Below are 57,671 nucleotides of genomic sequence, written 5' to 3'. Positions count from 1 at the left end.
TCGATGACCAGCTGGCGGTCCATGTCCTTGAGGTTGTAGATGCGGTCCTCGATCAGCTCGCCGTTCTTGTCGCGCATGCCCTTGGGCGGGCGCCAGCCGAGCAGGTCCTTGTCGAAATCGATGCGCACCACCTTGTAGGGCGCGAGGAAGCCGTCGTCGATGCCCTGCTTGAGGGTGTAGCTGTACACCGGCTCGCCGAAGTAGTGGATGCTGGAAACCTCGCGGGTTTCCTTGGGCGTGGCGGTCAGGCCGACGTGGGTGGCGCTGGAGAAGTAGTCGAGGATCTCGCGCCAGGCGGAGTCTTCGGCGGCGCTGCCGCGGTGGCATTCGTCGATCACCACCAGGTCGAAGAAGTCCGGCGAGAACTGCTTGTAGACGTTCTTCTCCTCCTCGCTGCCGGTGACCGCCTGGTACAGCGACAGGTAGATCTCGTAGGAGGTATCGATCTGCCGCTTGGCGATCTTGGTCATCGCCTGGCCGAACGGCTTGAAGTCGTTGCTGCGGGTCTGGTCGACCAGGATGTTGCGGTCGGCGAGGAAGAGGATGCGTTTCTTCTGCTTCGACTTCCACAACCGCCAGATGATCTGGAAGGCGGTGTAGGTCTTGCCCGTGCCGGTAGCCATCACCAGCAGGATGCGATCCTGCCCGCGCGCCACCGCCTCGACGGTGCGGTTGATGGCGTTGGTCTGGTAGTAGCGCGGCGCGCGACCGGAGCCGTCGTCGTAGTACGGCGCCTCGACCTTCTGGCGCAGCGTGTCGTCCAGGCCCTTCCACTGACAGTAGCGCTGCCACAGTTCGTCCGGGCTGGGGAACTGCGCCAGGCTCAGCTCGGTTTCGGTCAGCGCGCCGGTGCCGGTGCGGTCGTGGAACAGGAAGCCGTCGCCGTTGCTGGAGAATACGAAGGGCACGTCCAGGGTATCGGCATAGCCCAGCGCCTGCTGCATGCCGGCGCCGAGCGCGTGCTTGTTGTCCTTGGCCTCGATGACCGCGATGGGGACGTTGGGCTGGTGGTAGAGCACATAGTCGGCGCGCTTGGCCTCACCGCGGCTGTGCAGCTTGCCACGGACGATGATGCGGCCCTTGGTGAAGCTGACTTCCTCACGCACCTGCTTGTGGATGTCCCAGCCGGCCTGCTCGATGGCCGGCGTGATGAACTTGGTGCAGATGTCCCGTTCGGTGAGCGATTTCTTGTCCATAAGCCCTGAATCCTTGCCTGCCGGCTGCCGTCCACATGGCGACGGAGCCGTTCAATTGCGGCAAATGTACCGTTTTTCTGTCGACTGGGGGCATTCTGCCACGTTGCCAAGCGATGCGGGCGGGACCTGGGAGTCGATTGCGGGCGACTGGGTAGGACCAGCAAGCACTCACGCAATGCCAGAATGGGGGAACAAGTGGGGGAACAGAACACCCCAGAAACAACAAAGCCCCGAATTACGGGGCTTTGCGCTGTATAGATGGCGGAAGCGTAGAGATTCGAACTCTAGGACAGTTGCCCGTCGGCGGTTTTCAAGACCGCTGCCTTAAACCACTCGGCCACGCTTCCACAACGGGCGGGAATACTACCCGATAGAAACAGACTGTCAAACTCTGTTTGTTGGTCTGGCGCGCGGCTTTGCTATGCTTCTGGCCATCCATGCAATAGACATGATCCTCAAGGAGAAACGAGCCCATGCGCGAACATCCCTATGCCCTGCAGAACACGCAGGTTGCCGAGCAGGAGACCAGCAAGGTCCTGCGCAACACCTACGCCCTGCTGGCGATGACCCTCGGCTTCAGCGGTCTGGTGGCTTTCGCGGCGCAGCAGGCCGGCGTGCCGCACCCGGGCTTCATCATCACCCTGGTCGGGTTCTACGGCCTGTTCTTCCTGACCACCAAACTGCGTGATTCCGGCTGGGGTCTGCTCAGCACCTTCGCGCTGACCGGCTTCATGGGCTACACCCTCGGCCCGATCCTCAACCGCTATCTGGGCATGAGCAACGGTGCCGACCTGATCGTCAGCGCCTTCGCCATGACCGCCATCGTGTTCGGCGGCCTGTCGGCCTACGTGCTGACCACGCGCAAGAACATGAGCTTCCTGTCGGGCTTCATCACCGTCGGCTTCTTCGTCCTGCTCGGCGCCGTGCTGGCCGCCTGGCTGTTCGAGATCAGCGGCCTGCAGCTGGCGATCAGCGCCGGCTTCGTGCTGTTCTCCTCGGCGGCGATCCTCTGGCAGACCAGCGAGATCATCCACGGCGGCGAACGCAACTACATCATGGCGACCATCAGCCTGTACGTGTCGATCTACAACCTGTTCCTCAGCCTGCTGCAGATCCTCGGCATCATGGGCCGCGACGACTGATCTCGGTCCGCACTGCCCCCGGAGCCCGCCACTTTGGCGGGCTCTTTCGTTTGCGCTTATCATAGGCGCCATTCTGGCCAGGCTCCTCGAGATGAAATTCGCCATTGCCCTGTTCGCTCCGCCCCATGCGCCCTCCAGCCGTCGTGCCCTGCGTTTCGCCGAGGCGGCGCTGGCTGGCGGCCACCAGATCGTGCGGCTGTTCTTCTACCAGGACAGCGTGCATGTCGCCTCCTCCCTGCCGGTCAGCGCGCAGGACGAGCTGGACCTGCCGGCGGTGTGGCGCGCCTTCGTGACCGAGCACAATCTGGATGCCGTGGTGTGCATCGCCGCCGCCCTGCGTCGTGGTGTACTGAACGACGAGGAAGCCCAGCGCTACGGCCGCGTCAGTCACAACCTGGGGGCGTCCTGGGAGCTGTCGGGCCTCGGCCAGTTGCACGAGGCGGCCCAGGACGCCGACCGCCTGATCTGCTTCGGAGGCGACTGAGATGGCCAAATCCCTGCTGCTGATCTGCCGGCGCTCGCCATGGAGCGGCCCCAGCGCCCGCGAGGCGCTGGACATCGCCCTGGCCGGCGGCGCCTTCGACCTGCCGATCAGCCTGCTGTTTCTCGATGACGGCGTGTTCCAATTGCAGTCCGGCCAGCAGCCGGTCGCCATCCAGCAGAAGGACCTGACCGCCAACCTGCAGGCCCTGCCGCTGTTCGGCGTCGAGGCGCTGTACGTCGCCGCCAGCGATCTTCAGCGTCGTGGGCTGACCGCCAGGCAGCTCTCCCTGCCGGTCACCGAACTGCCTGACGCGGAACTGCCCGCCCTGCTCAACCACCACGATTTGGTGATCACCCTCTGATGGCCACCCTGCATCTGCTTTCCCGCTCGCCGTTCGCCGACACCAGCGGCGCCAGTTGCCTGCGCCTGCTCGGTGCTGGCGATGGCCTGCTGCTCACCGGTGATGCCGTGTACGCTCTGCACTCCGGCTCGCGCCCGCTCGAGGTGCTCAGCCAGCTGCCCGGCGACCGCCCGGTCTTCGCCCTGGCCGAGGATCTCGAGGCCCGCAGCCTGACCGCGCCGGACTTCGTGCATGTCGTCAACTATGCCGGCTTCGTCGAACTCACCTTGCGCTTCGAGCGGACCAACAGCTGGCTATGAGCACGCTCAACGTGAAGGGCAAGACCATCGCCCTCGACAAGGATGGCTACCTGCTTGAACTCGACGACTGGAGCCCGGCGGTGGCCGAGGCGCTGGCAGCCCGCGAGCAGATGGTGCTCAGCGATGCGCACTGGGAAATTCTCGAACTGCTGCGGCGCTTTTACGCCGAGTTCCAGCTGTCGCCGGCCACCCGCCCGCTGATCCGCTATGCCGCCCAGCAACTCGGCGCGGAGAAAGGCAACAGCCTGCACCTGAACAAACTGTTCCACGGCACCCCCGCCAAACTGGCCGCCAAGCTGGCCGGACTGCCCAAACCGACCAATTGCATATGACCCCGACCCTGGTGACCCCCGCAGAACACCCCTTCGCCCAGTTCGTGCGCATCCTCGGTAAGGGCAAGCGCGGCGCGCGCAACCTGACCCGCGAGGAGGCCCGCGAGGCCATGGGCATGCTGCTCGACGGCAAGGCCGAGGAAGTGCAGCTCGGTGCCTTCCTCATGCTGCTGCGCCACAAGGAGGAAAGCGCCGAGGAGCTGGCCGGTTTCACCGAGGCGGTGCGCGAGCGTCTCAATGTGCCGCCGACCCTGCTGGATCTCGACTGGCCGACCTACGCCGGCAAGAAGCGCCACCTGCCCTGGTATCTGCTGGCCGCCAAGGCCCTCGCCGCCAGCGGCGTGCGTATCCTCCTCCATGGCGGCGGCGCGCACACCGCCGGGCGCCTGTACAGCGAGCAGTTGCTCGATCTGCTGGAGATCCCCTGCTGCGCCAACTGGAATGAAGTGGTGCACGCCCTCGACGACCGGCACCTGGCCTACATTCCGCTGGGCGCCTGGATGCCGCGCCTGCAGCACATGATCGACCTGCGCAACACCCTCGGCCTGCGCTCGCCGATCCACTCGCTGGCCCGCGTGCTCAACCCGCTGGGGGCGCGCTGCGTGCTGCAGAGCATCTTCCACCCCGGCTACCAGGCGACCCATCGCGACGCCAGCGTGCTGCTCGGCGACCACTCCATCGTGATCAAGGGCGATGGCGGCGAGATCGAGGTCAATCCCGACGCCGACACCCACCTGTTCGGCGCCACCGCCGGCCAGTCGTGGGACGAGGAATGGCCGGCGCTCTCCGCGCAGCGCCATGTCAAGCCGGCCAGCCTCGACCCGGCGCATCTGGCCGCCTTCTGGCGCGGCGAGGCCGAAGACGCCTACGGCCGGCTGGCCGTGCTGGCGACCATGGCCCTGGCCCTGCGTGGCCTGGGTCTCGAGCGCGAGGCCGCCTTCGCCCGTGCCGGCGTGTTGTGGGAGCAACGACTGGGTTGAGCCGTCAGGGCTGGCTGCCGATCGGGAGCCAGCCGACGGCTTGCCGGTCTGATCCTTCATGACCCTGTCCATCCATTCCCTGCGTGTCCAGGACTGGCGCCAGGCCTTCAGGCCCGGCGACTTCAGCCGTGGCCGCGACTACGCCCTGGACAACCGCGCGCAGGTCGAAGGCCTCGACAAGGGCCTGCTGCTCGCCGAGTGCCGCGGCTCGGGCCGCCAGCGCTACCGCCAGCGCATCCGCCTGATCGACCGCGGCGCCCACTGGGACGTCGACGGCCGCTGCAGCTGTCCGGTCAGCTACAACTGCAAGCATGTGGTCGCCGCCCTGCTGACCGTGGAGCGCCTGCAGCTGCAGGGCTGGACCCTGCCGGACAGCGAGCTGCCGCCGGAAATCGTCGAGCTGCCCGTCGAGGCGCCGCAGCCGCGGCTGATCCTCGGCAGCCACGTGCGCGTGCACTACGACGCGCGCAAGGGGCGGATGATCGAGCAGACCCAGCACCGCGCCGCGCTGGCCTTCGACTACCAGGGACACCTGACCTTCGGGCGGGTTGCGCAGAAGGAATGGCTTGTCAGGCTCGACGCCCGGCGTCAGTTGCGCATCGTCCGCCAGCTCGAGGCCGAGGCGGCGCTGCGCCGCCAGCTCAGCGAACTGGGCTTCAGCATCGCCCTGCGCCGCAGCGAGGCGTTGCCGGAGAGCGCCGGCGAGCCGTTCGAGCTGCCCGATGATGCCGCCTGGCTGCATTTCGTCCGCGAACAGCTGCCGCAACTGCGCGAGCGCGGCTGGCAGATCCGCCTGCATCCCGACTTCCAGTTCAACCTGGCCACCCTCGGCCAGTGGCAGGTGGCCATCGAGGAGTCCGCCGAGGGCGACTGGTTCGACCTGGAGCTGGGCATCGAGGTGGACGGCGAAAAGGTCAGCCTGCTGCCGATCCTCCTGCATGCCATCCGCCACTCGCCCTGGCTGCTCACCGGCGAGGCGCTGGCCCAGCGCGGCGACGACGAGGAACTGCTGGTGCCGCTGCCGCGCAGCCACGGCGTCGGCCGCCGCGTGGCCCTGCCGTTCGGCCGCCTGCGCCCGCTGCTGAGCAGCCTCGGCGAGCTGTATTTCCGCGAAGACGACAGCCAGGGCGAGCGCCTGCGCCTAGGCAAGGCCGATGCCGCGCGCCTGGCCGAGCTGGACAAGCTGCCGGCCCTGCACTGGCAGGGTGGCGAGCGCCTGCGCGAGTTCGCCCGGCGCCTGCAGCAGCTGCCGCAACAGCCGGTGCAGCCGCCGCTCGGCCTGCGCGCCGAACTGCGCGACTACCAGGTACAGGGCCTGAGCTGGATGCAGGCGCTGCGCGAGCTGCAGGTCGGCGGCATCCTCGCCGACGACATGGGCCTGGGCAAGACCCTGCAGACCCTGGCGCACATCCTCGCCGAGAAGGACGCCGGGCGCCTGACCCGTCCGGCGCTGATCGTCATGCCCACCAGCCTGATCCCCAACTGGCAGGACGAGGCCGAGCGCTTCGCCCCGCAGCTGCGCGTGCTGGCCCTGCATGGCGCCAAGCGCAAGGCGCTGTTCGCGCAGATCGGCGAGCACGATCTGGTCCTCACCACCTACGCCCTGCTGCCGCGCGACCTCAAGCAGCTCAACGGCCAGCGCTGGCACCTGCTGATCCTCGACGAGGCGCAGAACATCAAGAACCCGCGCAGCAAGGCGGCCAGCGCCGCCGGCCAGCTCGCCGCCGACCAGCGCCTGTGCCTGACCGGCACGCCGCTGGAGAATCACCTCGGCGAGCTGTGGTCGCTGTTCAACTTCCTGATGCCCGGCTGGCTCGGCGAGAGCAAGGCCTTCACCAAGACCTATCGCACGCCGATCGAGAAGCACGCCGACGCCCAGCGTCTGGCGCACCTGGTCGCGCGGGTCAAACCCTTCCTGCTGCGTCGCACCAAGGAGCAGGTGGCCCGCGAGCTGCCTCCCAAGACCGAGATCACCCAGCGCATCGAGCTGACCGACGTGCAGCGCGATCGCTACGAGACCCTGCGCCTGGCGATGGACCAGAAGGTGCGCGGAGAAATCCAGCGCTTAGGGCTGGCCCGCAGCCAGATCGTCATCCTCGAGGCGCTGCTGCGCCTGCGCCAGGCCTGCTGCGACCTGCGCCTGCTCGGCGAGGACGAGGCCGCCGGCCATGCCAGCGCCGACTCCGGCAAGCTCAGCGCCCTGCTGGAGATGCTCGAGGAGCTGACCAGCGAGGGCCGTCGCGTGCTGCTGTTCTCCCAGTTCACCAGCATGCTCGGCCTGATCGAGCACGAACTGAAGGTGCGCAAGATCGCCTACGTCAAGCTCACCGGCGCCACCCAGGATCGCCGCGCGCCGGTGCAGGCGTTCCAGGCCGGCCGGGTGCCGGTGTTCCTGATCAGCCTCAAGGCCGGCGGCGCCGGCCTCAACCTGACCGCCGCCGACACCGTGATCCACTTCGACCCCTGGTGGAACCCGGCCGCCGAGGCCCAGGCCAGCGACCGTGCCTACCGCATCGGCCAGGACAAGCCTGTGTTCGTCTACAAGCTGATCGCCCGCGGCAGCGTCGAGGAGAAGATCCAGCAGCTGCAGCAGAGCAAGGCCAGCCTGGCGCGCAGCGTGCTGGAAGGCGGTGGCCAGGGCGACTGGACGCTGAGCGAGGCCGACCTCGACGCCCTGTTCGCGCCGCTCAACTGACCCGTGCGCTTCTCCGACGCCCGCGCCGCTCCGCCGCAGACCCTCGCCTGCGAGCTGCGCGACTACCCCGAGTGGCACCGCGGGCGGGCGCGCTACGCCGTATGGACTGTCCCGGTTGAGTGCCCGCGCGTCCTCGCCCGCCTCGAGCGCGCGCGTGCGCAGCTCGGAGACTGGCTGCACGGAGACTATCTGCGCCAGGCGCATATCACCCTGTTCGTCTGCGGCTTTCCCAGCCAGCAGGCGCAGTTCGACGACGACTTCCCCGCCGAGCGCCTGGCCGCCCAACTCGACGCCCTGCACCTGCTGCGCGCCCGGCCGTTCGAACTGCACATCGGCGGCCTGGACAGCTTTGCCAGCGCGCCGTTTCTGAGCGTGAGCGATCCACACGGCGGCCTCGACGCCCTTCGCGCGGCGCTGGGCGAGCACAGTCCGGAAATCCGCCAGGCGCCCTACCACGCCCACCTCACCGCGGGTCTCTACGCCCGGGCCGTGCCTAGTCCAGTCCTGCAACGACGCCTGGCCGCCTTCAGTGACCGCGAGCTGTTGCCGCTGAGGGTGAAGGAGCTGCACTACAGCACCTACGCTGCCGCCGAACTGTTCGGCCCGCTGTGCATGGAGCGGCGGCTGACATTGGCAGGCTAGTTGTCGCCGTCAGCGGGCCGAGTTCCGGCGCTTGCTTGATTGCGTAGCCATGGGCGGGCGCGACGACTGCGGTCCCACGAGTCTGTTCTGGCTGATTACTGGCGCTGCACGGAGTTGAATTGGCGGACTGCATATACTGATATTTCATTATGTTAAATAACGTATAGCTTGGATTGCCCCCGCCTCCCGTTTAGCCCGGCGCTTCGCAAGGCCACACTACTCGCCCGCTTGCCGCAGCCCGGTCGTATAATCGCCCCGTCCAACCCGCAGCCCGGACGGAGGGAATCCCCGGAGCCATGCCCATCAAGTACGCACGCCGTCTCACCGACCGCCGCCGCTCCAAGCAGAGCAATCGCCAGCTCGGTCTGTGCCTGGCGTTCATCGCCGGCGCGGCCAATGCCGGCGGCTTTCTCGCCGTGCAGCAGTACACTTCGCACATGACCGGCATCGTCTCCTCGATGGCCGACAACCTGGCGCTCGGCAAGACGGACCTGGTGCTGGGCGGCCTCGGCGGGCTGCTGTCGTTCATCGGCGGGGCCATCACCTCTACCCTGCTGATCAATTTCTCGCGCCGACGCCGCCTGCACGGCCAGTTCGCCCTGCCGCTGCTGCTGGAGGCCTTCCTGCTGCTGTGCTTCGGGGTACTGGGCGCGCGGCTGATGGAGATTCCGGGCTTCTTCGTGCCGGTGACGGTGATGCTGCTGTGCTTCATCATGGGCCTGCAGAACGCCATCATCACCAAGCTCTCCAACGCGGAGATCCGCACCACCCACATCACCGGGATGGTCACCGACATCGGCATCGAGCTGGGCAAGCTGCTCTACGTCAACCGCAACGAGCGCCCGGGCCAGGCGCCGGTGCGCGCCAATCGCGAACGCCTGCGCATCAACGCCCTGCTGGTCGGCTGCTTCTTCGCGGGCGGGGTCAGCGGCGCCTTCGGTTTCCAGCACTTCGGCTTTCTGTCCACCGTGCCGCTGGCGGCGCTGCTGCTGACCCTGGCGCTGGTGCCGGTGCTGGACGATCTGCGCCTGGGCTGGCAATTGTGGCGGCGCCGGCGTTAAGGTCGAAAACACCCCCGCAGTCACGGGCAACTGCCAGACTGGGCGACAGCACTCCTTCTTGACGGAAGCAAGAGATGAAGCATCGGAAATGGATCGGCCGCGGCATCCTGTTGGCGGCCCTGATTGGCGGCGGCCTGCTGGTCTGGCAGGAGTTGCAGCCCAAAGGGCTGGGTGAGGGCTTCGTCAGCGGCAACGGGCGCATCGAGGCCACCGAGATCGACGTGGCCACCAAGCTGGCCGGGCGCATCGCCGCGATCGCGGTCGACGAGGGTGATTTCGTGCAGCCCGGCCAGGAGCTGGCCCGCATGGATACCGAGGTGCTGCGCGCCCAACTGAGCGAGGCCACTGCGCAGGTGAAGAAGGCCGAGAGCGCCATCCTCACCGCCCGCGCGCGGGTGGCCCAGCGGCAGAGCGAGCAGGCCACCGCCGAGGCGGTGGTCTACCAGCGCCAGGCGGAACTGACCGCGGCGGAAAAGCGTTTCCAGCGCACCGACACCCTGGTCAAGCGCAGCGCGGTATCCCGCCAGCAGCTCGACGATGACCGCGCCCGCATGCTCAGCGCCCAGGCCGCGCTGGCCGCCGCGCGCGCGCAGGTGCTGTCGGCCGCTGCCGCGATCAAGGCCGCCGAGTCGGAGGCGGTCGAGGCCGAATCGACCCTGGAAGCCGCTAGAGCGACCGTGGTGCGTCTGCAGGCCGACATTGACGACAGCGCGCTGAAGACCGACCGCGTGGCCCGCGTGCAGTACCGCGTGGCACAGGCCGGCGAGGTGCTCGGTGCCGGTGGCAAGGTGCTCAACCTGGTCGACCTGGCCGACGTCTACATGACCTTCTTCCTCCCCGAGCGCCAGGCCGGCCGCGTGGCGTTGGGCAGCGAGGTGCGCGTGGTGATCGACGCCGCGCCGCAATTCGTGATCCCGGCCAGGGTCAGCTACGTCGCCAGCGTCGCCCAGTTCACCCCCAAGACCGTGGAAACCGCCAGCGAGCGGGAAAAGATGATGTTCAGGGTCAAGGCACGCATCGATCCCGAACTGCTGCGCAAACATCAGGATCAGGTGAAGACCGGCCTGCCCGGCATGGCCTACCTCAAGCTCGATCCTGAGGCCGAGTGGCCCGCCCACCTGCAGGTGAATGTCGGGCCATGAAGGAGTCGCCACGGACGGTCGCCCAGCTCGACAACGTCAGCCTCGTCTATGGCAAGACCCGCGCCCTGGACGGCATCAGCCTGGACATCCCGGCCCGGCGCATGGTCGGCCTGATCGGCCCGGACGGCGTCGGCAAGTCCAGCCTGCTGGCGCTGGTCGCCGGCGCCCGGCAGCTCCAGGAAGGTTCGGTCCACGTCCTCGATGGCGACATGGCCTCGCGGCATCACCGCCGCGCCGTCTGCCCGCGCATCGCCTACATGCCGCAGGGCCTGGGCAAGAACCTCTACCCGACCCTGACCGTATTCGAGAACCTCGAATTCTTCGCCCGCCTGTTCGGCCAGGCGCGCGCGGAGCGCCGCTGGCGGATCGACGAACTGACCCGCAGCACCGGCCTGCATCCCTTCCTCGACCGCCCGGCCGGCAAGCTGTCCGGCGGCATGAAGCAGAAGCTCGGCCTGTGCTGCGCGCTGATCCACGACCCCGACCTGCTGATCCTCGACGAGCCGACCACCGGCGTCGACCCGCTGTCGCGCAACCAGTTCTGGGAGCTGATCGAGCGCATCCGCGCCGAGCGCCCGCAGATGAGCGTGCTGGTGGCCACCGCCTACATGGACGAGGCGCAGCGCTTCGATCACCTGGTGGCGATGGACGCCGGCCACGTGCTGGCCACCGGCTCTCCGGACGAACTGCTGGCGCGCACGCAAAGCGCCGACCTTGAGGAAGCCTTCATCCGCCTGCTGCCGGAGGACCGCCGCCGGCACCACCAGGCTCTGGTGATCCCGCCGCGCTGCGCTTGCGAGGGCGTCGCCATCGAGGCGCACGGCCTGACCATGCGCTTCGGCGACTTCGTGGCGGTCGACCGGGTGAATTTCCGCATCGAGCGCGGGGAGATCTTCGGCTTTCTCGGCTCCAACGGCTGCGGCAAGACCACCACCATGAAGATGCTCACCGGCCTGCTGCCGGCCAGTGCGGGGGAGGCGCTGCTGTTCGGCAAGCCGGTGGACCCGCACGACCTGCAGACCCGCCAGCGGGTCGGCTACATGTCGCAGGCCTTCTCGCTGTACAGCGAGCTGAGCGTGCTGCAGAACCTCGAGATGCATGCCCGGCTGTTTCACCTCCCCGCCGAGCGGCGCCAGGCGCGCATCCAGGAGATGCTCGAGCGCTTCGAGCTGCAGGACGCGGTGGACAGCCTGCCCGACCGTCTACCGCTGGGAGTGCGCCAGCGCCTGTCGCTGGCGGTGGCGGTGATCCACGACCCGGAGATCCTGATCCTCGACGAACCCACCTCGGGGGTCGACCCGATCGCCCGCGACGGCTTCTGGGAGCTGCTGGTGCAACTGTCGCGCGAGGAAGGGGTGACCATCTTCATCTCCACCCACTTCATGAACGAGGCGCTGCGCTGCGACCGCATCTCGCTGATGCACGCAGGCCGGGTGCTGGACAGCGATACCCCGCAGGCGCTGATGGCCAAGCGCGGCCTGCCGACCCTCGAGGCGACCTTCATCGCCTACCTGGAGGATGCCCTGGCCGAAGCCGAGGAGCAGCAGCCCGGCGCAGCGGCCGTGACGCCGGCACCGCCGGAAAGAGTCGCCGGCAGCCGAGAGCAGCACGCGCGCTTCAGCCTGCGCCGCCTGCTCAGCTACAGCCGCCGCGAGTCCATGGAACTGCGCCGCGACCCGGTGCGCGCCCTGCTGGCCACGCTCGGCACCGTGCTGCTGATGTTCATCATGGGCTACGGGGTCAGCTTCGACGTGGAGAACCTCACCTACGCGGTGCTCGACCGCGACCAGACCACCACCAGCCAGAGCTACCTGCTCAACATCGCCGGCTCGCGCTACTTCATCGAGAAGGCGCCACTGCACAGCCATGCCGAGCTGGACCGGCGCCTGCGCAGCGGCTATATCAGCCTGGCCATCGAGATCCCGCCCGGTTTCGGCCGCGACCTCAAACGCGGCGCCCAGCCGCAGGTGGCGTTCTGGATCGATGGCGCCATGCCGGTGCGCGCCGACACCATCAAGGGCTACGTGCAGGGCCTGCACGCCAGTTACCTGCAGGAACTGGCCCGCCAGGCCGGGGTGGACAGCACCCAGCCCGCCGAGGTGGCCATCCGCTACCGCTACAACCCGGACGTGCAGAGCCTGCCGGCCATGGTGCCGGCGATGATCCCGATCCTGCTGATGATGATCCCGGCGATGCTCACCGCCCTCGGCGTGGTGCGCGAGAAGGAGCTGGGCTCGATCACCAACTTCTACGTCACACCGACCACCCGCCTGGAGTTCCTGCTCGGCAAGCAGCTGCCCTATATCGCTCTCGCCATGGTCAACTTCTTCACCATGGTGCTGCTGGCCGTGCTGGTCATGGGTATTCCCCTCAAGGGCAGCTTGTTGACCCTGAGCATCGGTGCCCTGCTGTACATCACCTGCTCCACCGGCCTGGGCCTGCTGATGTCGTCGATCCTGCGCAGCCAGATCGCGGCGATCTTCGGCACCGCCATCGCCACCCTGCTGCCGGCCATCCAGTTCTCCGGGCTGACCCATCCGGTGTCGGCGCTGGAGGGCGCCAGCGCCTTCATCGGCGAGCTGTACCCGACCAGCCACTTCCTGACCATCAGCCGTGGGGTGTTCTCCAAGGCGCTCGACCTGAGCGATCTGCTGCCCTCCTTCATCCCCCTGCTGGTGGCCATCCCGCTGCTGACCCTGGCCAGCGTCGCCGGCCTGCGCAAGCAGGAGAAATGACATGCGCGCCCTCGGCAACATCCTCCAGCTTGGCTTCAAGGAACTGCGCAGCCTGTACCGCGACCCGGCGCTGGTGGTGCTGATCGTCTACTCCTTCACCCTGGCGATCTACTCCAGCGCCACCGCCATCCCCGAGGCACCGAACCGCGCCACCATCGCGGTGGTCGACGAGGACCGCTCGCCGGTCTCGCAGCGCCTGCTCAACGCCTTCCAGCTGCCCTACTTCGTGCCACCCGTGTACATCGACCATGCGCAGATGGACAGCGGCATGGACGACGGCCGCTACACCTTCACCCTGAACATTCCGCCGGGTTTCCAGGAGGACCTGCTCGCCGGGCGTCGGCCGGCCATCCAGCTCAACGTCGACGCCACCCAGGTCAGCCAGGCGTTCACCGGCGCCGGGCACATCCAGCAGATCGTCGCCGACGAGGTGGCCGAGTTCGTGCAGCGCTACCGCAGCGCCGAGGCCCTGCCGGTCGAGGCCGTGGTGCGCACCGCCTTCAACCCCAACCTGACCCGCGCCTGGTTCGGCGCGGTCAACGAGGTGGTCAACCAGATCACCATGCTGGCGATGATCCTCACCGGTGCGGCACTGATCCGCGAGCGCGAGCACGGCACCATCGAGCACCTGCTGGTGATGCCGGTCACCCCTTTCGAGATCATGCTCGGCAAGGTCTGGTCGATGGGCCTGGTAGTGCTGGCTGCCGCCGCCTTCTCGCTGGCCGTGGTGGTGCGCGGCTGGCTGGACATTCCGCTGCAGGGCTCGCTGACGCTGTTCATCGGCGCTGCAGCCCTGCACCTGTTCGCCACCACCTCGATGGGTATCTTCTTCGGCACCGTGGCGCGCTCGATGCCGCAGCTGGGCCTCTTGACCATCCTGGTGATGATTCCGCTGCACATCCTCTCCGGCGGCGTCACCCCGCGCGAGAGCATGCCCGAGCTGGTCCAGCAGGTGATGCTGGTCGCGCCCACCACCCATTTCGTCCAGTTGTCCCAGGCCATCCTGTTCCGCAGCGCCGGCGCCGACATCGTCTGGCCGCAACTGCTGGCCCTGGCAGGGATCGGCACGGCATTCTTCGTCGGCGCCCTGTCGCGCCTGCGCAAATCGCTGCAGTGACGGATACTGGGCATGACGCGCGCAACCCACCACCGCACAAGGAGTCACGCTTTGAACAGGACACCCGGCATTCTGCGCAGACTGGCCCTGGCGATTGCGCTCGCAGGCGTCCCCGGCCTGCTGCTGGCCGAGCAGGCGGCTCCGTCGACCCGCACCGACCTGATCGGCGTCTACCAGCAGGCGCTGGACAACAATGCCGACCTGGCCGCCGCCCGCGCCGACTACCTGGCGCGCCAGGAAGGGGTGCCACAGGCCCGCGCCGGTCTGCTGCCGCAGCTCAATGGCGGCGCCAGCGTCAGCGACATCCAGACCGAACTGGACGACCCCTCGGTGAGCTTCGGGCGCAGCGGCCTGCTGTACCAGGCCAGCCTCAGCCAGGCGCTGTTCCGCGCCGACCGCTGGTACCAGCTGCAGGCGGCCAAGGCGGTCAGCGAACAGGCCGCCCTGCAACTGGCGGCCATCGAGCAGAACCTGATCCTGCAGAGTGCGCAGGCCTACTTCGCCGTGCTGCGCGCCCAGGACACCCTGGCCGCCACCCGCGCCGAGGAAGCGGCCCTGCAGCGCCACTTCGAGCAGGCCAGCGCGCGCTTCGAAGTCGGTCTGTCGGACCGCACCGAGCTGCTCGAGGCCCAGGCCAGCCACGACACCGCGCGCGCCAACCGCATCGGCGCCGAGCGCGACGTGGACGACGCCTTCCAGGCGCTGGCCACCCTGACCGCGCGCGACTACAGCTTCGTCGAGGGCATCCGCCACAGCCTGCCGGTCGCCCCGCCGACCCCGAACGACGCCAAGGCCTGGGTCGACACCGCGATGCACAAGAACCTCGAGCTGCAGGCCAGCCAGTTCGCCGTCAGCGGTGCCGAGCAGACCCTGCGCCAGCGCAAGGCCGGCCACGCACCGACCCTGGATCTGGTCGCCCGCTACGAGCGTGGCGACAACGACCGCCTCGGCTACACCAATACCGACTTTGCCAGCCGGGTGGGCGAGATCCGCCGGATTGCCGGCGATGTCGAGCGGCAGAGCATCGGCCTCGAGCTGAACATCCCGCTGTACAGCGGCGGCCTGACCGGCTCGCAGGTGCGCGAGTCGTACCAGCGCCTGACCCAGAGCGAGCACCAGCGCGAGAGCCTGCGCCGCCTGGTGGTTCAGGACACCCGCAACTTCCACCGCGCGATGAACACCGACGTGGCCCAGGTGCAGGCACGCAGGCAGGCGATCGTCTCCAACCAGAGCGCCGTGGAGGCCACCGAGCTCGGCTATGAGGTCGGCACTCGCAATATCGTCGACGTGCTGGACGCCCAGCGCCAACTGTACGACTCGGTGCGCAACTACAACAACGCGCGCTACGACTACATCATCGACCACCTGCGCCTGAAACAGGCCTCCGGCACCCTCAGCCCCGCGGACCTGCATGACCTCTCGCGCTTCCTCAAACCCGACTACGACCCGGACCGGGATTTCCTGCCGCCTCTGTCCGCTCGTCAGGATGGCCAGCCTTGAGCGACCGGAGGGATGCCGTCCGCCCCCGCGCCCATGCGGCTCGGGCAGTCCGGACGGCGACCGCTGGTGCCATCGAGGTCGGCAATAACCGTGAATCCGCTCAAGCCGGGCTATGCTTTCCAGCGGCACCGGCATCGCTGGGGGGGGGACCGTATGCCTCGTGGCCGCGGCGTTTGGTCACTCCCCTTCCCCCGGGCTCTGAATGACAGTGTCAGCGCTGTCGTGATCGACAGGCTGCAGAGCCGCGAGGTTTTTTCTGTGCGCCAATCAAGGAGTAGAAGATGAACATGATTACCCCGCCGCCCGCGGTTCATCCGGCGCCACCCAGCACGCCGACGCCCAATCCCCTTGACCTCAAGGTCCATGCCGCCATCGCCCGCGCCAGTTCGTCGGTTTCGCCCACCGCCCTGCTGCTCGCCCTGATCGACTGGTCCAGTCATCTCGCCGGCTCGCCCGGCAAGCAGCTGGAGCTGTTCAACCTGTCACTGGAGCAGAGCCACCGGCTCACCAAGTATCTGCGCGAAGTCACCCTCGCCACGCCGGACTGTCCGGCGCACGAATGTGTCGAACCGCCACGCCGGGACAAGCGCTTCGTCGCCAAGGAATGGCACAACTGGCCGTTCAACCTGATGCATCAATCCTTCCTGCTCGGCCAGGAGTGGTGGCATGCGGCGACCCACGGCGTGCGCGGCGTATCCCGCCATCATGAGGACGTGGTCGCCTTCGCCGCCCGCCAGCTGCTCGACATCTTCTCGCCCGGCAACTACCTGCCGAGCAACCCGGTGGTACTGCAGCGCACCGTCGAGAGCGGCGGTGCCAACCTGGTGCGCGGCATGCTGCATGCTCTCGAAGACTTCGAACGCATGGCCGCCGGCAAACCGCCGGCCGGCGCCGAGGACTTCGTGGTCGGCCGCGACGTGGCCGCGACGCCCGGCAAGGTGGTGCTGAAGAACCGCCTGATCGAACTGATCCAGTACACCCCGACCACCGAGACCGTCCACCCCGAGCCGATCCTCATCGTGCCGGCGTGGATCATGAAGTACTACATCCTCGACCTGTCGCCGCACAACTCGCTGGTCAAGTACCTGGTCGACCAGGGGCATACGGTGTTCTGCCTGTCCTGGAAGAACCCGAATGCCGAAGACAGCGACCTGGGCATGGACGAGTACCTGCAGCTCGGCTTCTTCGCCGCCCTCGAGGCGATCAACGCCATCGTGCCCGGCCACAAGGTGCATGCCACCGGCTACTGCCTCGGCGGCACCCTGCTGGCGATCGCCGCCGCCGCCATGGCCCGCGACAACGACGAGCGCCTGGCCTCGATCAGCCTGTTCACCGCGCAGACCGACTTCACCGAGCCGGGCGAACTGGCGCTGTTCATCGACGAAAGCGAAGTCAGCCTGCTCGAGGCGCAGATGGAGGAGACCGGCTACCTCACCGCCGGGCAGATGGTCGGCGCCTTCCAGTTGCTGCGCTCCAACGACCTGCTGTGGTCGCGCATGGTCGGCGAATACCTGATGGGCGAACGTGCGCCGATGAACGACCTGATGGCCTGGAACGCCGATGCCACGCGCATGCCGTCGCGCATGCACAGCCAGTACCTGCGCCGCCTGTTCCTCAATGACGACCTCAGCGAGGGGCGTTATCCGGTTGGCGGCCGGCCGGTGTCGCTGAGCGACATCGACACGCCGATCTTCTGTGTCGCCACCACCCAGGACCACGTCGCGCCGTGGCGCTCGGTGTTCAAGCTGCACTACCTGACCCCGACCGAGATCACCTTTGTCCTCACCAGCGGCGGCCACAACGCCGGCATCGTCAGCGAACCGGGCCGGCCGCGGCGTCACTATCAGGTCATGCAACGACCGGCCGGCGGCAACTTCGTCAGCCACGATGCCTGGCTGGCCAGCGCGCCCCGCCACGAAAGCTCCTGGTGGCCGGAATGGCTCGACTGGCTGAACACCCGCTCCTCGGCGCCACAGGCCACTCCGGGCATCGGCGCTGCGGACCAGGGCTACGCCGTGCTCGGCGACGCCCCCGGGGAGTATGTGCGGCACAAATAAGCCTTGGCCCAGGTCCGGCAGGCTGCTGTTGAAAGACGTCGGCGAGGCAAGGCAAGAGCAGCCGGAAGAGCGCAGCTTACGGGTTGTAAATGAGCATTTTGCGGCTGCTTTCAACGCAGCATCGGCAACGCAGGCAGTTTTTCAACAGCCTGCTGAAGCCGCCCACCCGCTTTCCACCGTTAACAGTCAGTAGGAGCTCGCCATGTACCTCGATGCCAAATCCTCGCTGTCCCTGTTCAAGGTCAATCTGCAGTTCTACTTCCGGGTCTGCGATCTGATGCGGGAAAACGCCCTGCGCTGGGGCGACGCCGGCAGCCGCTCGCTCGATACCTGCGCCACGGAACTGGAAAGCGCCGCTACCCGCATGCTCGACGCCAGCGACTGGAATACCCTGGGCGTCGTCTCCAGCGACCTGCTGTGGAAGGCCATGCAGTTGCAGACCCAGGCCGTGCAACACCTGGCGGAAACCACCCTCGCCAACCAGACCGCCTTCAACAGCGCCGCCCAGGAAGCCGTGTCCAACTGGCAGCAGGCAAGTTCTGCCGCCCTCAAGGAAACCTCCGGCGCCATGCCGATCAGTACCACCCTGCAGGATTACCTGCAGGACTATCTGCACCTGCTCACCCCGCTGGAACCCGGCGGCCGCCGCAAGCCCTCCGCACGCAAACCGCACTGAAGCCAGGGGAACGGCAGGCGGGGCCTTGATTTTTATCTGTATACATATACAGTAGTTGAGAGGCAGGCGCTCCAGCCTGCCCGACTCGTAAAGCCTTCGTCCCACGCCGGGTTCGAGGGCAACATGCCTAGCTGCCTGCACCAAGGAGCCCAACATGTCTTTGTCTTTCTCGATTCCCGGTCTTGCCACCCCCTTGAGGCTTGCCATCCCCCTGCGCAGAGCCGCGCCCTACGACCTGGACGACTTCCTGTTCTCGCCCAGCGAACTGCAGCACAAGTACGAAAGCAGCGCCTTCCCTGGCGAGCACCCGCACTTCTCCCGACCTGACTGGCGCAAGGCCGTGAACAGCGGGCGCAGTGAGCTGGGCTACTGGCAATGGGTCTTCGAGCAGGTTCAGGCCGACGACGACACCTACCTGCTGCTGCATTGAGCTGCCTGCGCAGCCGCATCGCGGAGCAATGGGCGGCAGGGCCTCGATTCGAGGGCGCTGGCTATCCTTGCCGGAGGCTCCACGCCCCGGGACGCAGCTAGACGACACCAGGGTCGGCAGGATTGATCACTGGATGGGTTTCCTCGCCGAGCCAGGCGAGCAGCGCCCCGGAGGCGAACATCGACAAGGTGACGAACCAGAACGCGGCTTCCATTTGCCCACCGAAGTGGGCAGCCAGTCCGAGCCCAAGGGCACCGACGCCGTAGCCAAGGTCGCGCCAGAAACGATAGATGCCGATGGCCGAACCACGCCAGGACGGGTGAGAGATATCGGCCACCGCTGCCGACAGGTTGGGATAGAGCAGGGCCATGCCAAAGCCCGCGACGGCCGCCGACAGGCCCCACCAGACCACGCCATCGCCCAGCAGCATCATCGCCACGCCGGCCCCACAGATCCACATGCCCCACACATTGGGCCGGTGCCGGCCGATATGGTCGGATAGCCGCCCAGTGAACAGCTGCGAGCCGCCCCAGACGAATCCGTAGACACCGATGATCCAGCCGACATTCGGTAGGCTGACGCCCTGGCGATAGAGAAACAGCGGATAGAACACCCAGACCAGGGCGTCGACGAACTTCTCGACCAGGCCCGCCTGGCTGAGGGCAGCCAGGCGGCGGTCGCGCCAGGACATGAGCGCGAAGATTTCCCAGGTGCCCGGTTGCGCGGACACATTGCGCGGATAGCGCGGCAGGGGCTGCGGGGTAGCTCCCTGGCGCTGACGGCTCGCTTCGGCCTGGGCCCAGGGCAAGGTGTCCTTGACCCATAGCAGAGTAAACAGCAGGGCCATTGCGATGGTGCCCAGGCCGAAGACCAGCAGCCCCACTCGAGCGCCGAGCAGGGTTGCCAGATAGGCAGTGGCAATGCCGGCCAGTGCCACGCCGAGGTAGCCGGCAAACTCGTTGAGGCCGATGGTCAGGCCGCGTTCGTCGAGGCGGGTGATGTCGAGCTTGGCGGTCTGGGTCATCGACCAGGTCAGGCCCTGGTTGATGCCGAGCAGCACCGTGGCCAGCACGATCCAGTTCCAGTCGGGGGCGTACCAGATCATCGGCGGGATCGGCAACGCCACCAGCCAGCCCAGCAGCAGTACCCGCTTGCGCCCGAGCCGCTCGGAAAGCCGGCCGGCGACGAAATTCATCATCCCCTTGACCACGCCGAACGCCGCCACGAAAACACTGAGCAGGACGAAGGAATCCTTCGGCACGCCAAACTCCGACTCGGCCAGTGCGGGCACCACGGTGCGCATCATGCCGATGGTGAGCCCTACCAGCAGCACTTGCAGCAGCTGGTGGAGGAACTGCCCCAGATTGGCCCGGATACCCTGCTGAAGATCCATGTGCTCGTCGTCCCCTCAGGCCGCGATATTGGCGGCGACAGTCCGCGCCATCGGCGCACCGATGCCGGGCTCAGCGCTCGGCGGCGCCATGCCGACGCATGAAACTGCGGTCGAGCCAGTCCTTCCAGCGTCCGAACGGAGCCCCTTCCGCGGTCAGCCCGGCCCAGCTCAGCAGCGCCCCGCCCTGGCCGTCGGCCAGTAACGCCAGCGCATGCCGCTGCGGGTGGTAGGCGGCAAGGGCCTCGCCGTTGAGCGCATGGGCCAGGTTACCGGCCAGTACCGGCCCCTGGCGGACTGCATAGACGCCGTTGCGCAGCGTACCGGGCAGACTGGCGCAATCGCCGCTGGCGAATATCTGCGGATGGGAAAGACTCTGCAGCGTGGGCGCAATCGCGACGAAGCCTCTGTCATCGCAGGCCAGCCCCGAGGCCCGCAACCAGGGCAGCGGACTGGCTCCGGTGGCCAGGATCAGCCGCCGCCCCCGCCACACCGGCTGGCCTGCCGCGATGAGCGCATCGGCACAGATCCGCTCGACCGCACAGCGCTCGTGAACCTGCACCCCGGCCGCCTGCAGGTGGCGCAGCGCCCGCTCGCGCAGTGCCGGCGGATGGCCGGCGAGCAGCGGCGCCGCGCTGAACAGCGCCAGCGCCGGCACCTGCCGGGCCATGGCCAGGGCCAGCTCGACGCCCGCCGCGCCGCCGCCGAGGATCGCCAGCGGCTCGGGCTGCCGCTGCCAGAGCTGCCAGCGGGCGATGAAGGCGGGGAACGGCTTGACCGCCAGCAGCTCCATGCCCGCGCCCTCCTGCGCTGGCGCGCTGGGCAGCGAGCCAGGATTCAGCGCCAGCCAGCGAGCCTGCAGCGCATCGCCGCGGCTCAGGCCCAGCGTGCGGGTGTCCGCCTCCAGCGCCGTCACCGCCGCGGCCAGCCACTCGATGCCGGCCGCCGCACACAGCGGCTGCAGGGGGATGCGGCACTGCTCGGCCGAGTAGCGCCCGGCCAGCAGCCCCGGCAGCATGCCGGAATACCAGACATAGGGCTCGGGACAGATCAGCGCGATGCGTCCGGCAGGTCGCTGGCCGCCAGCCCACAGGCGCAGCACGCCCAGATGGGCATGGCCCGCGCCGACCAGCAGCAGATCGAAGGCGGCCGTCACCGGCGGCGCCCTCCCCTGGCCTGCCCGCGTCGCCAGCTATGGAAGCGCGCCAGCGCGCGCAGCACGGCCTGCGGCGCATGGGCGCGCTTCCACGCGCCGGCGGCGTACTTGTTGGCCTCGGCCAGCGTCGGGTAGGTGTGCACGGTGGCGAGGATCTTGTTCAGGCCGAGATTGTGCTGCATCGCCAGCACGTACTCGGCGAGCAGGTCGCCGGCGTGTTCGCCAACGATGGTCACGCCGAGGATGCGGTCACGCCCCGGCACGGTGAGCACCTTGACGTAGCCGTAGCGGCCATCGGGATAGCCGGCCTCGTCGGCGATGGCGCGGTCCAGCTCATCGAGACCGTAGCGGGTCACCTCGCAGGCGATGCCGCGGGCGTGCGCCTCGTCCTCCGACAGGCCGACCCGCGCCACTTCCGGGTCGGTGAAGATGGCATGGGGAATCACCCGGTAGTCGGCGCGGAAACGGCGGAAATCGCCGAACAGCGCGTTGACCGCGGCGTACCAGGCCTGGTGGGCGGCGAAGTGGGTGAACTGGTACGGCCCGGTGACATCGCCGACGGCGAAGATGTTCGGGTAGCGGGTGGCGAGGAACTCGTCGGTCTCCAGGGTCTGGTTCGGGCGCAGGGTCAGCTGCAGCGCGTCCACCCCGTAACCCTCGACGTTGGCCACCCGGCCGAGGGCGACCAGCAGCACGTCGAAAGGGATCGTCACGGTCTCGCCGCTGTCGCGGTCGCGGGCCACCAACTGGCGCTGTCCGCCCAGCGTCTCGAAACGTTCGGCCTGATGGCGCAGGCGCAGGTCGATGCCCTCGGCGCGAAAGCGCGCCATCACCGCCACGCTGGCGTCGCTGTCCTCGCGCGCCAGCAGGCGTTCGTTGCGATCGACCTGGATCACCTGGCAACCGAGGCGCTGGAACGCCTGGCTCAGCTCGCAGCCGATCGGTCCGCCACCCAGCACCAGCAGCCGGCCGGGCTTGTCGCGCAGGCTCCAGATGGTGTCGGAAGTGTACGGCTGCATGGCGGCCAGGCCGGGAATCTGCGGCAGCAGCGGCTGGGCGCCGGCGGCGATGATGATCGCGCGGGTGCTCAGGGTGCGGCCGTCGACTTCCACCGTCCACGGCGAGGTGATGCGCGCCTCGCCGGCGATCACCTCGACGCCCAGCTCGGTGTAGCGCTCGGCCGAATCGTGCGGCTCGACCTGCTGGATGACCCGCTGCACCCGCGCCATCACCGCGGCGAAATCCGCCTCGCCGGCGACATTGCGAAAGCCCAGCCGTTCGGCCTTGTGCAGCTCGTTGGCCAGCCTCGCCGAGCGGATCAGCGCCTTGGACGGCACGCAGCCGGTGTTCAGGCAGTCGCCGCCCATGCGCTGCTTCTCGATCAGGGTCACCTTGGCCTTCACCGCCGCGGCGAGGTAGGCGCTGACCAGACCGCCGGCCCCCGCGCCGATCACCACCAGATTGCGCTCGAAGCGCCGCGGCCTTTGCCAGCCGGCGTAGACCTGACGCGCCTTGAGCCAGGCCAGCGACTTGCGCGCCAGCAGCGGAAAGATCCCGAGCAGGACGAAGGCGCCGAGCAGCCCCGGCGAGAGGATGCCGCCCAGCGAATCGAGCTGGCCCAGCTCGCGCCCGGCGTTCACGTAGACCAGGGTGCCCGGCAGCATGCCGAGCTGGCTGACCCACCAGAAGGTGCGCACCGGCAGGCGGGTCAGGCCCATGGCCAGGTTGATCAGGAAGAACGGGAACAGCGGCACCAGACGCAGGGCGAACAGGTAGAAGGCGCCCTCCTCGGCGATGCCCTTGTCGATGGCGGCCAAGCGCGTGGCGAAGCGGCTGCGCACCCAGTCGCGCAGCAGGAAGCGGCTGATCAGCATGGCCAGGGTCGCGCCCAGGGTGGAGGCCAGCGACACCAGCAGGGTGCCGCCGAGCAAGCCGAACAGCGCGCCGCCGATGAGAGTCAACAGGGTGGCGCCGGGCAGCGACAACGCGGTCACCGCCACGTAGACCAGCAGATACAAGCCGGCGGCCCGCCACGGCTGCGCGGCCACCTCGGCATCCAGCCCGGCCTGGCGGGCCTTGAGCGCCTCGAGGCTGAAGTACCGGTCGAGGTCGAACAGGAAGAACGCGGCGACAAGTGTCGCCAGCACGCCGAGCAGGACCAGCCGGCGCGTGCTCATGCCCGCCCCCGCGGCACCAGAGTAATCGTTGCCATGTCGATGGCTCCTTCAGCCCTTGAGCGCGCCGCCGCAGCTGGAACCCTGCCCCGCGGTGCAGGCAAAGCAGTGGTCGCGGGTGACGATCGGGTTGCCGTCCAGCGTAGCGCGCAGCAGATCGTGCAGATGGGCACGCTGGCGGCCGATCAGCTCGAGCGGCAGACCGAGCATCTGGTTGAAGTCGCAGTCGTACAGGTAGCCCTGCCAGTCGACGCTGACCAGCGAGCGGCACATCACCGCCGCGAGGTTCTCGGGCCGGTAGCTGTCCCTGAGCAGCTGCAGGTAGGCGTTGAACTGGCCCTTGCTGACCAGCGTGCTGCCGAAGCGGGCGATCGGCTGGTTGGTGATGGTCAGCAGGTGATTGAAGACGATGCCGAACTCCGCGGCCAGGTGCGCCTTGTAGTCGGCCTCCAGCGCCGCCTGCGGCGGCGGCAGGCTCGGCCCCTGCGGGTTGTACACCAGATTGAGGAGCAGGCCGCTGTCCGGCTGGCCGTAGCCCAGCGCATTGAGCTGGTGCAGGCCGGCAATGCTGCGCGCGAACACCCCGTCGCCGCGCTGGCGGTCGACGTTGTCCCGCGCGTAGCACGGCAGCGAGGCGGTGATCTCCACGCCCTCCCCGGCCAGAAACCCGGCCAGATCCGCGTACCCCGGCTCGCCGAGGATGGTCAGGTTGCAGCGGTCGATCACCCGCAAGCCCTCGCGCCGCGCATGGCTGACCAGCTGACGAAAGCGCGGATGCATCTCCGGCGCGCCGCCGGTCAGGTCGAGGGTGTGCACCGGATGGGCGTCGATCACCCGATGGAGGATCGCCAGTGTGGCGTCGCTCATGCTCTCGGTGCGCGTCGGCCCGGCATTGACGTGGCAGTGCAGGCAGCGCTGGTTGCAGCGGTAGGTCAGGTTGACCTGCAGGGCCTCCAGCTGGCCGCGACGAAGGCTCGGAAAGTCCAGGGCGTTGAGCAGGGGCAGAGTGTCGTGCATGGCGGCGGGGCCTCCTCGGTCACCTGGGCCACGGAAAGCGGCAAAGGGCGCGCGGGCGCCCATACTGACTATAGGTTTCCTGTGGATTAGCGGGACGCCATGCCGCCCTGCCTGTCGCGAGTCCCGCCCATGCCCCAGCGTAGCGCGATTCCCCCCACCCTGGTGCTGGTCTGCAAGCGCCCTGCCCTCGGCCACGGCAAGCAGCGCCTGGCCGTCAGCCTCGGCACCCAGCAGGCCTGGCGGATTGCCGAGCGGCTGCTCGACTGTGCGCTCGAGGACCTGGTGCACTGGCCCGGCGCCACGGTGATTGCCCCGGACCGGACCGAGCATCGCGACTGGGCCGGCGCACGCGCCCCGCTCTCGCGCTGCCTGGCGCAGACACCCGGCAACCTGGGCGAGCGGCTGAATGCCCTGGACCGCACGCTGCGCGCCGCCGGCCAGCGTAGTCTGGTGTTCATCGGCAGCGATGCACCGGCCCTGGGCGAAGACGACTACCGGCAGGTGCGTGAGGCCCTGGCGGAAGTGGACACGGTGCTGCTCGCCGCCCGCGACGGCGGCGTGGTGCTGATGGCTTCCAACCGGCCGTGGCCGGATCTGGCTGCCCTGCCCTGGAGCACCCCCGCGCTGGGCCAGGCGCTGGCCGCGGCCTGCCGTGCTGCCGGCCATTCGCTGCGGGTGTGCGGCGAGTCCTTCGATATCGACGAGCCAGCCGACCTGCAGCACGCCCTGCGCGCCCTGGCCGAAGATCCGCGTCCCGCGCGGCGCCGGCTGCTGCACACCCTGGCGGCCAGCAGCGCCGAGCGGGCATGAGCACACCGGCCGCGGTCAGCGTGATCATCCCCTGCCTGCACGACGAGGCTGTCCTCGAGCGCCTGCTCGGCCAGCTGCGGCAGGCCGCGCAGGACGACGGCGGCCAGCCGCTGCAACTCATCGTCGTCGACGCCGCGCGCAGCGAGCGCTGCCGCGCGACCTGCCTTGCTAACGGAGCACTCTGGTCGGCGGCGCAACCCTGCCGCGGCGAGCAACTGCGCCAGGGCGCCGCGCTGGCCGAGCACGAGATCCTCTGGTTCCTGCATGCCGATGCCGAGCTCGACCACCAGCCGCTGGCCGCCTTGGTCCAGGCCATCGCCAGCGGTGCAGCAGGCGGCTATTTCGCCTTCCGCTTCAGCGGCACCCCGGGCTGGCAGGGCCGCCTGCTCGAACGCCTGGTGAGCTGGCGTAACCGGATCGGTGTGCCCTACGGCGACCAGGGCCTGTTCGCCCGCCGCGACGCCTACTTCGCCGTCGGCCAGCACGCGCCCTGGCCGCTGTTCGAGGAAGTCCCGCTGGTCGAGGGGCTGCGCGAATACGGCGATTTTCGCCGCATCGAGCGGGGCTTGCAGGTCAGCCCGCGGCGCTGGCAGCGCGACGGCTGGTGGCGCCGCTCCCTGCGCAACCGCCTGCTGGCCCTGGGCTTTGTCCTGGGCGTGGCTCCGCAGCGGCTGGCCAGGCTATATGCCGGACGACCGCGCGCGGCGGCCAGCAGTGCCGAAGGGCGGCCTTCCGACGTCCGGAAGTGATTGCAGGCCGGCTGGAAATTGACTACCGTCCGCGCCCGAAATCGATCACCCCAGCGGTAAACAGACCATGCGCGCCACCCGAGACGAAGACGACTACGACGATTACCCGCCCCGCGTGGTGGCGGCACCGCGCCGCGAGCGGCGCCTGGCCTGGGAGATCGCCCTGGGCATCTGGCTGGGCGGCATGGCCCTCGCGGTCACTGGCGGCCTCGGCTGGCTCCTGTACGGGATCTTCGCCGCGACCACCATTCAGTTCGGCGCCTGAATGCGCGGGGGCAGACGCCCCCGCGGCATGCCCCATCGCCCATCTGATCCGCTTTTTATCGACGGATCTGAGTCTGTTTCCTCGCCAGCCACGCGCGGATCATGGCCCCATCTTTTGTAGGCCCGATGGAGCCATCCCCATGAGCGAACGCATTCCCGCCAGGATCGTCGAGACGATCGAGCCGCGGCCGACACGCCTGACGCCGGCGCAAGCCGGCGGCGCCATTCACACGCGCAGTTTCACCGGCCTGTTCCGCAACCTGCGCCTGTATGGCGCCGGGGCGCTGTTCCTGCTGTTCTTCGGCACCGCCTGGCTGAACTGGGGCGATCGTCAGGCGGTGCTCTGGGACCTGGCCGAGCACCAGTTCTACATCTTCGGCGCCACCTTCTGGCCGCAGGACTTCATCCTCCTCTCGGCGCTGCTGATCATCTGCGCCTTCGGCCTGTTCGCCATCACCGTGGCCGCCGGCCGCGTGTGGTGCGGCTATACCTGCCCGCAGAGCGTGTGGACCTGGGTGTTCATGTGGGTGGAGAAGGTCACCGAGGGCGACCGCCAGCAGCGCATCAAGCTGGACGCCGCGCCCTGGTCGGCCGCCAAGCTGCTGCGCCGCAGCGCCAAGCACGGCCTGTGGCTGGCGGTGAGCCTGGTCACCGCGCTGGCCTTCGTCGGCTACTTCACGCCGATCCGCGCCCTGGTGCACGACCTGTTCACCCTGCAACTGGACTCGACCAGCGCCTTCTGGGTGTTCTTCTTCACCGCCGCCACCTACGGCAACGCCGGCTGGCTGCGCGAGAAGGTGTGCCGCGACATGTGCCCCTACTCGCGCTTCCAGAGCGTGATGTTCGACGCCGATACCCTGACCGTGTCCTACGACAGCGCCCGCGGCGAAAGCCGTGGCACGCGCAAGAAGGAAGTCGACCACAGGGCCGCCGGCCTCGGCGACTGCATCGACTGCACCCTGTGCGTGCAGGTCTGCCCGACCGGCATCGACATCCGCGACGGCCTGCAGCTGGAATGCATCGGCTGTGGCGCCTGCATCGACGCCTGCGACAGCATCATGGACAAGATGGGCTACGCCCGCGGCCTGGTGCGCTACAGCTCCGAACGCGAGCTGGCCGGCGGCAAGACCCGCTGGCTGCGTCCGCGCCTGGTCGGCTACGCCGCCGCACTGCTGCTGATGTTCGGCGCCTTCGGCTGGGCGCTGAGCGTGCGTCCGCTGGTGCAACTGGACGTGACCAAGGACCGCGGCCTGTTCCGCGAGAACAGCGAGGGGCAGATCGAGAACATCTACCGCCTCAAGGTGATCAACAAGACCCAGCAGCCGCACCGCTACGCGCTCTCCCTGGTCGAACCCGGCCCCTTCGTGCTGCAGGGCGAGCGCGAGCTGCAACTGGCGCCGGGCGAGATCCTCGACGTCGCGGTAAGCGTGGCGCTGACCGCCGAGCGCGCCCCGGACAGCGCCACGCCGCTGCGCTTCGCGGTGGTGGACCTGGACGATGAACAGGTACGCGTCAGCACGCGGAGCACCTTCGTCTCGCCGGTCAATCGTTGAGCCAATCGTGCTCTACGTAGGGGCGAACTCATTTGCCAACGACCGCGTCAAGGCGAATGAATTCGCCCCTGCACCGTCGGGTGGCAACCCAACTCCCGGAGCTGAGCCATGAGCCACACGAACTCGGTAGACTCGCTTGTCTCAGTTGCCGTCCCGGTGAATCCCGACAAGATGAAGCGCTACGAGAAATTCGCCGACGAGATCGCCGCGCTGATCCGCACCGGCGTGCTGGCTCCCGGCCAGAAGGTGCCCTCGGTGCGCCACGCCAGCCGCACCTACGGGGTCAGCCCGTCGACGGTGTTCCAGGCCTACTACCTGCTGGAAAGCCGCGGCCTGATCCTCGCCCAGGCGCGTTCGGGCTACTTCGTGCGCGAACTGGCCAAGCGCCCGCTGCCCGAGCCCGAGGTCAGTGCGCGGGCGGCGCAGACCAGCGTGGTCGACGTCAGCGAGCTGGTGTTCTCGGTGCTCGGCTCGCTGAAGGACCCCAACACCGTGCCGTTCGGCTCGGCCTTCCCCAGCCCCGACCTGTTCCCCCTCGCCCGCCTGGCGCGCTCGATGAGCCATGCCGTGCGCGAGCTGTCGCCGCACGCGGTGATCGCCGACATGACCGAGGGCAACGCCGACCTGCGCCGGCAGATCGCCCTGCGCTACATGGTCAGCGGGGTGATGCTGCCGCTGGAGGAGCTGGTGATCAGCACCGGCGCCATGGAGGCGCTCAACCTGTGCCTGCAGTGCGTGACCCGGCCGGGCGATCTGGTGGCCATCGAGGCGCCGGCGTTCTACGCCACCCTGCAGGTGCTCGAACGCCTGGAACTCAAGGCGGTGGAGATCCCCGTGCACCCGCGAGAGGGCATCGACCTCGCCAGTCTGGAGGACAGCCTGGCGCGCCTGCCGATCAAGGCCTGCTGGTTCATGAGCAGCCTGCAGAACCCGCTCGGCGCCAGCATGGGCGAAGACAAGAAGCGCGCGCTGTACGACCTGCTGCAGCGCCATCAGGTGCCGCTGATCGAGGACGACGTGTATGCCGAGCTGTACTTCGGCAGCCAGCCGCCCAAGCCGGTGAAGAGCTTCGACCGCGAGGGCCTGGTGATGCACTGCGGCTCGTTCTCCAAGTGTCTGGCACCGGGCTACCGGGTCGGCTGGGTGGCCGGCGGCCGCTACGCCGAGCAGATCCGCCGGCTCAAGTTGATGACCACCATCTCGCCGTCGGTGCCGGCGCAGGCGGCCATCGCTGACTACCTGCAGCACGGCGGCTTTGATCGCCACCTGCGCCGGCTGCGCCACGCCCTGGAGACCCAGCAGGCGTCGATGCTCGCCTCGGCGGCGCGGCACTTCCCGGCCAGCACGCGGGTCACCCGGCCGGCCGGCGGCTATTTCCTGTGGTTCGAGTTCCCCGAACAGGTCGACTCGCTGCAGCTGTTCCAGCTCGCCCTGGCCCAGGGCATCAGCCTGGCGCCGGGGCCGATCTTCTCGGCCACCCGGCGCTTTGGCAACTGCGCACGGCTCAACTACGGCCACCCGTGGGACGCGCAGAGCGAGCGTGGCATGGAAGTGCTCGGGCGCATCCTCGCCTCGTTCTGAGCCGGCTTGGCGCAGCGCCGGCAGGGGCGCGGCTATGCTTGGCACTAAACGATCCTTGCGCAGCGGGAGGTAGCCCATGTCAGGGGACACCGCACTGGTTCTCGCCGGTGGCGGCAGCCTCGGCGCGGTTCAGGTCGGCATGCTGCAGGCACTGGTGGACGCCGGGGTGAGCTTCGATCTGGTCGTCGGCGCCTCGGTCGGCGCCATCAACGGCGCCTATTTTGCTTCACGGCCAACCCCCGCCGGGGTCGCCGAGCTGGCGGAGATCTGGCTGGGGCTGCGCAAGGCGGACGTCTTCCCCCTCTCGCTGAGCGACGCCTTCGGCGCGCTGCTGCATCACCGCAGTCACATGCTGCAGCCCGCCGCCCTGAAGCGCCTGATCCGCCGCGCCCTGCCGGTGCGCCGCATCGAGGAAACCCAGCTGCCGCTGCACATCGTCACCACCGACCTGCTCAACGGCGCGGAGATCGTGCTGTCCCATGGCGATGTCGAACAGGCCCTGCTGGCCAGCACCGCCATTCCCCTGGTGTTTCCGGCGGTGCCGAAGGGCGGCAAGCTGCTGGTCGACGGCGGGGTCGGCAGCAACACGCCGATTGCCTGTGCCGTGGCGCTGGGCGCCACGCGCATCCTGGTGCTGCCGACCGGCTTTGGCTGCGCCTGCAAGGAGCCGCCCAGCGGCCTGGTGGCCCTCGCCCTGCACACCCTCAACCTGATGAGCATGCGCCAGCTGGTGCGCGACATCGAACTGCATGCCTCCAGCGCCAGCATCCATGTGGTTGCCCCGCTGTGCCCACAGAGCGTGTCGCTGTTCGACTTCTCGCACACCGCCGAGCTGCTGCAACGGGCGCAGCGGCAGACCCGCAAGTGGCTGGACGCCGGCGGACTCGAGCGCAGCGGCGTGCCCGGCGCGCTCGAGCCCCATCACCATGGGGGCATGGGGATGTAAGCCCACGCGGAGCGCCGACCAGCCGCCTTGCGGCCTGTGCGGTTAGTTGGTCAACCCAAGCTCGGATGAGCATGGTTCCGAGACAAGGCGCCGCGACGAGGCATAGCAGGGCTATGGCGAGGAGTGGCAACGCAGTAGCGGGGCCATGGGCGCCGGTATTGACTGACTGAACTGACCAAACAGGCCACTAACCGCGGATCAGCCAGGCACCCGCCGGCAAGTGGTAGTGCAGTTCACGACAATCGCCAGGCGGCGGCTGGTGCCCCGGAGAGCGGCCGGGAAACCAGATGCGGCACAGGCCACGTGGTGGCCGATGGCCCCGCGGGATGCGCCCAGCCCCTCGCTCATCCCTCCCGTCGAACGCCGCCTTGCGTACCTCATACGGCGCGCGCTCCGCGAAACCACGCTCGTCCCACTCCGGCTGGTGTTCTTCCGCGGGCCACTCTTCAGCCGCGGCCTGGACCCGCTCCTGCTCCAGCTGTTCGCGCAGCGCGTGAGCCTGGGCTTCGGCCTGCCGGCGCCGCTCGATCTCCTCGTCCAGCTGCTGTTGCAGGGCCAGTCGCTCGCGGTCGTCGACCGCCGGGGCAAGGTCCTGCTCGGCAGCCTGTCGAGCCTCGGCAACCAGCCAGGCGTTGCGCTCGCGCAGGTCTAAATCGCGGCCAGCCAGGGTGTTGGACTTGGCCGCCAGGGACTCGGCCTGCTGATACTGGCCCTGCTGCAGGCGAGTCTGCCCCAGGTAGTGGAGGATCGCCGGGTTGCGTGGCTCGATGCGCAGCGCGCGCTCCAGGGTCGCCGCGGCCTGATCCAACTGGCCGGCATGCAGACTCTGGGCGGCGCTTTCCAGCAGCGCGCTCGCCGCCGGATTGACCTGTCGCGCTGACGAGGGTGCGGCACCGGCGTCGGCGCAAAACAGCGCAGCGGCGGTACTGAACAGCAGTGCCGGCCACAAGCCGGGAGTCCTCAAGGGGGTTTTCATCATGTCGGTGAGCGGTCGTCCAGATCTCGGTGTGCTTCCCACCAGTGCCCCTCGTCATGCGTGCGGGCCGCATGATCCCTGAGGTGCTCTGGCGCGCCCGTTCGACTGCGTTTCGCTGCACTCGTTCCCGAGCGCCTGAGCCACATCACCATGGGCATGGGGATGTGGCTCGCCACAGACCACCGTCGCGGGCGAATAGCAGGCTAGTCGAGCGGCTGGTCGTCGCGAATGAGGACGCACTGCCGACCGTCGTCGTCCTCGCTGTAGTCGCACACATAGAACATCTGCACTTCACCCGGCGCCGCCATGACCGCGACATAGTCGCCGACGTCCGGCACGAAGAAGCGGGACGATGCCGGCTTGGCTTCACACTCGACGAAGGCGGTCACGAACAACTCGGGATCGTCGTCGCCGAAGAACTCGGCAAGCTCCTCCTCGTCCCAGTCTTCCGGGGCCTGGAACGGCCCGGTGAACAGGATGCGGGCATCGCCGAGGTCTTCTTCCTCGGCATCCGGGTCGTTTTCGTCCGGACGGTAGACGGTGCACTCCTGCGCATCGGGATGGTCGAGGACGCTCTGGCGGGCGGCAAGGCGCCTGGCCGGGTCAAGACCGTCGGCATTGCACATCTGTACCCAGACTTCGTCCAGCACGGGTTGTTGGTCGTTGGGGTTCACGTCGATCTCCGCTATCAAGGTTGCCGGTTGTCGTTGCGCGCTCGGCAAGTGAACACGCGCTCGCCCGGCCTGCGCGGGCTGGACGGGGCATATGGTAGACCGGTTTGCCGGGTTTCGGAGCGCTGCAAGCACGCATGAGCTAGGCGGCAAGTCCGATCAGGACGCCTGATCCTTGCAATCGTGACCAGCATGCCGCCCTGCGCCTCGCTACACGCCCCCTCCTGCCTGATTACCCGGACAGCACGGATTGGAATGTGTATCCACCCCCAATGTCATTATGTTTAATAGCGTAAATTAATAATCTCTGACTGGTAACAATACTGTCAGTCCGACCGGCGGCCAAAGCGGGGATAAATACTCGCTTATTCAAAGGGTTGCGCGAGGAACAGGGGCCTTTTCCCGGGCAAGAATGTACTGGCCAATTGGCAGTAACTCCGGGACACGGCTAGATTTTTTCCTGATAAAGCCACCCCCGTAGCGATGCGGGTTCGGAAAGCCACGGATCTCCCCGAGACAGCCGGGTTGCCTGACATATCTATCGCAGTGAGCGGAACGGAAACGGCGAGCGTGCGCATGGGGCGTGCGACCGTCAGCGAGCCAGGGCACAGGGGAGAAGGAAAATGGCTTTGATCAATGGCACAGTGAATGGTGAAACGCTGAATGGCACTAGCAGCGCCGATACCATCAACGGCTTGGAGGGGGATGACACCCTCAACGGGCAGAACGGCGACGACACTCTCAATGGGGGTGAAGGGAACGATACGCTCAACGGGGGCAATGGCGCCGACACCCTCAATGGCGACGCCGGCAACGACACCCTCAACGGCGGAACCCAGGACGACACTCTCAATGGTGGCGAGGGGAACGATACGCTCAACGGCGACCAAGGCGCCGACACCCTCAACGGCGACGCTGGCAATGACACCCTCAATGGCGCAACCGGTGACGATGTTCTGAATGGCGGCAGCGGCGACGACACCCTCAACGGCGGCAATGGCGAAGATACCCTCACCGGCGGTAGCGGAGACGACATCCTCACTGGCGGCAACGATCCCGATACCTTCAAGTACAGCTTCACCGTCACTGAAGGCGGGGGTGGCAGCTCCAGCTTCACCGACTGGCTGGTCGCCAATGGCCTCGGCAGCCAAGTGAGTGGTGGCGAAGTGATCGACGGCACCACGCAGAACGTCTTCGCCAGCCAGTACACCGCCTGGCTCAATCATCTGGTGAGCGAGTACGGTCTGGGCGAGGACCTCGATGGCGACGGCATCGTCAATATCGGCCTGAACCAGAACGACGCGAGTGAAGATGCCACCCCCTGGATCGAGGGCATCAGCCAGGAGGACCTGGACACGATGTTCAGTGATCGCGACAGCGTCATGCTGAAGACTGGCAAGGTAAGCCAGGAGCGCTACTACTCGGATGACTTCAGCCTCGGCTCCGAAACCCAGGTCACCAGCAGCGACGGCAATGACCGCATCATCGATTTCGCCTGGGGCAGCGACAAGCTCGACTTCTCCGGGCTCGGTGCCACGGTGGCGGATGCCAAGGCCATGTTCCTCGACATGTTCACCCTCGACACTAGCCAGGACGTCGATGGCGATGGCGCCAATGACAGCGTGCTGACCCTGGCGACCGACTCCAGCTGGAGCCTGACGCTGATCGGGGTCAACGGCCACAGCCTGGAACAGATCGCCGACAACGCCATCAACTTCAACATCGCCTGACAACCCTCCCCTGCCTCACCACTCCCGCCATCGGCTGCATGCCGTGGCGGGAGCCGCGGCGCGCGCTACATTTCCCTCAGGCCGCACACTCGTGGTTAGGCCGATCTCACCCTTGCCGCTGAAGCCCGCGCCATGCTCAAGGTATCGGGAGCAGGAATAGAGCAACCGGCTACTTGCGACTTGACAGCGCCGCCCTCAACCCGCAAATTCCATTTAGCACAAACGCATTACGCAAAACACAATAAGCCAGCGAGCATGCGCCCATGGATCTCTACACCTACTACCGCTCCACCTCCTCCTACCGCGTGCGCATCGCCCTGGCCCTGAAGGGGCTGGAAGCCCGGCATATCCCGGTGAACCTGATCGCCGGCGGCGGCGAGCAGCACCAGCCGGCCTACCGTGCCCTCAACCCGCAGGGCCGCGTCCCCGCCCTGCGCAGCGACGAGGGTGCGCTGCTGATCCAATCGCCGGCGATCATCGAGTACCTCGAGGAGCGCTATCCGCAATGCCCGCTGCTGCCGAGCGACCTCGTCGAGCGCGCCCGCCAGCGCGGTGTGGCGGCGCTGATCGGCTGCGACATCCATCCGCTGCACAACGTGGCGGTGCTCAACCGCCTGCGCGGCCTGGGCGCGGACGAGGCGCAGGTGCAGGAGTGGATCGGCCACTGGATCGGCGAGGGGCTGCGTGCCGTGGAGGCACTGATCGGCGATGCGGGCTTCTGCTTCGGCGAGCCGGGCCTGGCCGACGTCTACCTGCTGCCGCAGCTGTACGCGGCACGCCGCTTCGCCGTGGACCTGGCGCCCTACCCGCGCATCGCCCGCGTCGAGCGCCTGGCCCTCGAACACCCGGCCTTCCAGAAGGCCCATCCGGATGCCCAGGCCGACAAGCCGGCCTGAGGGAACGAGCATGCGCATCCTCGGCCTTCAACTGCTCATGGGCGACTTCCTCGCCCGCAGCGTGCGCGGACTGTCCTGCGCGCCGCCGCCTCGGCCGCTCTCCCGCTGAACTGCTAAACCTCTACACAACAAGATTCAAGCGAGATACCGAGATGACCGATTTGTTTGCAAACCCGATGGGCCTGATGGGCTTCGAGTTCATCGAATTCGCCGCGCCGACACCGAACACCCTGGAACCCATCTTCGCCATGATGGGCTTCACCAAGGTGGCCACCCACCGCTCCAAGGACGTGCACCTGTATCGCCAGGGCGACATCAACCTGATCCTCAACAACGAGCCGAAGAGCCTGGCCTCCTACTTCGCCGCCGAGCACGGTCCGTCCGCCTGCGGCATGGCCTTCCGGGTGAAGAACGCCCACCAGGCCTACGCCCGCGCCCTGGAGCTGGGCGCCCAGCCGGTCGACATCCCCACCGGGCCGATGGAGCTGCGTCTGCCGGCGATCAAGGGCATCGGTGGCGCGCCGATCTACCTGATCGACCGCTTCGGCGAAGGCAGCTCGATCTATGACATCGACTTCGAGTTCATCGAGGGCGTCGACCGTCACCCCGAGGGCGCCGGCCTCAAGCTGATCGACCACCTGACCCACAACGTCTACCGCGGGCGGATGGCCTACTGGGCGGACTTCTACGAGAAGCTGTTCAACTTCCGCGAGCTGCGCTACTTCGATATCAAGGGCGAGTACACCGGCCTGACGTCCAAGGCGATGACCGCGCCGGACGGCCTGATCCGCATCCCGCTCAATGAGGAATCCTCCAAGGGCGTCGGGCAGATCGAGGAGTTCCTCATGCAGTTCAACGGCGAGGGCATCCAGCACGTGGCCTTCCTCACCGACGACCTGCTGAAGACCTGGGACGCCCTCAAGGAACTTGGCATGCGCTTCATGACCGCGCCGCCGGCGACCTACTACGAAATGCTGGAAAGCCGCCTGCCCGGCCACGGCGAGCCGGTGGGCGAATTGCAGTCGCGCGGCATCCTGCTCGACGGCGCCACCGAGAACGGCGAGCAGCGCCTGCTGCTGCAGATCTTCTCGGAAACCCTGATGGGTCCGGTGTTCTTCGAGTTCATCCAGCGCAAGGGCGACAGCGGCTTCGGCGAAGGCAACTTCAAGGCGCTGTTCGAGTCTATCGAAAGGGATCAGGTACGCCGCGGCGTACTGACCGCCGAGTAAACAGCGGTTTTCCCTCTCTCGTTCGCGGGAGAGGGTTCGGGGGAAAGGGCTTTTCACGGCGCCCCCAGGTTTCTCCCACGGCAACCCGGACGGCCTGGCAGCTTTCAGTCCGGGTTGCCGTTTTTCTTTGCGCGGCCCATGCCGCGCTGGCCTTCGCGCCAACCCATGCCGGGCGGCCCGCCTCACTTCAGCAGCAGGTGCACCGCCAGTCCCGCCACGGCACAGGCCAGCAGCACCTCGATCACCCCGCGCTTGAAGCGAAACAGCGCCACCGCGGCGGCCAGCGCGATGAGCGCCGATGGCCAGTCGAAGGTGCCGGCAAAGCCCTGCGGCCAGAGCACGTGGTAGCCGAAGAACAGCGCCAGATTGAGGATCACCCCCACCACCGCCGCGGTGATGCCGGTCAGCGGCGCGGTGAAGCGCAGCTCGTTGTGGGTCGACTCCACCAGCGGGCCGCCGGCCAGGATGAACAGGAACGACGGCAGGAAGGTGAACCAGGTGACCAGCGTGGCGGCGAGCGCCCCGGCGAGGAACGCCTGCTCGGCACCGAACACCTGCTGCACGTAGGCGCCGACGAAGCCGACGAAGGCCACCACCATGATCAGCGGCCCCGGCGTGGTCTCGCCCAGAGCCAGGCCGTCGATCATCTGCGTCGGAGTCAGCCAGCCGTAGTGGCCGACGGCGCCCTGGTAGACGTAGGGCAGCACCGCATAGGCGCCACCGAAGGTGAGCAGCGCCGCCTTGGTGAAGAACCAACCCATCTGCGTCAGCGTGTTGTCCCAGCCCAGCCACAGGGTCAGCACGCCCATGGGCAGGACCCACAGCGCCGCAGCGATCACCAGCAGCATGGCCAGCCGCGGCCAGCGGAAGCGCACATGTTCGGCAGGCGGCGTGTCGTCATCGATCAGTGCCGTGCCGAAGGACTGCCGGGCGGCGCCATGTCCACCGCCGACGCTGAACTTGTCCGGGAGGAAACGCCCGCCGAGATAGCCGATCAGCGCCGCGCCCAGCACGATCAGAGGAAAAGGCAGGCTGAGGGCGAAGATCGCCACGAAAGACGCCACCGCCATCGCCCACAGCCAGTTGTTCTTCAGCGCCCGCGAACCGATGCGATGGGCGGCCTGCACGACGATGGCGGTCACCGCCGGCTTGATGCCGTAGAACAGCCCGGCCACCACGGGCACCTCGCCAAAGGCGACATACACCCAGGACAGGACGATCAGGATGAACAGCGACGGCAGCACGAACAGCGCCCCGGCCACCACGCCACCCCAGGTACGGTGCATCAGCCAGCCGATGTAGGTGGCCAGCTGCTGGGCTTCCGGGCCGGGCAGCAACATGCAGTAATTCAGCGCATGCAGAAAGCGCCGTTCGGAAATCCACCGCCGGCGCTCGACCAGCTCCTGGTGCATGATGGAAATCTGTCCCGCCGGACCGCCGAAGCTGATCAAGCCCAGCTTGAGCCAGAACAGGAAGGCCTGCCAGAAGCTGACGGGCTGCGGGGGAAGTGCCGTGGTTGCGGCGGTCTGTACGGCGCTTTCGCTCACGTCGAGGATGCTCCTTTGTCGAAGCTGGCCAGCCTGGCGCCGAACCCGGCGCAGGCGACCAGCAGGTTGTCATTGCGGCGCGTGGCCACCCAGGCGCACGCCGATCTGCCGCGCCACCGCCCGCCACCGCTGCTGCCACGCCCTGCGCGCCAGTCGCTTACCAACGACGCCGCATAGCCAGGCCGGCGATCAGGGCTGCGGTGCAAGTCCGGTTATGAGCGTGCGCGAAACCTCCATCACCACATTGTGCAGCGCCTGCGCCGCGCTCGACAGCTTCCGGTCGGCATGCCTCACCAGACCTATCCGCCTTTCGATGACCGGCTCGACCAGCGCCACGCAATGAGCGCCCAGCTCGTGCATCTGTCGAATGCACAGCGACGGCACCGCACTCACCCCCAGTCCACAGGCCACCATGCGCCCAACCGTCACCAGTTGATGGCTCTCGAAGGCCACCGCCAGCGTGCGGCCCTCGCTGGCCAGGCTCTGCTCCAGCAACAGGCGCACGGCCGACGGGCGCTGCAGGGCGATGAAATCCCCCTCCAGCAGCTCTGCCCAAGTCACCTGCGCCTGCCCGGCCAGCGGCGAGTCCGCCGGCAGCACGGCGACGAAGCGGTCGGTGCCCAACGGCGTGAACTCGAGGGTGTCGGACGCTTCCGGCTCGAAGCCGATGCCCAGTTCGACCCGGTGGCTGCGCACCATTTCCAGCACTTGCTCGTTGATCACATCGTGCACGGCGACGTTGACTCGCGGATAGCGATCACGGAACACCTTCAGGGCGGCAGGCAATTGATTGGCCGCGAAGGATGGCATGGCCGCGATGGCCACCTTGCCCATCTGCAGGGTGAAGTGCTGACGCAGCAGCTCCTCGGCATTGTCCCAGTCGGCGAGCAGGCGACGGGCCAACGGCAGCAGCGTCTCGCCTTCCGGGGTCAGGCTGACGCTGCGCGTGGTGCGCACCAGCAGCGGCCCGCCCAGAGAGTCCTCCAGGTTCTTGATCGACAGACTCAGGGCCGGCTGCGACAGGTGCAGGCGCTCGCAGGCCTGGGCGAAGCTCAGGGTCTGGGCCACGGCGAGGAAGGCGCGCAGTTGCTTGACGGTCATTGATTTGCTTTTGTGATTAATGGCTTTGAAAAACAAACTTAACAAATCACAGCCCAACGGTGAAGCTCTCCAGCACTTGCCGGCAGCCAGTCTGCCGGATCGACAAAAACCAGAGGCGCACCAGCATGAGTGGACTCGACAAGCGAGTAGGCAGCTACGAGGAGGCCCTCGCCGGGCTGACCGACAACATGACCATCCTGTCCGGCGGCTTCGGCCTGTGCGGGATCCCGGAAAACCTGATCGCGGAAATCCGCCGGCGCGGCACCCAGGGCCTGACCGTGGTCTCCAACAACTGCGGCGTGGACGGCTTCGGCCTCGGCGTGCTGCTGGAAGACCGGCAGATCCGCAAGATGATCGCCTCCTACGTCGGCGAGAACGCGCTGTTCGAGCAGCAGCTGCTCAACGGCGAGCTGGAAGTCGAGCTGACCCCGCAGGGCACCCTGGCCGAGCGCATCCGCGCCGGCGGCGCCGGTATTCCGGCCTTCTTCACCGCGACCGGCTACGGCACCGCGGTGGCCGAGGGCAAGGAGGCGCGCGAGATCAAGGGCCGCCACTACATCCTCGAGGAGGCGATCACCGGCGACTTCGCCATCGTCAAGGGCTGGAAGGCCGACCACTACGGCAACGTGGTCTATCGCCACACCGCGCAGAACTTCAACCCGCTGGTGGCCAGCGCCGGGCGCATCACCGTGGTCGAGGTCGAGGAGATCGTCGAGCCCGGCGAGCTGGAGCCCAGCCAGATCCATACCCCCGGCATCTACGTCGACCGGATCATCCAGGGGACGTTCGAGAAACGCATCGAAAAGCGCACCGTGCGCGGCTGATCCCCGGCCACGGCACGGCGCCGGCTGCGAGCAGCCGCTTTCGCCAATACCCGACCAGAAGAGACTTGCGATGGCACTTTCCCGCGAACAAATGGCTCAGCGCGTGGCGCGCGAGCTGAAGGACGGCTACTACGTCAACCTCGGCATCGGCATCCCGACCCTGGTGGCCAACTACGTGCCCGAGGGCATCGAGGTGATGCTGCAATCGGAGAACGGCCTGCTCGGCATGGGCACCTTCCCCACCGAGGCCGAACTGGACCCGGACATGATCAACGCCGGCAAGCAGACGGTGACCGCCTGCAAGGGTGCGGCGATCTTCGATTCGGCGCAGTCCTTCGCGATGATCCGCGGCGGCCACGTCGACCTCACCGTGCTCGGCGCCTTCGAGGTCGACGTGCAGGGCAACATCGCCTCGTGGATGATCCCCGGCAAGCTGGTCAAGGGCATGGGCGGCGCCATGGACCTGGTGGCCGGTGCGGACAACATCATCGTGGTGATGACCCACGCCTCCAAGGACGGCGAATCCAAGCTGCTGCCACGCTGCAGCCTGCCGCTGACCGGCGCCGGCTGCATCCGCAAGGTGCTGACCGACCTCGCCTACCTGGAGATCGAGAACGGCGCCTTCGTGCTCAGGGAGCGCGCGCCGGGGGTGAGCGTCGAGGAGATCGTCGCCAAGACCGCCGGCGAGCTGGTCGTGCCGGAGCATGTCCCGGAAATGCACTTCGCCTGACGTCCGCTTCGGCTGCAAAACCGTACGACAAGGGCAGCTCCCATGCACGAAGTCGTCATCGTCGCCGCCACCCCCACCGCCATCGAGGCCGGGCGCTGACGGTCGGCCAGGAGCCGGGCTGGGACGCCGGCAACGGCATAGTCGCCCGTTGCCACCTGGCGGCCAACCGGGATGTATCGCGGTCGATGCTCCCCGGCCCAGCGGAGAACGCCTTGCCGTGCAGGCAAGGCGGCTCCCATAATCCCCGCATCACCCTGGGGAACCCTGCTGCCATGGCCATTTCCAGCCACGATCTCGACCAGGACGGCCTGATCGTCGGCGTGTCTCCCGAGCGCTTCCGCGCGGTGGCCATGCCGCTGCTGTTCGATCACCTCAACGCCCAGTGCGAGGGCACCATCGCGGTCAACCGCCAGGCGCGCATCGTCTGGATCAACGACAAGTACGCCGAGAAGGTCGGCATCCGCGACCCGCGCAGCGTGCTCGGCAAGGAGATCGAGGAAGTGCTGCCGGCCAGCCGCCTGCGCGAGGTGGTGGAGAGCGGCCAGCCGAGCATGCTCGACCTGATGGCCTTCGGCAGCGAACACTTCGTGGTCACCCGCATTCCGCTGCGCGACGAAGACGGCACCCTGGTCGGCGCCCTGGGCTTCGTCCTGTTCGACCGCGCGCGCCACCTCAAGCCGTTGATGGCCAAGTACAACAGCCTGCAGAGCCAGTTGCTGGCGACCCAGAACGAACTGGCCAAGGCGCGCCGCGCGCGCTACACCATCGCCGGCTTCATCGGCGCCAGCGCCGCCGCCAGCGAGGTCAAGCGCCAGGCGCGGCGTGCCGCCCAGCTCGACGCCACGGTGCTGCTGCGCGGCGAGACCGGCACCGGCAAGGAGCTGCTGGCCCAGGGCATCCACAACCTGTCGCCGCGGGCCAACGGCCCCTTCGTGGCGGTCAACGTCGCCGCCATCCCCGAGACCCTGGTCGAGGCCGAGCTGTTCGGCACCGCCCCCGGCGCCTTCACCGGCGCCGACCGCAAGGCGCGCATCGGCAAGTTCGAGGTGGCCAACGGCGGCACCCTGTTCCTCGACGAGATCGGCGACCTGCCGCTGCCGCTGCAGGCCAAGCTGCTGCGCGTGCTGCAGGAGCAGGAGGTCGAGCCGCTCGGTTCCAACCAGGTAAAGCCGCTCAACGTGCGGGTGATCGCCGCCACCCATATCGACCTCGAGGCCAAGGTCGCCGCCGGCCAGTTCCGCGACGATCTCTACTACCGCCTCAACGTGCTGGCCCTGCAGGTGCCGCCGCTGCGCCAGCGCCGCGAGGACATCCCGGCGCTGGTCGAGTACCTGCTCGACGACATCGCCAATCGCTCCGGCCTGGCGCCCATGGAGTTGACCCCCGCCGCCCTGGCGCTGCTCGGCGCGCAAGCCTGGAAAGGCAACGTGCGCGAGTTGCGCAACCTGCTGGAGCGGGCCCAGCTGGATACCGACGGCCCGTTGCTGGACGTCGCGCAGCTGCAACCGCTGCTGGCCGCGCCCAGCGCCCCCCTGCTGGCCACGCCAGCGGCCAGCCCGGCGCCGCAGGAGGTCGCGCCTCCCGCCGAAGAATCCCTGCAGCCGCTGGCGCAGAGCATCGCCGCCGCCGAACGCCGCGCCCTGCAGCACGCCCTGGCGACCTGCAACGGCAACCGCCGGCGCGCCGCCAGTGAACTGGGCATCTCCCGCGCCAGCCTGTACAGCAAGCTGCAGCAGCACGGCCTGAGCGCGCGCGAGCAGTAACCCTTGCCGCGCACGCGGCCCCCGGCGCCTTCCCCCCTGTAGAGCCAGCCGGCCGGTAGGGCGCGCGGGCCGTCCGGGTCGTGCGCACCGACATCCAGCGCCCGCAGGCAATCCAGGCGATCTTGGGCGCGCATCAGTGCAGGATGGCCTCCGCAACAGCGTCCAGATAACTGGACAACACCCTCGGCGATCTCTTCTCTGCTGGACATGTCCAGACAACAAGACACTCCCTGTCAGGCCGTTCGGGAGGCACCGGGCCTGCGTCCACCACCGATTCCGACGGCAAAGCCCCGTGGCACCTGGCCTGCAGCACGCTGCCGGGATTTGTGCGGGGACTCCCGGGCAACCTGGCACGCTTCTCGCTGATAGGTTGCCCATCCACTGCACCGGGCCATCGCCCGGCTGCGTGAACTTCGGCGCGCCACCGCGCGGCGCCGTCAAAACAACAACAAAAGGAACGCCTCCACCATGGGAACCCTCGGTATTCTGCTGTCCCTCGTGCTGCTGATGTATCTCGCCTATCGCGGCATCAACGTGTTGATCCTCGCGCCCCTGCTGGCGCTGCTCGCCCTGCTGTTTTCCGGCGAGACGGCCCTGCTGCTGCCCACCTACACCCAGGTGTTCATGAAGGCCATGGGCGGTTACATGATCCAGTTCTTCCCGCTGTTCCTGCTCGGCGCGCTGTTCGGCAAGCTGATGGACGACTCCGGCTCGGCCCTCGCCATCGCCCGCGGCATCGTCGCCAAGGTCGGCAGCCAGCGCGCCATCCTGGCCATCGTGCTGGCCTGCGGCCTCCTCACCTACGGCGGCGTGTCGTTGTTCGTGGTGGCCTTCGCCGTCTACCCGATCGGTGCCGCGCTGTTCCGCGAGGCAGGCATTCCCAAGCGACTGATCCCCGGCGCCATCGCGCTCGGCGCCTTCACCTTCACCATGACCGCGCTGCCCGGCACCCCGGCGATCCAGAACGCCATCCCCAGCCCCTTCTTCGGCACCGACGCCTTTGCCGCACCGGGCCTGGGGCTGATCGCCGGGTTGATCATGCTCGGCCTCGGCAGCTGGTGGCTGAGCGCCCAGGCGCGCCAGCTGATGACCGCCGGAGAAGGCTACGGCGTGCACGACGACGAGCCGGCGCAGCAGGAGCTGCGCGACATTCCCGGCTTCTGGCTGGCGCTGCTGCCGATCCTGCTGGTCATCGCCCTGAACTTCGTCATGGCCAAGCAGATCCTGCCCCAAGTCGACGCCAGCTTCCTGGCCAAGCCCGAGTTCGGCGGCCTGCAGGACGCCAAGTCGCTGATCGGCATCTGGTCGATCATCGTCGCCCTCGGCGCCGCCATCGTGCTGCTGGTGACGCTGCACTGGCGGCGCTGGGTCGACCTCAAGCGCAGCGTGAACGACGGCGCCTTCGGCTCCATGCTGCCGATCCTCAACACCGCGTCCGAAGTCGGCTACGGCACCGTGATCGCCTCGCTGGCCGGCTTCGTGGTGATCCGCGACCTGGTCCTCGGCGTGTCGAGCAACCCGCTGGTGTCCGAGGCGGTGGCGGTGAACATCCTCGCCGGCATCACCGGCTCGGCCTCCGGCGGCATGTCGATCGCCCTCAAGACCCTCGGCGAGCAGTACCTGGCCCTCGCCACCAGCGCCGGCATCAGCCCCGAGCTGCTGCACCGGGTCGCCGCCATGGCCTCCGGCTGCATGGACACCCTGCCGCACAACGGCGCGGTCATCTCGCTGCTGGCGATCTGCAAGCTCAGTCACCGCGAGTCGTACAAGTTCATCTTCGTCAACACCGTGGCCTTCCCGCTGGTGGCCCTGACCGTGGTGATCACCTTGGGCAGCCTGTTCGGTAGCTTCTGAAAGACCATGGCGGTCTTCGCGTGACCGCCTCCTTTTTACGCAACCGGCATCGTCTGACGCCGCTCATCACTCGGCGGCTCCCGGCGGGCCGCCACTGGCAGGAGACCCCTCCATGAATCTCAAAGGCAAGATCGCGCTGGTCACCGGCGCCACCAGCGGCATCGGTCTGGGCATCGCCCACCGCCTGGCCGCAGCCGGCGCCGCGGTGGTAATCAACGGCTTCGGCGACGTCGAGCGTGTGCTCGTCGAACTCGGTCAGCACGGCACCCGCGTCGGCCACTATCCGGCGGACATGGCCGATCCGCAGCAGATCGCCGAGATGCTCGCCTACGTCGAACGGGAGTTCGGTGGCCTCGACATCCTGGTGAACAACGCCGGCATCCAGCATGTCGAGGCCGTGGAAGAGTTCCCGGTGGAACGCTGGGACGCCATCATCGCCATCAACCTGTCCTCGGTGTTCCATACCTCGCGCCTGGCCTTGCCGGGCATGCGCCGGCGCGGCTGGGGGCGCATCCTCAACATCGCCTCCACGCACGGCCTGGTGGCATCCGCCGGCAAGAGCGCCTACGTGGCCGCCAAGCACGGGGTGATCGGTCTGACCAAGAGCATCGCCCTGGAGACCGCGAGCACGCCGATCACCTGCAACGCCATCTGTCCCGGCTGGGTGCTGACGCCGTTGGTGCAGCAGCAGATCCTTGCCCGCGTCGAGGCCGGTGCCAGCCCCGAGGCAGCGCGCCACGATCTGCTGGCGGAAAAGCAGCCGTCCCTCGAGTTCGTCACTCCCGAGCAGCTCGGCGAACTGGCGGTCTTCCTGTGCAGCGAGGCTGCCGCCCAGGTGCGGGGGGCTGCCTGGAACATGGATGGCGGCTGGCTTGCCCAATAAGCCATCACCGCGGGGCAAGATGGCTTTTGGTCGGGCGTCATGAACGCCTGCCGCCCTCAGGCTCTCCCCTGGTGAGGGGCGCGGCTTCAGCGGTCGGCCGGCTGTAACCCCTGCCCACCCATCCGCGCACTGATCTCCCGGGCGACCTGCAACAGGCGCTCGGCCTGCGCGCCCTGCGGATCGGCGGCGAAGCCCGGCGCGGTGCCGACCACGGTGATCACCCCGACCAGCTTGTCCCCCGCCGCGAACAGCGGCGCCGACAGCGCGTTCACCCCCGACATCAGCAGGCCATGCACGTGGTGCAGGCCGCGCGCGCGGATCTGCGCGTGCAGCGCTTCCCGCTCGGCAGGCGCAGGCGCGCCTGGCTCGGCCAGTGCCGCCGCCTGCAGCGCGGCGGTTTCCGCCACGGGCAGGAAGCTGTCGAACACCAGGCCGGTGGACGAGCCCAGCAGCGGCAGCACCGAGCCGACCTGGGTGACCACGGTCACCGCGCGCACCGCCTGCTCGACGTGCACCACGGTCGGCCCCTTGTTGCCCCACACGGCGAGGAAGCAGGTCTCGTTGAGCGCGTCGCGCAGCTCGACCAGGCGCGGCAGCGCCACCTTGGTGACGTCCAGCCGACCGATGGCGGCGAGGCCGACGAACAGCGCCTCGCGGCCCAGGCCGTAGTGGCCGCTGCTCTCGTCCTGCTCGGCGAAGCCGCTGGCGATCAGCGCCTGCAGGTAGCGGTGCACCTTGCTCGCCGGCATGCCGACGTGCTCGGCCAGGCGCGACAGCGAGGTGGCCGGCGCCAGTTCGGCCAGCCCCTTGAGGATGTCGGTGCCTACCTCGGCGGACTGCACCTTCTGCCGCCGCGGCGCAGCCGGGCGCTCGGTTTCGCTGGTCATGGTCCCTCCTGTGCGTGGCGATGAAGGGCGGATTTTACGCTTGACGCTCTGCGATGTGCGAGTTACGTTTTACGTAAGTTGATTACGCAAAACAAAATGCGCGTTCGCGTCGAGGCAGTCCACGGCGAGCCGCACCCCACCGAGAAAGGGAGACCGTAATGAAGCCGATCGTGCAGAAAATCCATCACGTGGCGTACCGCTGCAAGGACGCCCTGGAAACCGCCCGCTGGTACGAAGAAAACCTGGGCATGCAGCTGGTGCTGGCGATCGCCGAGGATGCCGTGCCGTCGACCGGCGAAGCCGATCCGTACATGCACATCTTCATGGATGCCGGCATGGGCAACGTGCTGGCGTTCTTCGAGCTGCCCACCCAGCCGGAGATGGGCCGCGACCCGAACACCCCGGTGTGGACCCAGCACCTGGCCCTGCAGGTCGAATCCATGGAGGTACTGCTGGCCACCAAGGCGCGCCTGGAAGCCGCCGGAATCAAGGTCATCGGCCCGACCGACCACGCCCTGTTCCAGTCGATCTACTTCTTCGACCCCAACGGCCACCGCCTCGAACTGGCCGCCAACACCGGCTCGCCGAAGATGCTCGAGGCCCTCGACCAGGTGAAATGGGCCATGCTCGAGGAGTGGGCACAGACCAAGCGCGCACCCAAGCACGCCGCCTGGCTGCACGACGGCAGCTACAAGACCATGTTCAAGTAACCCGGCACCAACACGGAGAACGCAGTCCATGACCGACGCAGTCAACCCGCTCAGCTGGGTTTCCTCGGCCAACGGCCACCCCGACTTCCCGCTGCAGAACCTGCCGCTGGGCATCTTCAGCCCGCCGGGCCAGGCGCCACGCGGTGGCGTGGCCATCGGCGAGCACATCCTCGATCTGAAGGTCGCCTGTGCAGCCGGCCTGTTCGCCGGCGAGGCGCAAATCGCCGCCGAAGCCGCCAGCGGCGACAGCCTCAACGCCTTCTTCGCCCTGGGCAGCCAGGCCCGCCGCGCCCTGCGCGCCGCACTGCTCGAGCTGCTCGGCGAAGGCAGCCCGGCGCAGGCGCAGATGCAGGCGCTGGGCGCTGCCCTGCTGCCGGCGCTGGCCGACTGCCAGCTGCACCTGCCGGCGCGGGTCGGCGACTACACCGACTTCTACGTGGGCATCCACCACGCCAACAACGTCGGCAAGCTGTTCCGCCCGGACAACCCGCTGCTGCCCAACTACAAGTACGTGCCGATCGGCTACCACGGCCGCGCCTCGACCGTGTGCGTCTCCGGCACGCCGGTGCGCCGCCCGCTCGGCCAGACGATGCCGCCGGGCCAGGAAACACCGAGCTTCGGCCCGAGCAAGCGCCTGGACTACGAGCTGGAGCTGGGCATCTGGATCGGCCAGGGCAATGAGATGGGCGAGGCCATCGCCATCGGCGAGGCCAGCGAGCACATCGCCGGCTTCTGCCTGCTCAACGACTGGTCGGCGCGCGACGTGCAGGCCTGGGAATACCAGCCGCTCGGTCCGTTCCTGGCCAAGAACTTCGCCTCCACGGTGTCGCCCTGGGTGGTAATGCCCGAAGCGCTGGAGCCGTTCCGCACCGCGCAGCCACCGCGCCCGGCCGGCGACCCGCAGCCGCTGCCCTACCTGCTGGATGCAGAGGACCAGGCCCACGGCGGCTTCGACATCGAGCTGGAAGTGCTGCTGCTCACCGCCTCCATGCGCGAGCAGGGCTTGCCGGCGCAGCGCCTGGCGCTGAGCAACACCCAGAACATGTACTGGACGGTGGCGCAGATGGTCGCCCACCACAGCGTCGGCGGCTGCAAGCTGCAGCCCGGCGACCTGTTCGGCTCCGGCACCCTGTCCGGCCCGGAACCAAGCCAGTTCGGCAGCCTGCTGGAGAGCACCTTCGGCGGCAAGCAGCCGCTCACCCTGGCCAGTGGCGAGACGCGCACCTTCCTCGAGGACGGCGACGAGGTGATCCTGCGCGCCCGCTGCCGCCGCGCGGGCTATCCGTCGATCGGTTTCGGCGAATGCCGCGGGGTGTTGCTGCCGGCGCGCAGCGTCTGATCTGCGGCGCCGTGACGGCGGATCCGACTGATCGCTCCCACGCTCCGGCGGGGGAGCGCCATCCCAAGGCAATCGCCTGCATTCATTCGCGCCCGGCGGCTTGCTCGCGAATGAACCAGCGCCACGGCGGGGGTACAGAGGATGTACTCCGTGCGCGCTGACCGCTTCGGATTCGTGCGATTGCCCCGCCTCCCTCCCCCGGCGCTGGCTGGCGCCGGTGACACGCCAAGCTCATCACAGCCCAGCCATCAGTAATGCCAAGTGACCGACCAGCTCACGGTATGGAAGTAGGCATTGCTGAACTCCTCGGCGGCACCGAGCCGCTGATCCCCGCCGCCGCCCTCGGCCCCCGGCAGGTCACCCATCCAGGTGAGGGCATAGTTGAAGTTCAGCTCGGTGTTGCTGTCGTAGGCATAGCTGAGCCCCGAAGCCAGCCGCCAGGCTGCCCTCATCGGCGCGGCGAAGGTGCGCCGGTCCTCGGCAAGCGCCGCGCTGTCGTAACCCACCCCGGCCTGCAGGAGCAGTTTCGGGCTGGCCCGGTACTGGGTGCCGATGGCCAGGTGCCAGCTGTCGCGGTAGCTGCGCTCGGCGGCGAAGGCACTCGTGGTGGCGGCGTCCCCCTCGCTGGCGGAACGGCTGTGCGCCGACCAGTCCTGCCATCCGGCGCTGAACAGCACGGCCCACTGCGGCCCCAAGGTCCGATACAGGCTGAGGGTCGCGGCCTGCGGAAGATCCGTGTCGGCCGGCAGGGAGGCGCTGCGCAGGCCACGGGCATCCAGCAAGTCCGTGCGGACCGGCTGCGGGTTGTCGAGGCCCTGTCGAGCCGCGGATTCACCCTCCACGGGGAAGCTGTAGTGCAGGCCGATGCGGGTGTCTTCGCGCAGCTGATAGACCAGGTTGAGGTCATCCCTGGCGGATTCGGCAGGCACGCTGCTCGCGGCATTGGCCACGCCGGGAGCGGTCAGGCAGAGCAGGCAGCCTGACAGGAAAAGGGGGTAGCGCGGGGTGTCCATGGCGGTTTACCTGGGCGGAGTGGCTGTCGCGGACAGCGCGCTTGAACTGGCAAGCGGCAGGTCAACGACGTGGGTGGTAAGCACCTTATCCACTCTAGGCAAAGGCCAACGACCGACCATTGGATTGACGCAGCGCCGGGCAATATCACGAACGCGGACGACATTCGTCAATTTCCCAGCGATCCACCCCATCGACGCCGGTCACGCGCTTCTAAGCTGATTTGAATGGGTCGCGGGTTTGCCGAGGACGGCAGTGAACCGCCACCAGGCGGTGCAATCCTGCCGTTCATGCACCGCAGGATGGAGCGCTCACGAAGCCGCGTTGGGCAGCCCCGCGGTGCGCTCGTCGATGCACTCGTATTCGCCCATTTCGAATTCGCGGCAAATGAACGGGCGGTTTTCGTAGATCGTGCACAGCATGGTTTCGCGGTCCAGCGCCGCGCACCAGCCATCCTCCAGGCGCGCCATCACCTCGCCGCCCCACGCGTCGATCTCGATGTATTGTTCCGGCACGCCGGTATCGGTGATCAGCATGACTTCCAGACGACAGCAGCAGGCCTGGCAGTTGGCGCAGGTGATCTCCGGCTGGTCCAGGTTGAGCGCTTCGATCTTCATGCTTCGTTCACCACGAATCTGGACTGCTCTTGCGGCGGAATCGACCCATCATCTACAGCCCCTCGCTTGCCGTGGCTTTCCTGAAGCCGGGCACGCTCGGCTTCCCATCCTGCCATCCACAGGGAGAAGCCGAGCGCGGGCCAGCCGCTCAGGCCTGATGGGGCAAGCCTAGCAGGTCGCGGGCCACCGCTTCGGCGATGCGGATGCCGTCGACCCCGGCGGAGAGGATGCCGCCGGCATAGCCGGCACCCTCGCCGGCCGGGAACAGGCCCTTGACGTTGAGGCTCTGCAGGTCGGCGCCGCGGGTGATGCGCAGCGGCGAGGAGGTGCGCGTCTCGAGGCCGGTGAGCACCGCGTCGTGCATCGCGTAGCCGCGGATCTGCTTGTCGAACACCGGCAGCGCCTCGCGGATCGCCTCGATGGCGAACGGCGGCAGGGCCGCGGCCAGGTCCTGCAGTTTCACTCCCGGCTTGTAGGACGGCTCGACGCTGCCCAGGGCGGTGGACGGCTTGCCGGCGATGAAGTCGCCGACCAGCTGCGCCGGGGCCTCGTAGTTGCAGCCGCCAAGTTCATAGGCGAGCGACTCCAGGCGCTCCTGCAGTTCGATGCCGGCCAGCGGGCCGCCCGGGAAGTCCTGCTCGGGGCTGATGCCGACCACCAGGCCGGAGTTGGCATTGCGCTCGTTGCGCGAGTACTGGCTCATGCCGTTGGTCACCACCCGGTTCGGCTCCGAGGTGGCGGCCACCACGGTGCCGCCCGGGCACATGCAGAAGCTGTACACCGAACGACCGTTCCTGGCGTGGTAGACCAGCTTGTAGTCGGCGGCGCCGAGCTTCGGGTGGCCGGCGTACTTGCCCAGGCGCGCCTTGTCGATCACCGACTGCGGGTGCTCGATGCGGAAACCCACCGAGAACGGCTTGGCTTCCATGAACACGCCGTGGCCGTGGAGCATGCGCATGGTGTCGCGGGCGCTGTGGCCGAGGGCCAGCACCACGTGCCGGCTGGCGATCTGCTCGCCGCTCTCCAGCTGCACGCCGCGCAGCTGGCCGTCCTCGATCAGCAGGTCGCTGACCTTCTGCTCGAAACGCACCTCGCCGCCGAGGGCAATGATCTCGGCGCGCATGTTCTCGACCATGCCGGTGAGGCGGAAGGTGCCGATGTGCGGCTTGTTGACGTAGAGGATCTCCTCCGGCGCGCCGGCCTTGACGAACTCCTCCAGCACCTTGCGACCGAAGAAGTTCGGGTCCTTGATCTGGCTGTACAGCTTGCCGTCGGAGAAGGTCCCGGCACCGCCCTCGCCGAACTGCACGTTGGACTCGGGGTTGAGCACTCCCTTGCGCCACAGGCCCCAGGTGTCCTTGGTGCGCTGGCGCACTTCCTTGCCGCGCTCGAGGATGATCGGGCGAAAGCCCATCTGCGCCAACAGCAGGCCGGCAAAGATGCCGCACGGACCGAATCCCACCACCAGCGGACGCTCCTCCAGTTCCGCGGGGGCGTGGCCGACGAACTGGTAACGCATGTCCGGGGTTGGGCCGATCTGCCGATCGTCGGCGAACTTGGCCAACAGCGCCGCTTCGTCGCGCACACTGACATCCAGGGTGTAGATGAACAGCAGCTCGCTGGACTTCTTGCGCGCGTCGTAGCTGCGCTTGAACAGGCTGAAGTCGAGCAGCTCGGCGTCGGCGATGCCCAGGCGCTGCACAATGGCGGCGCGCAGTTGTTCGTCGCTGTGGTCGAGGGGCAGTTTGAGTTCGGTGATGCGCAGCATGGGGGCGTCCACGTCAGGGCCGGAGGCAACCCGGCAGCTTATGAAAGGCAGCGATTATACGCGCGAACGGCGCAGGTTCGGCAGGGATTGCGCCAGGTGGGCTGCCCTGCCCTTCAGCGCGCCGAAGAACACCACCCCGGCAACTTCTGGTAACTTTGCTGCACCGCACAAAACCGCGAAGAACTGCCATGGCCATGCCGTCAGTCAATCCGAGTCAGCTCCGCCCGCCGGTGCTGACCGACAAGATCCTCGAACGCCCGCGCCTGTTGCAGCATATCCGGGAAGCGGCCAGCCACGGCGGCCGGCTGACCCTGCTCAGCACGCCACTGGGCTACGGCAAGAGCACCCTGCTCGCCCAGTACGCCGCGAGCCTGCGCACGCCCTGGGCCTGGTTGCGCCTGAGCAGCGCCGACAACCAGCCGTTGCACCTGTTGTTGCACCTGCACACGACCCTCGGCCTGGCCGTGCCCGAGAGCGCGCTGGGCGCGGTGGCGGAGGCACGGCTGTGGCATGCCATCCAGCAGCGCCTGGAGCAGGCCGCGGAAGGCTTCACCCTGATCCTCGACGACCTGCACCTGCTGCGCAGCGGACGTGCCCGCGCTTACATCGAGCAGCTGCTGCGCTTCGGGCCGCCCGGCCTGCATGTGCTGGCCGCCAGCCAGGGCGTGCCGGACCTGGCCATCAACCATCTGCTGCGCGAGGATCGTCTGACCGTCCTCGACGCCCGCGAGCTGGCCCTGGACAGCGAGGAAACCCGCCAGCTGGCCAGCAGCCGCGGCATCCGGCTGGACGCCAATACCCTCTACCAGCTGCGCGCCGGCAGCGAAGGCTGGATCAGCGGCCTGCTGTTCTGGTTCGCCGCCCACCGCAAGCAGACGCTGCAGGCCGGCCAGCCGCCGCAGCCCCGGGCGCTGCGCAACGTGACCTTGCAGGCCTACGCCTATGTCGTGCGCTTTCTCGACGAGGAGCTGCTCGACCTGCTGCCGGCCGAGCTGCTGACCTTCCTCGAACGGACCTCGGTGGTGCAGGCCTTCGACCCGGCGCTGGCCGAAGAACTCAGCGAACGGACCGACAGCGAGCGGTTGATCCGCCAGCTGCAGCGCCGCGACCTGTTCATCGAGCAGCGTCCCGGCGAGCGGGTGGAGTACCGCTACCACCCGGTGCTGCGCGACGTCCTCTACCAACACCTGCAGCAGCGCGATCCGCAGTTGCTGAGGCAGCTGCACCAGCGCGCTGCGGCCTGGCTGATGGAGCAGCGCCGCTATTCCGAGGCCATCCACCAGTACGGCCGCGCCAAGGACTTCAACGCGGTGCTCGCCACCGCCGAGCGGCACACCTTCGACCTGCTGCGCGACGGGCAGATCAACGCCCTGGTCGCCCTGCTCACCCAGGTTTCAGGACAGAGCGGCAGCGACCACTTCACCCTGGCGATCAGCGAAGCCTCCATCGTCCTGGTGACCAACGACATCCGCAGCGCGCGATCCTGCATCGGCCGCCTGCAGCAGCTGCTGCGGCGCCAGGGCGTGCCGCGCCATCCCGAACGGGTGCGCCAAACCATCGCCTACCTGCGCACCCTGCTGGCCTTTCTCGGCGGCAACCTGGGCCACGGCCTGACCCTGGCCAGCCAGGCGCTGCAGCGCTATCCGCAGCGCAACGCGGCCTGCTCGGTGCTGCGCTTCAACCGCGCCCGCTGCCTGTTCCAGCTGGGCCAGCTGAGTGCGGCCCGCCGCGATGTGGAGCAAGCGCTGGCAGAGCTCGACACCTTCCGCTTCAGCGGCTTCGCCAACATTCCCCATCTGCTGCTCGGCGAGATCGAGCTGGCGCAGGGCGAAGGCGCGGCGGCCATGCAGCGCTTCCTGGCGCTCGAGCAGGGCTCGCCGGCCGCCGCCTCGCGCAATTTCTACGAGCTGTTCCACGAGGTGGGCATGGGCTTGGTGTTCGTCCAGCAGAACCGTCTGGAGCAGGCCCGCCAGTCCCTGGCCCGCGCCGAAGCGCTGGCGCTCGGTTTTCCCCATTCGGCCGGTCTGGTCGGCGTCCTCCACCACCAGGCCTGCCTGTACGATGCCCTCGGCGACAGCCCCAAGGCGCAGGCGCGCTGGGACGAGGCGCGGCGCATGGCCCGCCAGTTCCGCCAGTTCGGCCTGTACCGGCGGGCCGGCGCCTGGCGCGCGCGCCTGGCGGTCCGTGAGCGGGACGAGGACTTCCTCCTCGACTGGCTGGAGGAATGGCACTGGTGCCAGCGCCACTACGGCGAGGACATGATGCCGGAGGAATGGTTGGCCTACGCCTGGGTGCAGCGCCATCTCGGCCAGCCGACGCTGGCCGGGCAGATCCTCGCCAACCTGCGCGAACAGGCCGAGGGCGAGCACAACCTGCGCCTGCAGCTGGACCTGTGGCTGCTCGACGCTACCCTGTGCCGCGACCGCGGCGATCAGCCGGCGGCCCTGGCGCGCCTGGACGACGCCCTGCAGCTGGCCAGCCGCCACGGCTTCGGCCAGCTGCTGCACCACGAGGGCCGCGAACTCGCCGAGCTGTTCCGCCAGTTGCTGCTGCCGCAGGTCCGCCGCCAGGCCGGGCTGGAGCGCCCGCTGCCGCCGCGCGAACAGCTGGCCCCCCTGCTGGCCGGGCTCGGCAGCGACGATGCGGCGCAGCGCCTGCTCGAACCGCTGACCCGCCGCGAGCTGGACGTGCTGCGGCGCATGGCCCGCGGCCAGAACAACCAGCAGCTCGCCGACGGGCTGTTCGTCAGCCTGAGCACGGTGAAGACCCACATCAACAACCTGTTCCGCAAGCTCGACGTGACCGACCGCGACGCCGCCCTGCGCGCCGCCCGCGAGCTGCGGCTGCTCGACTGAGCCGCGCCCTCCACCCGCTTCCACCCAACTCCACCCGCAAATCCACCCGCGGTTCGAAGCGAACCGCGGGTGTGGCTTGCTACAAAACGGTATCGGCTCCCACAACCATAACAAGGGGAAACACCATGCCGGCCTACCAAGCGCCCTCGCGCGACCTCCGCTTCGACACCCGCGAACCGCTCGACCTGAGCCGACTTGCCGGGCACGACCGCCCGCTGCAGGCCGGCGAGCCCGTAGCCGCCGAGCTTCGGGACACCGTGGTCGAGGCAGGCACCAGCTTCTGCGTCACCCATGCCTGGGGCCTGTACCCCGTGCCCGTGCCGTCTTCTGCATCACTGAAGCAGTCTCCGGCGGTCTAGTCGCCTGCGGGCACCTAGTCACTCCCCACCGGAACTTTTGCTTGGCCGTCCTCGCGGCGGCTTCTTTCTTCCTGCGCCGGCCAGGTGTTTGCCACGCACCTGGCCGGCCGCCCCGCTCCCGAGGTCATCCATGTACACCCTGATCGACTACTCCCTGGACAACGAGCTGGCCCTGATCGGCCTGCGCCGCGCCCCGGTCAATGCCCTCGGCCACCAGCTGCGCCTGGAGATTCAGGCCGCCTTCCAGCAGGCCAGCGCCGACCCGGCGGTCAAGGCGCTGATCGTCTACGGTCGCGAGCTGCCATTCTGCGCCGGCGCCGACATCGCCGAGTTCGGCGACGCCGCCTTCGCCGCCTCTCCCGCGCTCCCCGAGCTGCTCATCGAGCTGGCCAGCAGCGCCAAGCCCATGGTCGCCGCCGTCGGCGGCCTGGCCCTCGGCGGTGGCCTGGAGCTGGCCCTGGCCTGCGGCTACCGGATCGCCGAGCCCAAGGCGCGCCTCGGCTTCCCAGAAATCACCCTCGGCCTGCTGCCCGGTGCCGGCGGTACCCAGCGCCTGCCGCGCCTGGTAGGCGCTGAGAAGGCCGTCGAGCTGATCCTTTCCGGCCAGTTGCTGAACGCCAAGAGCGCCCTCGATCTGGGCATCGTCGACCGCCTGGCCGGCGCCGCCGACAGTCTGCTGGACAGCGCCTGCGCCTTCGCCCGCGAACTGCTCGGGCAATCGGCGCCGGCCTTCCCGGCCTACCCGCATGCCGAGCCGGGCGTCGCTACGTCGGGCGCCGCCCTGCCGGCCGACTTCTTCGCCGACTACGCCGCCAGCAAGGCCGCCCAGTGGCATGGCCAGGTGGCTCCGCAGGGGGTACTGGATGCGGTGCAGGCCGCCTGCGAGCTGCCGCTGGCGGCCGGCCTGCAGCGCGAGACCGAACTGTTCGACGCGCTGCTGGAGTCGCCGCAGTCCAAGGCCCTGCGCCACCTGTTCTTCGCCGAGCGCGAGGCCGGCAAGGTGCCCGGCATCGATGCCTCGCTGCCGCTGCGGCCGATCGCCAAGGTCGCGGTGATCGGCGCCGGCACCATGGGCGGCGGCATCGCCATGAACTTCGCCAACATCGGCATCCCGGTGGTGCTGCTCGAGCAGAAGCGCGAAGCGCTGGACCGCGGCCTGGCGCAGATCCGCAAGAACTACGAGATCAGCGCCAAGCGCGGCAAGCTCACTCAGGAGCAGCTCGAACAGCGCATGGCCCTGCTGCAGGGCAGCCTCGACTACGCCGATCTGGCCGACGCCGACCTGGTGATCGAGGCGGTGTTCGAGAGCATGGAGGTCAAGCGCCAGGTGTTCGCCACCCTCGACGAGGTGTGCAAGCCCGGCGCGATTCTCGCCAGCAACACCTCGACCCTCGACATCGACCAGATCGCAGCTTGCACCCGTCGCCCGCAGGACGTCATCGGCCTGCACTTCTTCAGCCCGGCCAACGTCATGCGCCTGCTCGAAGTGGTGCGCGGCAAGCAGACCGCCCTCGACGTGCTGGCCACCGCGCTCAAGCTGGGCAAGCAGATCGGCAAGCTGCCGGTGGTCTCCGGGGTGTGCTACGGCTTCATCGGCAACCGCATGCTCGAGCCCTATTCCCGCGAGGCCTACCGCCTGCTGCTGGAAGGTGCCACTCCGGCGCAGGTCGACCGCGTGCTGACCGACCTCGGTCTGAACATGGGCGTGCTGAGCATGTACGACCTGGTCGGCATCGACGTCGGCTACCTGATCCGCACCCCGATGCGCGCCGTGCTCGCCGAGGACCCCAGCTACTGCCGCCTGGCCGATGAGCTGTACACCCTCGGCCGCTACGGCCAGAAGAGCGGCCGCGGCATGTACATCTACGAGGGTCGCGAGCGCCGCGACGATCCGGAAGTGCTGACGATGGCCGAGCGCCTGGCCGGCGAGCTGGGCATCCAGCGCCGCAGCATCAGCGACCAGGAAATCCACGATCGCTGCCTGTTCATGTTGATCAACGAAGGTATCCAGATCCTCGACGAGGGCATCGCCCTGCGTGCCGGCGACATCGACCTGGTGTGGACCTGCGGCTACGGCTTCCCCACCTGGCTGGGCGGTCCGCTGCACTACGCCGAGCAACTGGGCCTGGAGCGGGTGCTCAGCGGCATCCGCCAGTACCGCGAACAGCTCGGCGCCTACGGCGAGCTGTGGTTCAAGCCCGCGGCCCTGCTCGAGCAGCTGGTCGCCGCCGGCAAGACCCGTATCAGCAAAGACTAATCAGCCAATTTCAGCCTTAAACAGAGGGTATGTCCCATGAATCAGCGTGAAGTGGTCATCGTCAGCGGCGCCCGTACCGCCATCGGCGATTTCGGTGGCAGCCTCAAGGACTTTTCCCCGACCCAACTCGGCGCCCTGGTCGCCCGCGAAGCCCTGCAGCGCTCCGCGGTGAGCGGCGACGAGGTCGACCAGGTGGTGTTCGGCAACGTCATCCATACCGAACCGGTCGACATGTACCTGTCGCGCCTGATCGCCCTGAACAGCGGCGTTGCCGAGCGCTCCACCGCCCTGACCCTCAACCGTCTGTGCGGCTCGGGCCTGCAGGCCATCGTCACCGCGGCGCAGAACATCCTGCTCGGCGACAGCGACATCGCCCTGGCCGGCGGTGCGGAAAGCATGAGCCGCGCCCCCTACTCCTCGCCGGCGATGCGCTTCGGTGCGCGCATGGGTGATACCGGCATGGCCGACATGATGGTCGGCGCCCTCACCGATCCGCTGCACAAGGTGCACATGGGCTTCACCGCCGAGCAGGTGCGCAAGACCTACGGCATCTCCCGCGAGGCCCAGGACGCGCTGGCGCTGGAATCCCACCGCCGCGCCGCGAGGGCCATCGAGGAAGGCCGCTTCAAGGAGCAGATCCTGCCGATCACCCTGAAGACCCGCCGCGGCGAGGTGGTGTTCGACACCGACGAGCACGTGCGCGGCGACGTGACCGCGGAGGAGCTGGCCAAGCTCAAGCCGGCCTTCGACCGTGGCGAGGGCACCGTGACCGCCGGCAATGCCTCCAGCCTCAACGACGGCGCCGCCGCCGTGGTGCTGATGGAGCGTGCGGTCGCCGAGCGGCGCGGCCTGCAGCCGCTGGCCCGGCTGGTGTCCTACGCCCTGGCCGGCGTCGACCCGATGCACATGGGCATCGGCCCGGTGCCGGCCTCGAAGCTGGCCCTCGAGCGTGCCGGCCTGTCGACCGCCGACCTCGACGTGATCGAGGCCAACGAGGCCTTCGCCGCCCAGGCCTGCGCGGTTGCCCAGGAGCTGGGCCTCGATCCGCTGAAGGTCAACCCGAACGGCTCGGGCATCTCCTTGGGCCATCCGATCGGCGCCACCGGCACGATCATCACCCTCAAGGCGCTCCATGAGCTGCAGCGCATCGGCGGCCGTTACGCCCTGGTCACCAT

General features: G+C 68.1%; 49 protein-coding genes, 1 tRNA gene and 1 riboswitch (2 of these 51 only partly in view). Of the genes, 36 read left to right on the top strand and 14 right to left on the bottom strand.

What is annotated here, in order from left to right; translation table 11 throughout:
* Positions 1–1,196, bottom strand: the 5' portion of a protein-coding gene (gene hsdR / locus BM297_RS09405; RefSeq protein ID WP_092430573.1) for an EcoAI/FtnUII family type I restriction enzme subunit R. The gene continues 1,186 nt to the left of window position 1, outside the view; the window shows 1,196 of its 2,382 coding nt (coding positions 1–1,196); it begins with the start codon at positions 1,194–1,196; its stop codon lies off the left edge, out of view.
* A gap of 259 nt (positions 1,197–1,455) precedes the next feature.
* A tRNA-Ser gene (locus tag BM297_RS09400) sits at positions 1,456–1,543 on the bottom strand.
* A gap of 126 nt (positions 1,544–1,669) precedes the next feature.
* On the opposite strand from BM297_RS09400, the gene BM297_RS09395 reads away from it, so the two are divergent.
* The 16 genes from BM297_RS09395 to BM297_RS09320 all read left to right on the top strand — a co-directional run bounded on the left by BM297_RS09395 (position 1,670) and on the right by BM297_RS09320 (position 18,849).
* Complete coding sequence (locus BM297_RS09395; RefSeq protein ID WP_092430571.1) at positions 1,670–2,338, top strand: Bax inhibitor-1/YccA family protein; 669 nt, start codon at positions 1,670–1,672, stop codon at positions 2,336–2,338.
* 91 nt (positions 2,339–2,429) lie between these two features.
* Complete coding sequence (gene tusD / locus BM297_RS09390; RefSeq protein WP_092430569.1) at positions 2,430–2,822, top strand: sulfurtransferase complex subunit TusD; 393 nt, start codon at positions 2,430–2,432, stop codon at positions 2,820–2,822.
* A gap of 1 nt (position 2,823) precedes the next feature.
* Positions 2,824–3,183: a sulfurtransferase complex subunit TusC gene (tusC, locus tag BM297_RS09385; RefSeq protein ID WP_092430567.1), complete on the top strand. Its 360-nt coding sequence runs from the start codon at positions 2,824–2,826 to the stop codon at positions 3,181–3,183.
* The gene (gene tusB / locus BM297_RS09380; RefSeq protein WP_092430565.1) at positions 3,183–3,482 is read left to right on the top strand and encodes a sulfurtransferase complex subunit TusB; all 300 of its coding nucleotides are present in this window, start codon (positions 3,183–3,185) and stop codon (positions 3,480–3,482) included. The genes tusC and tusB overlap by 1 nt, the downstream gene beginning before the upstream one ends.
* Entirely contained in the window at positions 3,479–3,814 is a 336-nt protein-coding gene (locus tag BM297_RS09375) for a TusE/DsrC/DsvC family sulfur relay protein (RefSeq protein WP_092430563.1), read from the top strand. The genes tusB and BM297_RS09375 overlap by 4 nt, the downstream gene beginning before the upstream one ends.
* Positions 3,811–4,794, top strand: coding sequence for a glycosyl transferase family protein (locus BM297_RS09370; RefSeq protein WP_092430561.1), 984 nt, complete (start codon positions 3,811–3,813; stop codon positions 4,792–4,794). The genes BM297_RS09375 and BM297_RS09370 overlap by 4 nt, the downstream gene beginning before the upstream one ends.
* Positions 4,795–4,852: 58 nt before the next feature.
* On the top strand, positions 4,853–7,489 hold the full coding sequence (locus BM297_RS09365) for a DEAD/DEAH box helicase (protein WP_092430559.1): 2,637 nt from the start codon (positions 4,853–4,855) through the stop codon (positions 7,487–7,489).
* A 3-nt stretch (positions 7,490–7,492) separates the two neighbouring features.
* Complete coding sequence (locus BM297_RS09360; protein ID WP_092430557.1) at positions 7,493–8,131, top strand: 2'-5' RNA ligase family protein; 639 nt, start codon at positions 7,493–7,495, stop codon at positions 8,129–8,131.
* A gap of 296 nt (positions 8,132–8,427) precedes the next feature.
* Positions 8,428–9,192 (top strand): YoaK family protein, encoded by a 765-nt coding sequence (locus tag BM297_RS09355; RefSeq protein WP_092430555.1) that lies wholly within the window; start codon positions 8,428–8,430, stop codon positions 9,190–9,192.
* Positions 9,193–9,266: 74 nt separating this feature from the next.
* A complete protein-coding gene (locus BM297_RS09350) occupies positions 9,267–10,334 on the top strand; it encodes an HlyD family secretion protein (RefSeq protein WP_092430553.1) in 1,068 nt (355 codons plus the stop codon).
* Positions 10,331–13,069: a ribosome-associated ATPase/putative transporter RbbA gene (gene rbbA, locus BM297_RS09345; protein ID WP_092430551.1), complete on the top strand. Its 2,739-nt coding sequence runs from the start codon at positions 10,331–10,333 to the stop codon at positions 13,067–13,069. Before BM297_RS09350 ends, rbbA begins: the two co-directional genes overlap by 4 nt.
* 1 nt (position 13,070) lies before the next feature.
* The gene (locus BM297_RS09340) at positions 13,071–14,186 is read left to right on the top strand and encodes an ABC transporter permease (protein WP_092430549.1); all 1,116 of its coding nucleotides are present in this window, start codon (positions 13,071–13,073) and stop codon (positions 14,184–14,186) included.
* A 69-nt stretch (positions 14,187–14,255) separates the two neighbouring features.
* Positions 14,256–15,686, top strand: coding sequence for a TolC family outer membrane protein (locus tag BM297_RS09335; RefSeq protein ID WP_092430847.1), 1,431 nt, complete (start codon positions 14,256–14,258; stop codon positions 15,684–15,686).
* Positions 15,687–15,967: 281 nt separating this feature from the next.
* Entirely contained in the window at positions 15,968–17,743 is a 1,776-nt protein-coding gene (locus BM297_RS09330; protein WP_175526626.1) for a PHA/PHB synthase family protein, read from the top strand.
* 202 nt (positions 17,744–17,945) lie between these two features.
* Positions 17,946–18,419 (top strand): hypothetical protein, encoded by a 474-nt coding sequence (locus tag BM297_RS09325; protein ID WP_092430547.1) that lies wholly within the window; start codon positions 17,946–17,948, stop codon positions 18,417–18,419.
* Between the two features lie 154 nt (positions 18,420–18,573).
* The gene (locus tag BM297_RS09320; RefSeq protein ID WP_092430545.1) at positions 18,574–18,849 is read left to right on the top strand and encodes a hypothetical protein; all 276 of its coding nucleotides are present in this window, start codon (positions 18,574–18,576) and stop codon (positions 18,847–18,849) included.
* 97 nt (positions 18,850–18,946) lie between these two features.
* Here the strand turns inward: BM297_RS09320 and BM297_RS09315 are convergent, their stop codons facing one another.
* From BM297_RS09315 to arsS, 4 genes are all read right to left on the bottom strand, one after another.
* Positions 18,947–20,242: an MFS transporter gene (locus BM297_RS09315; protein ID WP_092430543.1), complete on the bottom strand. Its 1,296-nt coding sequence runs from the start codon at positions 20,240–20,242 to the stop codon at positions 18,947–18,949.
* A gap of 70 nt (positions 20,243–20,312) precedes the next feature.
* The gene (locus tag BM297_RS09310) at positions 20,313–21,395 is read right to left on the bottom strand and encodes an FAD-dependent oxidoreductase (RefSeq protein ID WP_092430541.1); all 1,083 of its coding nucleotides are present in this window, start codon (positions 21,393–21,395) and stop codon (positions 20,313–20,315) included.
* Positions 21,392–23,572: an FAD-dependent oxidoreductase gene (locus BM297_RS09305; protein WP_092430539.1), complete on the bottom strand. Its 2,181-nt coding sequence runs from the start codon at positions 23,570–23,572 to the stop codon at positions 21,392–21,394. Before BM297_RS09305 ends, BM297_RS09310 begins: the two co-directional genes overlap by 4 nt.
* A gap of 48 nt (positions 23,573–23,620) precedes the next feature.
* Positions 23,621–24,586, bottom strand: coding sequence for an arsenosugar biosynthesis radical SAM (seleno)protein ArsS (gene arsS, locus BM297_RS09300; protein ID WP_092430537.1), 966 nt, complete (start codon positions 24,584–24,586; stop codon positions 23,621–23,623).
* 129 nt (positions 24,587–24,715) lie between these two features.
* On the opposite strand from arsS, the gene BM297_RS09295 reads away from it, so the two are divergent.
* The 6 genes from BM297_RS09295 (at position 24,716) to BM297_RS09270 (ending at position 30,489) form a co-directional block, all read left to right on the top strand.
* On the top strand, positions 24,716–25,396 hold the full coding sequence (locus BM297_RS09295; RefSeq protein ID WP_217648251.1) for a TIGR04282 family arsenosugar biosynthesis glycosyltransferase: 681 nt from the start codon (positions 24,716–24,718) through the stop codon (positions 25,394–25,396).
* On the top strand, positions 25,393–26,145 hold the full coding sequence (locus BM297_RS09290; protein ID WP_139231044.1) for a TIGR04283 family arsenosugar biosynthesis glycosyltransferase: 753 nt from the start codon (positions 25,393–25,395) through the stop codon (positions 26,143–26,145). The genes BM297_RS09295 and BM297_RS09290 overlap by 4 nt, the downstream gene beginning before the upstream one ends.
* Positions 26,146–26,212: 67 nt before the next feature.
* Entirely contained in the window at positions 26,213–26,410 is a 198-nt protein-coding gene (locus BM297_RS09285) for a hypothetical protein (protein WP_092430533.1), read from the top strand.
* A gap of 139 nt (positions 26,411–26,549) precedes the next feature.
* Positions 26,550–27,962 carry a cytochrome c oxidase accessory protein CcoG gene (ccoG, locus tag BM297_RS09280; protein ID WP_092430531.1) on the top strand — a complete coding sequence of 471 codons (1,413 nt, stop codon included), beginning with the start codon at positions 26,550–26,552 and terminating at the stop codon, positions 27,960–27,962.
* A gap of 171 nt (positions 27,963–28,133) precedes the next feature.
* Positions 28,134–29,543: a GntR family transcriptional regulator MpaR gene (gene mapR / locus BM297_RS09275; protein WP_092430529.1), complete on the top strand. Its 1,410-nt coding sequence runs from the start codon at positions 28,134–28,136 to the stop codon at positions 29,541–29,543.
* Between the two features lie 76 nt (positions 29,544–29,619).
* Positions 29,620–30,489 carry a patatin-like phospholipase family protein gene (locus BM297_RS09270; protein ID WP_092430527.1) on the top strand — a complete coding sequence of 290 codons (870 nt, stop codon included), beginning with the start codon at positions 29,620–29,622 and terminating at the stop codon, positions 30,487–30,489.
* Positions 30,490–30,676: 187 nt separating this feature from the next.
* On the opposite strand, the gene BM297_RS09265 is transcribed toward BM297_RS09270, so the two are convergent.
* The gene (locus tag BM297_RS09265) at positions 30,677–31,438 is read right to left on the bottom strand and encodes a tetratricopeptide repeat protein (protein ID WP_175526625.1); all 762 of its coding nucleotides are present in this window, start codon (positions 31,436–31,438) and stop codon (positions 30,677–30,679) included.
* 230 nt (positions 31,439–31,668) lie between these two features.
* Positions 31,669–32,091 (bottom strand): hypothetical protein, encoded by a 423-nt coding sequence (locus BM297_RS09260; RefSeq protein ID WP_092430843.1) that lies wholly within the window; start codon positions 32,089–32,091, stop codon positions 31,669–31,671.
* Positions 32,092–32,594: 503 nt separating this feature from the next.
* Positions 32,595–32,669, top strand: a riboswitch (cyclic di-GMP riboswitch).
* A 90-nt stretch (positions 32,670–32,759) separates the two neighbouring features.
* On the opposite strand from BM297_RS09260, the gene BM297_RS22280 reads away from it, so the two are divergent.
* The 3 genes from BM297_RS22280 to hppD all read left to right on the top strand — a co-directional run bounded on the left by BM297_RS22280 (position 32,760) and on the right by hppD (position 35,991).
* Positions 32,760–33,866, top strand: a complete 1,107-nt coding sequence (locus tag BM297_RS22280; RefSeq protein ID WP_092430523.1) for a calcium-binding protein — start codon at positions 32,760–32,762, stop codon at positions 33,864–33,866.
* 263 nt (positions 33,867–34,129) lie between these two features.
* Positions 34,130–34,762 (top strand): maleylacetoacetate isomerase, encoded by a 633-nt coding sequence (gene maiA / locus BM297_RS09250; protein WP_092430521.1) that lies wholly within the window; start codon positions 34,130–34,132, stop codon positions 34,760–34,762.
* Between the two features lie 152 nt (positions 34,763–34,914).
* Complete coding sequence (gene hppD, locus BM297_RS09245) at positions 34,915–35,991, top strand: 4-hydroxyphenylpyruvate dioxygenase (RefSeq protein WP_092430519.1); 1,077 nt, start codon at positions 34,915–34,917, stop codon at positions 35,989–35,991.
* A gap of 182 nt (positions 35,992–36,173) precedes the next feature.
* Here hppD and chrA read toward each other — a convergent pair whose 3' ends face one another.
* Both chrA and BM297_RS09235 read right to left on the bottom strand, forming a co-directional pair.
* On the bottom strand, positions 36,174–37,463 hold the full coding sequence (chrA, locus tag BM297_RS09240; protein ID WP_245768247.1) for a chromate efflux transporter: 1,290 nt from the start codon (positions 37,461–37,463) through the stop codon (positions 36,174–36,176).
* 264 nt (positions 37,464–37,727) lie between these two features.
* A complete protein-coding gene (locus tag BM297_RS09235) occupies positions 37,728–38,639 on the bottom strand; it encodes a LysR family transcriptional regulator (protein ID WP_092430516.1) in 912 nt (303 codons plus the stop codon).
* A 125-nt stretch (positions 38,640–38,764) separates the two neighbouring features.
* Between BM297_RS09235 and BM297_RS09230 the strand changes: the two genes are divergently transcribed.
* The 5 genes from BM297_RS09230 to BM297_RS09210 all read left to right on the top strand — a co-directional run bounded on the left by BM297_RS09230 (position 38,765) and on the right by BM297_RS09210 (position 44,693).
* The gene (locus tag BM297_RS09230; RefSeq protein ID WP_092430514.1) at positions 38,765–39,463 is read left to right on the top strand and encodes a CoA transferase subunit A; all 699 of its coding nucleotides are present in this window, start codon (positions 38,765–38,767) and stop codon (positions 39,461–39,463) included.
* Positions 39,464–39,533: 70 nt separating this feature from the next.
* Positions 39,534–40,193: a CoA transferase subunit B gene (locus BM297_RS09225; protein ID WP_092430512.1), complete on the top strand. Its 660-nt coding sequence runs from the start codon at positions 39,534–39,536 to the stop codon at positions 40,191–40,193.
* Positions 40,194–40,465: 272 nt separating this feature from the next.
* A complete protein-coding gene (locus BM297_RS09220; protein ID WP_092430510.1) occupies positions 40,466–41,956 on the top strand; it encodes a sigma-54 interaction domain-containing protein in 1,491 nt (496 codons plus the stop codon).
* 468 nt (positions 41,957–42,424) lie between these two features.
* Positions 42,425–43,810 (top strand): GntP family permease, encoded by a 1,386-nt coding sequence (locus tag BM297_RS09215; protein WP_092430509.1) that lies wholly within the window; start codon positions 42,425–42,427, stop codon positions 43,808–43,810.
* Positions 43,811–43,922: 112 nt separating this feature from the next.
* Complete coding sequence (locus BM297_RS09210) at positions 43,923–44,693, top strand: 3-hydroxybutyrate dehydrogenase (protein ID WP_092430507.1); 771 nt, start codon at positions 43,923–43,925, stop codon at positions 44,691–44,693.
* Positions 44,694–44,779: 86 nt separating this feature from the next.
* Here BM297_RS09210 and BM297_RS09205 read toward each other — a convergent pair whose 3' ends face one another.
* Entirely contained in the window at positions 44,780–45,580 is an 801-nt protein-coding gene (locus BM297_RS09205; protein ID WP_092430505.1) for an IclR family transcriptional regulator, read from the bottom strand.
* A gap of 158 nt (positions 45,581–45,738) precedes the next feature.
* On the opposite strand from BM297_RS09205, the gene BM297_RS09200 reads away from it, so the two are divergent.
* Together BM297_RS09200 and fahA are read left to right on the top strand one after the other, a co-directional pair.
* Positions 45,739–46,290 carry a VOC family protein gene (locus tag BM297_RS09200; RefSeq protein WP_092430503.1) on the top strand — a complete coding sequence of 184 codons (552 nt, stop codon included), beginning with the start codon at positions 45,739–45,741 and terminating at the stop codon, positions 46,288–46,290.
* Positions 46,291–46,318: 28 nt separating this feature from the next.
* On the top strand, positions 46,319–47,629 hold the full coding sequence (gene fahA, locus BM297_RS09195; protein ID WP_092430501.1) for a fumarylacetoacetase: 1,311 nt from the start codon (positions 46,319–46,321) through the stop codon (positions 47,627–47,629).
* Positions 47,630–47,877: 248 nt separating this feature from the next.
* On the opposite strand, the gene BM297_RS09190 is transcribed toward fahA, so the two are convergent.
* The 3 genes from BM297_RS09190 to BM297_RS09180 form a co-directional block, all read right to left on the bottom strand.
* Complete coding sequence (locus tag BM297_RS09190; protein ID WP_092430499.1) at positions 47,878–48,642, bottom strand: OmpP1/FadL family transporter; 765 nt, start codon at positions 48,640–48,642, stop codon at positions 47,878–47,880.
* 309 nt (positions 48,643–48,951) lie between these two features.
* Positions 48,952–49,257: a YkgJ family cysteine cluster protein gene (locus tag BM297_RS09185; protein ID WP_092430498.1), complete on the bottom strand. Its 306-nt coding sequence runs from the start codon at positions 49,255–49,257 to the stop codon at positions 48,952–48,954.
* A 148-nt stretch (positions 49,258–49,405) separates the two neighbouring features.
* Complete coding sequence (locus BM297_RS09180; protein WP_092430496.1) at positions 49,406–51,025, bottom strand: NAD(P)/FAD-dependent oxidoreductase; 1,620 nt, start codon at positions 51,023–51,025, stop codon at positions 49,406–49,408.
* 188 nt (positions 51,026–51,213) lie between these two features.
* Here BM297_RS09180 and BM297_RS09175 point away from each other — a divergent pair, with 188 nt between their 5' ends.
* From BM297_RS09175 to BM297_RS09160, 4 genes are all read left to right on the top strand, one after another.
* Entirely contained in the window at positions 51,214–53,880 is a 2,667-nt protein-coding gene (locus BM297_RS09175) for a winged helix-turn-helix domain-containing protein (protein WP_092430494.1), read from the top strand.
* A gap of 125 nt (positions 53,881–54,005) precedes the next feature.
* Positions 54,006–54,239, top strand: a complete 234-nt coding sequence (locus BM297_RS09170; RefSeq protein WP_092430492.1) for a hypothetical protein — start codon at positions 54,006–54,008, stop codon at positions 54,237–54,239.
* Between the two features lie 130 nt (positions 54,240–54,369).
* Positions 54,370–56,496, top strand: a complete 2,127-nt coding sequence (locus BM297_RS09165) for a 3-hydroxyacyl-CoA dehydrogenase NAD-binding domain-containing protein (protein ID WP_092430490.1) — start codon at positions 54,370–54,372, stop codon at positions 56,494–56,496.
* 36 nt (positions 56,497–56,532) lie between these two features.
* Positions 56,533–57,671 carry the 5' portion of an acetyl-CoA C-acyltransferase family protein gene (locus tag BM297_RS09160; RefSeq protein WP_092430488.1) on the top strand. 49 nt of this gene lie beyond the right edge of the window, so only the first 1,139 of its 1,188 coding nucleotides appear in the window; the start codon lies at positions 56,533–56,535; its stop codon lies beyond the right edge, outside the window.

It is taken from the genome of Geopseudomonas sagittaria (assembly GCF_900115715.1).
Classification (GTDB): Bacteria; Pseudomonadota; Gammaproteobacteria; order Pseudomonadales; family Pseudomonadaceae; genus Geopseudomonas; species Geopseudomonas sagittaria.
Note: the sequence above shows the minus strand (reverse complement) of the source record. Positions and strands in the feature narration are given on the sequence as shown.

Coding starts and splice junctions, on each gene's coding strand:
- BM297_RS09395 (WP_092430571.1), top strand. CDS start 1,670: ATGCGCGAACATCCCTATGCCCTGCAGAACACGCAGGTTGCCGAGCAG.
- tusD (WP_092430569.1), top strand. CDS start 2,430: ATGAAATTCGCCATTGCCCTGTTCGCTCCGCCCCATGCGCCCTCCAGC.
- tusC (WP_092430567.1), top strand. CDS start 2,824: ATGGCCAAATCCCTGCTGCTGATCTGCCGGCGCTCGCCATGGAGCGGC.
- tusB (WP_092430565.1), top strand. CDS start 3,183: ATGGCCACCCTGCATCTGCTTTCCCGCTCGCCGTTCGCCGACACCAGC.
- BM297_RS09375 (WP_092430563.1), top strand. CDS start 3,479: ATGAGCACGCTCAACGTGAAGGGCAAGACCATCGCCCTCGACAAGGAT.
- BM297_RS09370 (WP_092430561.1), top strand. CDS start 3,811: ATGACCCCGACCCTGGTGACCCCCGCAGAACACCCCTTCGCCCAGTTC.
- BM297_RS09365 (WP_092430559.1), top strand. CDS start 4,853: ATGACCCTGTCCATCCATTCCCTGCGTGTCCAGGACTGGCGCCAGGCC.
- BM297_RS09355 (WP_092430555.1), top strand. CDS start 8,428: ATGCCCATCAAGTACGCACGCCGTCTCACCGACCGCCGCCGCTCCAAG.
- BM297_RS09350 (WP_092430553.1), top strand. CDS start 9,267: ATGAAGCATCGGAAATGGATCGGCCGCGGCATCCTGTTGGCGGCCCTG.
- rbbA (WP_092430551.1), top strand. CDS start 10,331: ATGAAGGAGTCGCCACGGACGGTCGCCCAGCTCGACAACGTCAGCCTC.
- BM297_RS09340 (WP_092430549.1), top strand. CDS start 13,071: ATGCGCGCCCTCGGCAACATCCTCCAGCTTGGCTTCAAGGAACTGCGC.
- BM297_RS09330 (WP_175526626.1), top strand. CDS start 15,968: ATGAACATGATTACCCCGCCGCCCGCGGTTCATCCGGCGCCACCCAGC.
- BM297_RS09325 (WP_092430547.1), top strand. CDS start 17,946: ATGTACCTCGATGCCAAATCCTCGCTGTCCCTGTTCAAGGTCAATCTG.
- BM297_RS09320 (WP_092430545.1), top strand. CDS start 18,574: ATGTCTTTGTCTTTCTCGATTCCCGGTCTTGCCACCCCCTTGAGGCTT.
- BM297_RS09315 (WP_092430543.1), bottom strand. CDS start 20,242: ATGGATCTTCAGCAGGGTATCCGGGCCAATCTGGGGCAGTTCCTCCAC.
- BM297_RS09305 (WP_092430539.1), bottom strand. CDS start 23,572: ATGAGCACGCGCCGGCTGGTCCTGCTCGGCGTGCTGGCGACACTTGTC.
- arsS (WP_092430537.1), bottom strand. CDS start 24,586: ATGCACGACACTCTGCCCCTGCTCAACGCCCTGGACTTTCCGAGCCTT.
- BM297_RS09295 (WP_217648251.1), top strand. CDS start 24,716: ATGCCCCAGCGTAGCGCGATTCCCCCCACCCTGGTGCTGGTCTGCAAG.
- BM297_RS09290 (WP_139231044.1), top strand. CDS start 25,393: ATGAGCACACCGGCCGCGGTCAGCGTGATCATCCCCTGCCTGCACGAC.
- BM297_RS09285 (WP_092430533.1), top strand. CDS start 26,213: ATGCGCGCCACCCGAGACGAAGACGACTACGACGATTACCCGCCCCGC.
- ccoG (WP_092430531.1), top strand. CDS start 26,550: ATGAGCGAACGCATTCCCGCCAGGATCGTCGAGACGATCGAGCCGCGG.
- mapR (WP_092430529.1), top strand. CDS start 28,134: ATGAAGCGCTACGAGAAATTCGCCGACGAGATCGCCGCGCTGATCCGC.
- BM297_RS09270 (WP_092430527.1), top strand. CDS start 29,620: ATGTCAGGGGACACCGCACTGGTTCTCGCCGGTGGCGGCAGCCTCGGC.
- BM297_RS09260 (WP_092430843.1), bottom strand. CDS start 32,091: ATGTGCAATGCCGACGGTCTTGACCCGGCCAGGCGCCTTGCCGCCCGC.
- BM297_RS22280 (WP_092430523.1), top strand. CDS start 32,760: ATGGCTTTGATCAATGGCACAGTGAATGGTGAAACGCTGAATGGCACT.
- maiA (WP_092430521.1), top strand. CDS start 34,130: ATGGATCTCTACACCTACTACCGCTCCACCTCCTCCTACCGCGTGCGC.
- hppD (WP_092430519.1), top strand. CDS start 34,915: ATGACCGATTTGTTTGCAAACCCGATGGGCCTGATGGGCTTCGAGTTC.
- BM297_RS09235 (WP_092430516.1), bottom strand. CDS start 38,639: ATGACCGTCAAGCAACTGCGCGCCTTCCTCGCCGTGGCCCAGACCCTG.
- BM297_RS09230 (WP_092430514.1), top strand. CDS start 38,765: ATGAGTGGACTCGACAAGCGAGTAGGCAGCTACGAGGAGGCCCTCGCC.
- BM297_RS09225 (WP_092430512.1), top strand. CDS start 39,534: ATGGCACTTTCCCGCGAACAAATGGCTCAGCGCGTGGCGCGCGAGCTG.
- BM297_RS09220 (WP_092430510.1), top strand. CDS start 40,466: ATGGCCATTTCCAGCCACGATCTCGACCAGGACGGCCTGATCGTCGGC.
- BM297_RS09215 (WP_092430509.1), top strand. CDS start 42,425: ATGGGAACCCTCGGTATTCTGCTGTCCCTCGTGCTGCTGATGTATCTC.
- BM297_RS09210 (WP_092430507.1), top strand. CDS start 43,923: ATGAATCTCAAAGGCAAGATCGCGCTGGTCACCGGCGCCACCAGCGGC.
- BM297_RS09205 (WP_092430505.1), bottom strand. CDS start 45,580: ATGACCAGCGAAACCGAGCGCCCGGCTGCGCCGCGGCGGCAGAAGGTG.
- BM297_RS09200 (WP_092430503.1), top strand. CDS start 45,739: ATGAAGCCGATCGTGCAGAAAATCCATCACGTGGCGTACCGCTGCAAG.
- fahA (WP_092430501.1), top strand. CDS start 46,319: ATGACCGACGCAGTCAACCCGCTCAGCTGGGTTTCCTCGGCCAACGGC.
- BM297_RS09190 (WP_092430499.1), bottom strand. CDS start 48,642: ATGGACACCCCGCGCTACCCCCTTTTCCTGTCAGGCTGCCTGCTCTGC.
- BM297_RS09185 (WP_092430498.1), bottom strand. CDS start 49,257: ATGAAGATCGAAGCGCTCAACCTGGACCAGCCGGAGATCACCTGCGCC.
- BM297_RS09180 (WP_092430496.1), bottom strand. CDS start 51,025: ATGCTGCGCATCACCGAACTCAAACTGCCCCTCGACCACAGCGACGAA.
- BM297_RS09175 (WP_092430494.1), top strand. CDS start 51,214: ATGGCCATGCCGTCAGTCAATCCGAGTCAGCTCCGCCCGCCGGTGCTG.
- BM297_RS09170 (WP_092430492.1), top strand. CDS start 54,006: ATGCCGGCCTACCAAGCGCCCTCGCGCGACCTCCGCTTCGACACCCGC.
- BM297_RS09165 (WP_092430490.1), top strand. CDS start 54,370: ATGTACACCCTGATCGACTACTCCCTGGACAACGAGCTGGCCCTGATC.